The 56,969-nt window shown below is 73.4% G+C and carries 50 protein-coding genes; 27 read left to right on the top strand and 23 right to left on the bottom strand.

The window, feature by feature from the left end:
- Nucleotides 1–205 precede the first annotated feature (205 nt).
- The gene (locus tag AB0C87_RS10265) at nt 206–1,144 is read right to left on the bottom strand and encodes a DNA-3-methyladenine glycosylase 2 family protein (protein WP_360577167.1); all 939 of its coding nucleotides are present in this window, start codon (nt 1,142–1,144) and stop codon (nt 206–208) included.
- A 224-nt stretch (nt 1,145–1,368) separates the two neighbouring features.
- On the opposite strand from AB0C87_RS10265, the gene AB0C87_RS10260 reads away from it, so the two are divergent.
- The gene (locus AB0C87_RS10260; protein ID WP_360577166.1) at nt 1,369–2,271 is read left to right on the top strand and encodes a GON domain-containing protein; all 903 of its coding nucleotides are present in this window, start codon (nt 1,369–1,371) and stop codon (nt 2,269–2,271) included.
- A 219-nt stretch (nt 2,272–2,490) separates the two neighbouring features.
- Nucleotides 2,491–2,916 carry a hypothetical protein gene (locus AB0C87_RS10255; RefSeq protein WP_360577165.1) on the top strand — a complete coding sequence of 142 codons (426 nt, stop codon included), beginning with the start codon at nt 2,491–2,493 and terminating at the stop codon, nt 2,914–2,916.
- A 98-nt stretch (nt 2,917–3,014) separates the two neighbouring features.
- Here the strand turns inward: AB0C87_RS10255 and AB0C87_RS10250 are convergent, their stop codons facing one another.
- From AB0C87_RS10250 to AB0C87_RS10240, 3 genes are all read right to left on the bottom strand, one after another.
- On the bottom strand, nt 3,015–4,082 hold the full coding sequence (locus AB0C87_RS10250; protein WP_345177703.1) for an NDP-sugar synthase: 1,068 nt from the start codon (nt 4,080–4,082) through the stop codon (nt 3,015–3,017).
- A gap of 34 nt (nt 4,083–4,116) precedes the next feature.
- Nucleotides 4,117–5,265 carry a glycosyltransferase family 1 protein gene (locus AB0C87_RS10245; protein ID WP_345177701.1) on the bottom strand — a complete coding sequence of 383 codons (1,149 nt, stop codon included), beginning with the start codon at nt 5,263–5,265 and terminating at the stop codon, nt 4,117–4,119.
- A gap of 159 nt (nt 5,266–5,424) precedes the next feature.
- Complete coding sequence (locus tag AB0C87_RS10240; RefSeq protein WP_345177699.1) at nt 5,425–6,129, bottom strand: class I SAM-dependent methyltransferase; 705 nt, start codon at nt 6,127–6,129, stop codon at nt 5,425–5,427.
- A gap of 66 nt (nt 6,130–6,195) precedes the next feature.
- Here AB0C87_RS10240 and AB0C87_RS10235 point away from each other — a divergent pair, with 66 nt between their 5' ends.
- Both AB0C87_RS10235 and trxA read left to right on the top strand, forming a co-directional pair.
- Entirely contained in the window at nt 6,196–7,182 is a 987-nt protein-coding gene (locus AB0C87_RS10235; protein ID WP_360577318.1) for a lysylphosphatidylglycerol synthase transmembrane domain-containing protein, read from the top strand.
- Nucleotides 7,179–7,502, top strand: a complete 324-nt coding sequence (trxA, locus tag AB0C87_RS10230) for a thioredoxin (RefSeq protein WP_179837481.1) — start codon at nt 7,179–7,181, stop codon at nt 7,500–7,502. Before AB0C87_RS10235 ends, trxA begins: the two co-directional genes overlap by 4 nt.
- Nucleotides 7,503–7,532: 30 nt before the next feature.
- On the opposite strand, the gene AB0C87_RS10225 is transcribed toward trxA, so the two are convergent.
- From AB0C87_RS10225 to AB0C87_RS10210, 4 genes are all read right to left on the bottom strand, one after another.
- Nucleotides 7,533–8,735: an RNA-guided endonuclease TnpB family protein gene (locus tag AB0C87_RS10225; protein ID WP_360577164.1), complete on the bottom strand. Its 1,203-nt coding sequence runs from the start codon at nt 8,733–8,735 to the stop codon at nt 7,533–7,535.
- Between the two features lie 154 nt (nt 8,736–8,889).
- On the bottom strand, nt 8,890–9,966 hold the full coding sequence (locus tag AB0C87_RS10220) for a glycosyltransferase family 4 protein (RefSeq protein WP_360577163.1): 1,077 nt from the start codon (nt 9,964–9,966) through the stop codon (nt 8,890–8,892).
- A 4-nt stretch (nt 9,967–9,970) separates the two neighbouring features.
- The gene (locus AB0C87_RS10215) at nt 9,971–10,903 is read right to left on the bottom strand and encodes a glycosyltransferase family 2 protein (protein WP_345177881.1); all 933 of its coding nucleotides are present in this window, start codon (nt 10,901–10,903) and stop codon (nt 9,971–9,973) included.
- Between the two features lie 112 nt (nt 10,904–11,015).
- Entirely contained in the window at nt 11,016–13,082 is a 2,067-nt protein-coding gene (locus AB0C87_RS10210; protein WP_360577162.1) for a hypothetical protein, read from the bottom strand.
- 125 nt (nt 13,083–13,207) lie between these two features.
- Between AB0C87_RS10210 and AB0C87_RS10205 the strand changes: the two genes are divergently transcribed.
- The 8 genes from AB0C87_RS10205 to AB0C87_RS10170 all read left to right on the top strand — a co-directional run bounded on the left by AB0C87_RS10205 (nt 13,208) and on the right by AB0C87_RS10170 (nt 25,763).
- The gene (locus AB0C87_RS10205) at nt 13,208–14,059 is read left to right on the top strand and encodes a TIGR03089 family protein (protein ID WP_360577161.1); all 852 of its coding nucleotides are present in this window, start codon (nt 13,208–13,210) and stop codon (nt 14,057–14,059) included.
- Nucleotides 14,060–14,176: 117 nt separating this feature from the next.
- Complete coding sequence (locus AB0C87_RS10200; RefSeq protein ID WP_345177689.1) at nt 14,177–15,598, top strand: LCP family protein; 1,422 nt, start codon at nt 14,177–14,179, stop codon at nt 15,596–15,598.
- A 96-nt stretch (nt 15,599–15,694) separates the two neighbouring features.
- The gene (locus tag AB0C87_RS10195) at nt 15,695–16,777 is read left to right on the top strand and encodes an acyltransferase family protein (protein WP_345177687.1); all 1,083 of its coding nucleotides are present in this window, start codon (nt 15,695–15,697) and stop codon (nt 16,775–16,777) included.
- 63 nt (nt 16,778–16,840) lie between these two features.
- Complete coding sequence (locus tag AB0C87_RS10190) at nt 16,841–18,001, top strand: acyltransferase family protein (RefSeq protein ID WP_345177684.1); 1,161 nt, start codon at nt 16,841–16,843, stop codon at nt 17,999–18,001.
- 59 nt (nt 18,002–18,060) lie between these two features.
- On the top strand, nt 18,061–20,274 hold the full coding sequence (locus tag AB0C87_RS10185; protein ID WP_360577160.1) for a bifunctional glycosyltransferase family 2 protein/CDP-glycerol:glycerophosphate glycerophosphotransferase: 2,214 nt from the start codon (nt 18,061–18,063) through the stop codon (nt 20,272–20,274).
- 67 nt (nt 20,275–20,341) lie between these two features.
- Nucleotides 20,342–23,755 (top strand): bifunctional glycosyltransferase family 2 protein/CDP-glycerol:glycerophosphate glycerophosphotransferase, encoded by a 3,414-nt coding sequence (locus AB0C87_RS10180; protein ID WP_360577159.1) that lies wholly within the window; start codon nt 20,342–20,344, stop codon nt 23,753–23,755.
- Nucleotides 23,756–23,781: 26 nt separating this feature from the next.
- A complete protein-coding gene (locus tag AB0C87_RS10175; protein ID WP_360577158.1) occupies nt 23,782–24,585 on the top strand; it encodes a hypothetical protein in 804 nt (267 codons plus the stop codon).
- Nucleotides 24,582–25,763: a glycosyltransferase family 4 protein gene (locus AB0C87_RS10170; RefSeq protein ID WP_360577157.1), complete on the top strand. Its 1,182-nt coding sequence runs from the start codon at nt 24,582–24,584 to the stop codon at nt 25,761–25,763. The genes AB0C87_RS10175 and AB0C87_RS10170 overlap by 4 nt, the downstream gene beginning before the upstream one ends.
- Here AB0C87_RS10170 and AB0C87_RS10165 read toward each other — a convergent pair.
- The gene (locus AB0C87_RS10165) at nt 25,760–27,247 is read right to left on the bottom strand and encodes a hypothetical protein (protein WP_360577156.1); all 1,488 of its coding nucleotides are present in this window, start codon (nt 27,245–27,247) and stop codon (nt 25,760–25,762) included. The genes AB0C87_RS10170 and AB0C87_RS10165 overlap by 4 nt on opposite strands.
- A 123-nt stretch (nt 27,248–27,370) precedes the next feature.
- On the opposite strand from AB0C87_RS10165, the gene AB0C87_RS10160 reads away from it, so the two are divergent.
- Entirely contained in the window at nt 27,371–28,381 is a 1,011-nt protein-coding gene (locus tag AB0C87_RS10160; protein ID WP_345177670.1) for a CDP-alcohol phosphatidyltransferase family protein, read from the top strand.
- Between the two features lie 75 nt (nt 28,382–28,456).
- Here AB0C87_RS10160 and AB0C87_RS10155 read toward each other — a convergent pair whose 3' ends face one another.
- The 4 genes from AB0C87_RS10155 to wecB all read right to left on the bottom strand — a co-directional run bounded on the left by AB0C87_RS10155 (nt 28,457) and on the right by wecB (nt 32,674).
- Nucleotides 28,457–28,630 (bottom strand): hypothetical protein, encoded by a 174-nt coding sequence (locus AB0C87_RS10155; protein WP_360577155.1) that lies wholly within the window; start codon nt 28,628–28,630, stop codon nt 28,457–28,459.
- A gap of 51 nt (nt 28,631–28,681) precedes the next feature.
- Nucleotides 28,682–30,772: a glycosyltransferase family 1 protein gene (locus AB0C87_RS10150; RefSeq protein WP_360577317.1), complete on the bottom strand. Its 2,091-nt coding sequence runs from the start codon at nt 30,770–30,772 to the stop codon at nt 28,682–28,684.
- An 86-nt stretch (nt 30,773–30,858) separates the two neighbouring features.
- Nucleotides 30,859–31,599: a hypothetical protein gene (locus tag AB0C87_RS10145; RefSeq protein ID WP_345177668.1), complete on the bottom strand. Its 741-nt coding sequence runs from the start codon at nt 31,597–31,599 to the stop codon at nt 30,859–30,861.
- Nucleotides 31,592–32,674: a UDP-N-acetylglucosamine 2-epimerase (non-hydrolyzing) gene (wecB, locus tag AB0C87_RS10140; protein ID WP_345177878.1), complete on the bottom strand. Its 1,083-nt coding sequence runs from the start codon at nt 32,672–32,674 to the stop codon at nt 31,592–31,594. The genes AB0C87_RS10145 and wecB overlap by 8 nt, the downstream gene beginning before the upstream one ends.
- Nucleotides 32,675–32,727: 53 nt before the next feature.
- Between wecB and AB0C87_RS10135 the strand changes: the two genes are divergently transcribed.
- From AB0C87_RS10135 to AB0C87_RS10125, 3 genes are all read left to right on the top strand, one after another.
- Nucleotides 32,728–34,182 carry a glycosyltransferase family 4 protein gene (locus tag AB0C87_RS10135; protein ID WP_360577154.1) on the top strand — a complete coding sequence of 485 codons (1,455 nt, stop codon included), beginning with the start codon at nt 32,728–32,730 and terminating at the stop codon, nt 34,180–34,182.
- A gap of 18 nt (nt 34,183–34,200) precedes the next feature.
- Nucleotides 34,201–35,463 (top strand): nucleotide sugar dehydrogenase, encoded by a 1,263-nt coding sequence (locus tag AB0C87_RS10130; protein WP_345177663.1) that lies wholly within the window; start codon nt 34,201–34,203, stop codon nt 35,461–35,463.
- A 204-nt stretch (nt 35,464–35,667) separates the two neighbouring features.
- Nucleotides 35,668–36,801, top strand: coding sequence for a glycosyltransferase family 4 protein (locus AB0C87_RS10125; protein WP_360577153.1), 1,134 nt, complete (start codon nt 35,668–35,670; stop codon nt 36,799–36,801).
- A 31-nt stretch (nt 36,802–36,832) separates the two neighbouring features.
- Here the strand turns inward: AB0C87_RS10125 and AB0C87_RS10120 are convergent, their stop codons facing one another.
- The gene (locus AB0C87_RS10120) at nt 36,833–38,806 is read right to left on the bottom strand and encodes a PQQ-binding-like beta-propeller repeat protein (RefSeq protein WP_360577152.1); all 1,974 of its coding nucleotides are present in this window, start codon (nt 38,804–38,806) and stop codon (nt 36,833–36,835) included.
- A gap of 159 nt (nt 38,807–38,965) precedes the next feature.
- Between AB0C87_RS10120 and AB0C87_RS10115 the strand changes: the two genes are divergently transcribed.
- The 6 genes from AB0C87_RS10115 to AB0C87_RS10090 all read left to right on the top strand — a co-directional run bounded on the left by AB0C87_RS10115 (nt 38,966) and on the right by AB0C87_RS10090 (nt 44,756).
- Complete coding sequence (locus AB0C87_RS10115) at nt 38,966–39,562, top strand: HD domain-containing protein (protein WP_360577151.1); 597 nt, start codon at nt 38,966–38,968, stop codon at nt 39,560–39,562.
- 33 nt (nt 39,563–39,595) lie between these two features.
- A complete protein-coding gene (locus tag AB0C87_RS10110) occupies nt 39,596–40,093 on the top strand; it encodes an SRPBCC family protein (protein ID WP_345177653.1) in 498 nt (165 codons plus the stop codon).
- A gap of 58 nt (nt 40,094–40,151) precedes the next feature.
- Nucleotides 40,152–40,889, top strand: a complete 738-nt coding sequence (locus AB0C87_RS10105) for an acetoacetate decarboxylase family protein (protein ID WP_360577150.1) — start codon at nt 40,152–40,154, stop codon at nt 40,887–40,889.
- Nucleotides 40,886–41,512 (top strand): SDR family NAD(P)-dependent oxidoreductase, encoded by a 627-nt coding sequence (locus AB0C87_RS10100; RefSeq protein WP_353835551.1) that lies wholly within the window; start codon nt 40,886–40,888, stop codon nt 41,510–41,512. Before AB0C87_RS10105 ends, AB0C87_RS10100 begins: the two co-directional genes overlap by 4 nt.
- An 88-nt stretch (nt 41,513–41,600) precedes the next feature.
- Nucleotides 41,601–44,048 carry an AAA family ATPase gene (locus AB0C87_RS10095; RefSeq protein ID WP_353835552.1) on the top strand — a complete coding sequence of 816 codons (2,448 nt, stop codon included), beginning with the start codon at nt 41,601–41,603 and terminating at the stop codon, nt 44,046–44,048.
- A 69-nt stretch (nt 44,049–44,117) separates the two neighbouring features.
- Nucleotides 44,118–44,756, top strand: a complete 639-nt coding sequence (locus tag AB0C87_RS10090; RefSeq protein ID WP_345177645.1) for a TetR/AcrR family transcriptional regulator — start codon at nt 44,118–44,120, stop codon at nt 44,754–44,756.
- Between the two features lie 72 nt (nt 44,757–44,828).
- On the opposite strand, the gene AB0C87_RS10085 is transcribed toward AB0C87_RS10090, so the two are convergent.
- Genes AB0C87_RS10085 through AB0C87_RS10060 form a run of 6 tightly spaced genes read right to left on the bottom strand, consistent with a single transcriptional unit; the run spans nt 44,829 to nt 49,849 of the window.
- Complete coding sequence (locus AB0C87_RS10085; RefSeq protein ID WP_345177642.1) at nt 44,829–45,710, bottom strand: glycosyltransferase family 2 protein; 882 nt, start codon at nt 45,708–45,710, stop codon at nt 44,829–44,831.
- Nucleotides 45,707–46,597: a CDP-alcohol phosphatidyltransferase family protein gene (locus AB0C87_RS10080; protein WP_345177639.1), complete on the bottom strand. Its 891-nt coding sequence runs from the start codon at nt 46,595–46,597 to the stop codon at nt 45,707–45,709. The genes AB0C87_RS10085 and AB0C87_RS10080 overlap by 4 nt, the downstream gene beginning before the upstream one ends.
- Nucleotides 46,587–47,660, bottom strand: coding sequence for an iron-containing alcohol dehydrogenase family protein (locus AB0C87_RS10075; RefSeq protein WP_345177635.1), 1,074 nt, complete (start codon nt 47,658–47,660; stop codon nt 46,587–46,589). The genes AB0C87_RS10080 and AB0C87_RS10075 overlap by 11 nt, the downstream gene beginning before the upstream one ends.
- Nucleotides 47,661–47,706: 46 nt before the next feature.
- Complete coding sequence (locus tag AB0C87_RS10070) at nt 47,707–48,438, bottom strand: sugar phosphate nucleotidyltransferase (protein ID WP_353835553.1); 732 nt, start codon at nt 48,436–48,438, stop codon at nt 47,707–47,709.
- Nucleotides 48,435–49,088: a DUF5941 domain-containing protein gene (locus AB0C87_RS10065; RefSeq protein WP_360577149.1), complete on the bottom strand. Its 654-nt coding sequence runs from the start codon at nt 49,086–49,088 to the stop codon at nt 48,435–48,437. Before AB0C87_RS10065 ends, AB0C87_RS10070 begins: the two co-directional genes overlap by 4 nt.
- Nucleotides 49,085–49,849, bottom strand: coding sequence for a hypothetical protein (locus tag AB0C87_RS10060; RefSeq protein ID WP_353835739.1), 765 nt, complete (start codon nt 49,847–49,849; stop codon nt 49,085–49,087). Before AB0C87_RS10060 ends, AB0C87_RS10065 begins: the two co-directional genes overlap by 4 nt.
- 81 nt (nt 49,850–49,930) lie before the next feature.
- Between AB0C87_RS10060 and ispD the strand changes: the two genes are divergently transcribed.
- Nucleotides 49,931–50,632, top strand: a complete 702-nt coding sequence (gene ispD, locus AB0C87_RS10055) for a 2-C-methyl-D-erythritol 4-phosphate cytidylyltransferase (protein WP_360577148.1) — start codon at nt 49,931–49,933, stop codon at nt 50,630–50,632.
- A complete protein-coding gene (locus tag AB0C87_RS10050; RefSeq protein WP_360577147.1) occupies nt 50,629–51,384 on the top strand; it encodes a glycerophosphodiester phosphodiesterase in 756 nt (251 codons plus the stop codon). The genes ispD and AB0C87_RS10050 overlap by 4 nt, the downstream gene beginning before the upstream one ends.
- A gap of 25 nt (nt 51,385–51,409) precedes the next feature.
- On the opposite strand, the gene AB0C87_RS10045 is transcribed toward AB0C87_RS10050, so the two are convergent.
- Nucleotides 51,410–52,129 (bottom strand): hypothetical protein, encoded by a 720-nt coding sequence (locus AB0C87_RS10045; RefSeq protein WP_345187736.1) that lies wholly within the window; start codon nt 52,127–52,129, stop codon nt 51,410–51,412.
- A gap of 100 nt (nt 52,130–52,229) precedes the next feature.
- Nucleotides 52,230–53,282, bottom strand: coding sequence for a glycosyltransferase family 2 protein (locus tag AB0C87_RS10040; protein WP_345187739.1), 1,053 nt, complete (start codon nt 53,280–53,282; stop codon nt 52,230–52,232).
- 270 nt (nt 53,283–53,552) lie between these two features.
- Here AB0C87_RS10040 and AB0C87_RS10035 point away from each other — a divergent pair, with 270 nt between their 5' ends.
- The 3 genes from AB0C87_RS10035 to AB0C87_RS10025 all read left to right on the top strand — a co-directional run bounded on the left by AB0C87_RS10035 (nt 53,553) and on the right by AB0C87_RS10025 (nt 56,799).
- On the top strand, nt 53,553–55,223 hold the full coding sequence (locus tag AB0C87_RS10035) for an LCP family protein (RefSeq protein WP_345187742.1): 1,671 nt from the start codon (nt 53,553–53,555) through the stop codon (nt 55,221–55,223).
- 66 nt (nt 55,224–55,289) lie between these two features.
- Complete coding sequence (locus tag AB0C87_RS10030; protein WP_345187744.1) at nt 55,290–56,096, top strand: thioesterase family protein; 807 nt, start codon at nt 55,290–55,292, stop codon at nt 56,094–56,096.
- Between the two features lie 103 nt (nt 56,097–56,199).
- Nucleotides 56,200–56,799, top strand: coding sequence for a hypothetical protein (locus AB0C87_RS10025; RefSeq protein WP_353835734.1), 600 nt, complete (start codon nt 56,200–56,202; stop codon nt 56,797–56,799).
- A gap of 75 nt (nt 56,800–56,874) precedes the next feature.
- On the opposite strand, the gene AB0C87_RS10020 is transcribed toward AB0C87_RS10025, so the two are convergent.
- Nucleotides 56,875–56,969, bottom strand: a 95-nt coding sequence (locus AB0C87_RS10020) for an acyl-CoA dehydrogenase family protein (RefSeq protein WP_360577316.1), incomplete at its 5' end; no start/stop codon positions are given.

Here is a 56,969-nt window from a genome sequence, read left to right as displayed (position 1 = left end):
GTGAGAGCGGAGACCCCGGCTCCCCCGGTCGCCCCGCGCGGGAACGCCGCCACTGCGATCCCAAGGAAGAAGACCATGCTGTACGTGCTCGGCCTCATCATCGCCCTCGCCGTCCTCGGCCCCCTCTTCGGCGCCGACAGCCGGGACGGCCTCGACTGGACCCGGAACAACTTCTGGCTGCGCCGCCGCACGGCGCAGGCCCCGGTCAGAAGGACCGATAGTCCCGCACCGGCAAACGGGGGCCACGCCTCGGCGGGTGCATCCCGGACGATTCCAGCAGCCGGGTGACCCGGTATCGATGACCGGCGTAGGGCTCCAGCAGTTCGAGCATCCCGGCGTCGTCGACCTTGCGGCCCGCCAGCGCCCAGCCGACCAGGCCGGGCAGGTGGTAGTCGCCGACGGAGACGGCGTCGGGATCGCCCACCGCGCGCTGCCTGACCTCGGCGGCCGTCCACACGCCGATGCCCGGCAGCGACCGCAGCCGCGCCTCGCCCGGGTCCTCCTCCAACCGCCGCGCGACCCGCGCCGCCCCGATGATCGTCCGGGCGCGGACGGCCTCCAGGCCGGACCGGTGCCACTCCCACGAGGGAATCCGGATCCAGACCTCCGGCGGCGGCGGCACCCGCAGGTGCGGGGCGCCGGGTGCGGGCTGCCCGAACCGGCGCAGCAGGTACGCCCAGGCGCGCCACGCCTCCTGCCCCAGCACCTTCTGCTCCATCACCGCCGGCACGAGCGCCTCGAAGACCCGCCCCGTCCGTCCGATCCGCAGCCCCGGACGCTTGAGCGCCTGGTCGCGGACGACGTCGTGCCGCGCGACGAACCCGTCCGGTTCGTCGGCCGCCCCCAGTAGCTCCGGCACCCCGTCCAGCAGCCATTCGGCGCCCGGCCCCCAGGCCTCGGCCTCGACGGCGTCCCCGGCCCACCCGACCCGCAGCGTGCCGGGACCGTCGGGGGTGTGGGACGTCCGCCAGACGGACCCGTCCCGCTCGAACCGGCACGCCGGATCGCGGGACCCGCGCCGATGCGGCGCCAGGACGTCCCGCAGATCCAGCTCCCACGGCGGCCGCCACATCCGGACCCGGCCGGGGAGGCGCCCAGCGGTCGCCTCCCCGGCCACCCCGGGCGACGGTTCAGCAACGCTCAACGAGCCGACTCTCCCTGCCTCACATGCTCCACCGGGGCCTTCTCGCACGTCGGCGCCTCGACGGTCTCCGGCACCAGTCTGCCACCGCCCGGCGGGTGAACTTCCCGTTCCACGGCAAAATATAAATATCGCCATAAAGCAGAATTCTTCTTGTTTTGCCCCGGCACAACTCTGACGCGACGGCCATCCGCGCCCTTACCTTGCGGCCATATTGCATTCAGAAAATGGCTGTTAATCTGCCGGGCAGCATCATCCCCCAACAAAAGGAAGAGTTCATGGCGAAAATGCCATTTCGGGCGTCCGCGTTCCTCGCCGCCACCTGCGCGGCCCTCCCTCTGGCCGCGACCGTGCCCGCGCACGCCGACGCCGGTGTCGCGTACCGAAGCTGCCTGCAAGTGCGCCTGAACTTCCCCAGCGCGCCGGACGGAACCTATCTGCTGAGCGACGGCGCGAAACTCTTCACGGTCTACTGCGCCGACATGACGACGACTCCCAAGGAGTACGTGACGCTCGAAAGGACCGGTTCGTCCGAGAATTACTCGCAATACACCGCCGGCGGCGCGTCGCCCGGGACGAACGTCAGGACCACCTTCACCCGGCTCCGCCTCGACCCCGCCGCGTTCACCGTGGACATCGGCGACCTGAAGTTCGCCTCGTCCACCGGCTCGCTCCGGCACAGCGGCTCCGAGACCGTGACGAGCATGCCCTACGCCGTGGCGATGTCGTGCACCGGCACTCCCGTCGGTGAGGGGAACATCGACCTGCGCGGCACGGCCGTCCGGGTGAACAACACGTTCGCCACCGGCGGCGCCGGCCCCTCGGGCACGGCCACCGTCAGCCCGGACGCGCAGACCGTCGCCCTGCGCGGCGGCGGCTTCTGCGGCTGGATCATGCCGGCCCCGGTCCGGTACAACCCGTTCAACCCGAGTCCGGGCATGCCCAACCTCAAACTGGACTGCACGAACCAGATCCGCAGCGAACGCCAGATCTGCTTGCGCCTCACCCCGGCGGCCAGTCCCCGGATGCAGGTGACGCGGGAAGGCTCACACCGCCTGGTGCACCTGCGCCCCGGCGGCTCTACGGTGGCGGTGCTCGGCCTGGACGGCCGGGTCCGCTCCCTCCGCTGACCCACGGCATCCGTGAGACCGCCTTGCGCCCTGGGCGCAAGGCGGTCTCACTTCGCCCGAACCCAGCGGTCAGCGGCCCCCACCGAGCACAGCGCATCAAATGGTCGCCATGAAGTGATTTCTTTGCCCGCCCCAAAAGCGACCGCTACCGACGCTTTCCGCTGGCGAACAATCGTGGGTCGAGGCGGCGGTCTCTCGTCGTCGCCCCACGGAGGCATCATGCTCCCCAAAATCGCCACGGCCGCCCTCGCCCTCGCCCTGAGCGCGAGCGGACTGGCCCTGACTCCCACCGCCGCCGACGCCGCGGCACCGGCCACCGCGCCGAGCAGGGCACTCGCCGCGCCGGCGTTCAACGCCGGCGGCATCTACACGATCTTCCAGAGCCGCGGAGGCAACATCCAGGTCAACGTGACCCAGGACGGCGCCGGCAGGCTCTTCGGTTCCGCGGCTTACGGCAGCACGGCCGGGACGATCGAGGCGGGATCGGTGGACGGCTTCAACATCTTCTTCATCATCGGATGGTTCAACGGGACCCGGGGACGCTACGACGGCTCGCTGGGAGGCGACAGGCGCCTGTCAGGGATCACCGTCGACCTGAACCACCCCGGCAGCCAGGCGACCTGGTTCACCAGCCGCACCTTCTGAGCAAAGGGCCAGGCCGGAATACCGTTGAGAAAGGGCCGCGGCGCGGCCGAATTCGGCGCACCGCGAATACGCCGCCGGATGGGAACGGAGTAAAGAACTCAGTCGTCGGCGGAGAAGCGGATGGCCGTCGGCGGCAGTTTGATCCCGGGCCAGACGCGCACGCCGCAGCGCAGTTCGTTGCCGGGGCCCACCACCGCGCCGTCGCCCAGCACGACGCCGTCGAGGACCGCGCCGGGGCCCACCCGGGCGCCCCGGCTGAGGACCGAGTCGCGGACGGTGGCGCCCTCGGCGACGAACGAGTCCTCCAGCAGGACGCTGCCGATCACGGTGGCGCCCGCCTCGACCACGGCGCCGCGGCCGACGGTGGTGCCGCCGCGCACGACCGCGCCCGGCGCGACGCGGGCGCCCGTGAGAGCGAGGCGCTCGCCCGGCTCGCCGGGCATGGCGGGAGACGCCAGGGCGCCGAGGACGAGGTCGCGCGAACCCCGGACGAAGGCCTCGGGGGTGCCGACGTCCAGCCAGTAGCCCGACTCGACGTAGCCCATGACCACCGCTCCGGACGAGATGAGCGACGGGAACGTCTCGCGCTCGACGGAGACCACCTCGTGCTCGGGGATCGTGTCGATGGCCGACCGGCGGAAGACGTAGCAGCCCGCGTTGATCTGGTTCGTCACCGGATGGGGCGTCTTCTCCAGGAAGGCGGTGACGCGGCCGTCGCCGGCGGTGGGGACGCAGCCGAACCGGGACGGGTCGTCGACCTCGGTGAGGTGGAGCGTCACCGAGGCGGCGGCGGCCTCGTGCAGCTTCACCTGGGCGCGGACGTCGTGACCCGACAGGATGTCGCCGTTCAGGATCAGGACCGGGTCGTCCGGGCCGCAGGTGAGGGCGCGCGCGGCGTTGCGGATGGCGCCGCCGGTGCCGAGCGGCTCGTCCTCGCTGACGTAGGCGAGGTCGACGCCGTAGGCGCGGTCGCCGAAGGCGGCCTCGAACATCTCGGCGCGGTAGGACGTGGCGAACACGATGCGCTCGACGCCCGAGGCGTGGGCGCGGGCCAGCTGGTGCGCGAGGAACGCCACCCCCGCCGTGGGGAGCAGGGGCTTCGGGGTGGAGATCGTCAGGGGGCGCAGGCGGGTGCCTTGACCTCCCACCAGGAGGATCGCTTCCACTCGGTTCCTTTCTCCACGCGCGGTCGGAGAGAGCCTAGTGGGTGCGTGCCGCGGCGTACTGGTCCACGGCACGCCGGTAGGAGGCCATGTGCGCCTCGGCGGACGCCGACCAGGAGAACCGCTCGGAGCGGGTGTGGGCCGCCTCGGCCAGTTCGGCTCGGCGGGACGGGTCGTCGATCAGCGAGGTGAGGGCGGCGCCGATGCCCTCCGGATCGGGTTCGGTGTAGGCGACCGCGTCGCCTCCGACCTCGGGGAGGGGGCCGCGGTGCGTGGTCAGGACGGGCGCCCCGCAGGACATGGCCTCCAGGACGGGCAGCCCGAAGCCCTCGCCGCGGCTCGGGAGCGCCACGACCAGCGCGCCGCCGAAGAACCCGGGCAGGGCCGGCCAGGGCAGGTAGCCGGGGCGCAGGACGCGCAGTTCCAGCGGGACGGTGGCGAGGGCCGCGTCGACCTCGTCGTCCCAGCCGCCGCTGCCCGCGAGGACGAGCGCCGGCGCGTCCTCGCGGCCGGCGCACGCCCGCACCCAGCCGCGGATCAGGTTCGGGACGTTCTTGCGGGGCTCCAGCGCGCCCAGGTAGGCGACGTAGGGGCGGCCGTGCAGGCCGAGGCGGTCGGAGACGTGCTTGACCTCCGCCTCGGACGGGCGGTGGAAGACCTCGTGGTCGACGCCGTGGTAGGCGACGTCGATGTGGGACGGGTCGGCGCCGAGGATGCGGACCAGCTCGTCGCGCGTCGCGCGGGACGGCGCGATCAGCCGGGTGGCGCGGCGGGCGGCGGTGCGGGTGGCCGACTTGATGTAGGAGGTGCGCACCGGGTCGTGCGGCTCCGGCTCGGCGAACAGGGTGACGTCGTGGATCGTCACCACGGTCGGCAGGCCCGCGCTCACCGGCATCGTGTAGGTGGGCAGGTGGATGACCTCGGCGCCGACGCGCCGGGCCACGTGCGGCAGGCCCGACTGCTCCCAGGCCAGGCGGGTGGCGCGGTGCGAGAGCGTCGCGGGCCCGGCGACCACCTGCGCGCCGGGCACGAGGCCCTCATAGCGTTCGGCGTCCGCACGCTGGCAGGCGACGGCCAGGTCGGCGCCCTGCCGGTGCAAGGCGCACAGCAGCCCGTCCACATACCGGCCGAGCCCGCCGCGGTCGGCAGGCACGGCGGTGGCGTCGAGCAGAATCCGAGGCGCCACGGTCCACTCCCCCATCCAGCGCGGTGGCGTAGATCACTCTTTACTCTCCGAGCGTACGCCCGGAAGGCGCCAACTCGCCGGATCTCGTTCCACGCGATTCATCCGTGAGGGGCCCTCCCCACACGGCCACCGCTTACGCGCCCCGGCCCCCGCGGGGCCTTATCTTTTTCGGGCGCGGACCAGGACGATGCTGCCGCGCTCGTTCGGCGCGGCGCGGTCGGCGAGGGCGACGAGCGGCGTGAGCGGCGCGGCCGCGTTGAAGCCGACCCTGCCGCCGTAGGTGGAAAGGGACAGGTAGAGGCGCTCGGTGGCCGCGGTGCGGAACTGGTAGCTGTGACCGACGAGGTCGAGGCCGCGCTCGTCCATCAGCTTGCGCAGGCTGTCGTGCGTGTAGGTGTGCTGGACGTGGTACTTGGCCTTGTGCGCGTCGCGCAGTTTGGGCCAGGCGTCGGCGCGGCTCAGCACGTCGGCGGACATGAAAATCTCACCGCCGGGCTTGAGGACCCGCGCCATCTCGTCCAGCGACCTGCCGCCGTCGTCGAAGTGCTCGATGGCGCAGACCGACAGGACCGCGTCGAACGAGCCGTCGGCGAACGGCAGCCGCAGCGCGTCGCACTCGATCAGCGCGGGGGCGTGCGCGAGCGTCCGCCCGTAGACCATCTTGCCGCGGGCCAGGTCGATCGAGACGGCCTCGGCGCCGCGCCGGCGCGCGCGGCCGGCCCAGTAGCCGTCACCGCCCGCGACGTCGAGGACCCGCTTGCCGCGCAGGTCGCGCCCCATCCAGTCGAGCAGCGTCCCCGCCTCGCGGTACCGGCACACGTGCACCTGGTGCCCCATGAAGGCGACCACATCCGAAATCTTCATCGCTCCCCAACTCTAGGCGGAGCGGACGGCCGCGAGGTCACGTTCGCCTACGCTGGGCGCGTGAAGATGAAGGTCGTCGCCGTCCGGGCCCTGCGCGTGCTCCTGGTCCTGCTCGCGCTCGCGTTCTGCGGCTACAGCGTGGCGTCCCAGTGGGACGCCGCGGTGGACGCGTTCCGGCAGATGTCGTGGGCGACGCTGGCCGGGGCGCTCGCCGCGGGCCTGGCGGGGCTCTTCGCCTGGATGCTCGGCTGGCGGGAGTTCCTCGCCGGGCTCGGGTCGCCGCTGCCGGTGCGGGCCGTCTTCCGGATCTCGGGGATCAGCCAGCTCGGCAAGTACGTCCCGGGCAAGGTGTGGGCGCTGGTCACCCAGATCGAGATGACGCGCGAGCACAAGGTGCCGCCCGAGCGCAGCTTCGGCTCGACGATGCTGGCGGTCGCGACGTCCACCTCGTGCGGCCTCGCGGTCGCGGCGGTGACGCTGCCGCTGACGTCCGCGGCGGCGCGCCGGGAGTACTGGTGGCTGTTCCTGCTGGCGCCCGTCCTGCTGGCGATGCTGCACCCGAAGATCGTGAGCTGGGCGCTCGGCGTGATGCTCAGGCTCGTGCGGCGGCCGCCGCTGGAGCACCCGGTCGGCCTCGCCGCGACGCTCAGGGCCATCGGGTGGACGGTCCTCGGCTGGGCCCTGTTCGGCGTGCACACGTGGCTGCTGTGCGCGGCCGTGGGCGGCGACGGCAAGGGGCTGCCCTTCCTGGCGACCGGGGCGTACGCGCTGGCGTTCGTCGCCGGCTTCCTCGTCTTCATCGCGCCGGGCGGCATCGGGGCCCGGGAGGCGGCGCTGACGGTCGTGCTGACGCCGGTCCTCCCGGCGGGCGCGCCGGTCGTGGTCGCGATCGCGTCCCGGGTGCTGCTGACCGCCGCCGACCTGCTGATCGCGGGCGCGGCGTTCCTGCTGGGCAGGACGGCCCCGGCGACCGGGAATGAACCGCGCTCCGAGCCGCTTGTGACGGGTACGCAGCCCATGACGGATGCGCAGCCTACGAAGGAGGGATCGTGACGGCCCCGATCACCGTGACCGACGCGACGTTCGCGGACGAGGTCCTGAGCAGTGACACCCCCGTGCTGGTCGACTTCTGGGCCGACTGGTGCGGGCCGTGCCGCATGATCGCTCCCGTCCTGGAGCAGATCGCCGCCGAGCAGGACGGCAAGATCAAGATTGCGAAGATGGACTACGACGCGAACCCTCAGACGCCGGGCAAGTACGGCGTGATGGGACTGCCGACCCTCCTGCTCCTCAAGAACGGCGAGGTCGTGGAGCAGATCGTCGGCGCCAAGCCGAAGCGCGCCCTGATGAAGGTCATCGAACCGCACCTTTGACTTCCTCCCCTCCAGGGTGGGAGGGGAGTGCTACGGCTCGCGCCGCAGAGTTTTCTGCTTCGCGGCCGACTGCGGAAGGGAGGGCCCCGGCCGTCTGACATCAGCTCCACAGACATCACCGGGGTCTCCCCTGGCTACGGCTCGACCAGCCGCAAGGATGTTCTTTGCCGCATTGATGTCCCGGTCGTGCCGGGTGCGGCAGCCCGGGCACGTCCAGTGCCGGGTGGACAGGCTCAGTTCCGCGAGCAGGTGCCCGCAGTGCGAGCAGGTCTTGGACGAGGGGTACCACCGGTCGATCACGACCAGGGTCCGCCCGACCCGTTCGGCCTTGTACTCCAACTGGCGGCGAAACTCACCCCACCCGCAGTCGGAGATCGCCTTAGCGAGCCTGCGGTTCTTCACCATGTTGGCGACGGCGAGGTCCTCGATCGCGATGACGTCCGCCCTGCCGACGAGGGAGGTGCTGGTGCGGTGCAGGAAGTCGGTGCGGGCGTTGCGGATCTTGCGGCAGGCGCGGGCGACCTTGATCTTGGCCTTGCGCCGGTTGCTGCTGCCGGGCTGCTTGCGGGCCATGCGCCGCTGGTACCGGGCTAGATTGCGCTGCTTCTTCTCCAGATGGCGGGGGTTGGCGATGCGCTCCCCGTCAGAGGTCACCGCGAAGTCGTTGACGCCCAGGTCGATGCCGATCTGACGCCCGGCGGCCGGCATGGGCTCGGGCTCAGGGGTTTCGACGGCGAAGGTCACATACCAACGGCCGTCCGCTTCCCGGGAGACAACTACCATCGTCGGATCCAACGTGGGCAGGTCCACATCCTCGAACGACCACACCAGTGCTAGCGGCGCCCGGGTTTTGGCCAGCCACAGTTCCCCGTCCTTCATCCGGAAGGCTGAGCGCGTGTAGTGCGCGGACTGGCGAGAGGTGCGGCTCCTGAAGCGCGGGTAGCGGGCACGTCCGGCGAAGAAGTTAGCGAAGGCGGCGTGCTGGTGGCGCAGCGCCTGCTGCAACGGAACCGAAGAAACTTCGTTCAGGAACGCCAGGTCCTCGGTCTTCTTCCAGGCGGTCAAGGCGGCGTCGGTTTCCCGGTAGGAGATTCGCCTGGCATCGGAATGCCAGGCCCGGTGGCGTTCGGCGAGGGTCTTGTTCCAGACCAGCCGGACACAGCCGAACGTGCGGCCGAAGAGGGCCGCCTGATCGGGGTCGGGGTAGGCCCGGCACTTGTACGCCGTCCGCATGACCGCGACATTACTAGTGGACGGGAAGGCTGTAAGGATTTCCGGTTACACCGGGGATCGCCCAGCTGCGCCGGACCGCTCGGCCTCACCGTCATCCTTACCCGACCGCCTGATCCCCCTGTCGGGGCCGCTGCCGCCTGCCCGGGCGAGGCGGTTAGTTTCCTGTGAGCGCGTCGAGGTAGGCGGTCCAGAGGGGGCCGTGGTCGACCGGGCGGACGCCGGAGCGGAGGCGCTCCGGCTCGCCCGGCTCGTAGAAGCGGCGCAGGGCCGAGGCGAGGGACGCGACGTCGTCCGGCCGGCAGATCAGGCCGTCGGCGCCGTCGCGTATCTGGGCCGCGAAGCCCCCCACATCGGTGGCGATCACCGGGAGGCCGTGCTCGTGGGCCATCCAGACGTTCTGTGACGCGGTCGCCGTGCGGTACGGCAGGACGAGGGCGTCGGCGGCGGCGAAGAGTCCCGGGACATCGGCGGCGGGGACGTACCCGGGCCGCAGCTCGACCCTCGACGTGAGGTCCAGCGAGCGGATCAGCTCGCGGGTCTCGTCCAGGCCGCCCCAGAACTCGCCCGCGACGGTCAGCGCCACGTCGTCCGGGCCCTCGGCGAGGGCCCGCAACAGGACGTCCAGCCCCTTGTACGGGCGGACGATCCCGAAGAACAGCAGCCGCCGGCGTACCTTGCCGTCGCCGGGCGCGGCGGCGCCGGCCGCGGGCAGGTGCGCGGCCATCTCCGCGACCCGCACCGGCCGCGGGGTGAGCCCCCGCGCCAGGTCGGCCTGCGCCTCGGTGTGGACGAGCACGCCGTCCACCTTGCGGAGCAGGCGCCTCATCAGCGGCTCGTCGTAGGGCTTGCGCTCGTGCGGCAGGACGTTGTGGCACAGCGCCACCACCGGGGTCCGGCCCCGGAGCCCGGCGAGGATCCCCAGGTAGGACGGCACCTGCACGGTGCTCAGCACGACCAGGACGACCAGGTCGCACGAGCTCAGCGCGCGGCCGGTGCGCCACCAGCCGTCCGGGCGGCGCCAGTCGAGCCGGCGCCGGGTGCCGGGGAACGGCTCCCCCTCCGGCTCGGAGATCGTCTGCTGGCCGGGGTACAGGAACGAGGGGTACTGGGCCCGCCACGACTCGATGACGACGTCGTGGCCCGCCGCCGCCAGCCGGTGCGCCAGCTCGGTGGTGTGCCGGGCGCCGCCGCCCTTGTAGGGGAACGCGGGCCCGACGATCGCGACGCGCATGCCGCTAGACGTCGCCGCGCGAGCGGACGATCAGGTCGGCCAGCAGCGCCAGCGACGCGATGATCAACCCCGTCACGAAGATCATGATGGTGTTGTTGGCGAAGTAGCCGAAGTGCACCACCATGTCGAACACGCCCTTGAGCAGGCCGATCACGATCAGCCACAGCGCGGGCGGCATCAGCACCTTGAGCGGGTTGAAGTACATCACCATCCGCAGCACCTGCAGGATGTAGCGGTAGGCGTCCTTGGTGAAGTGGAACTTCGACTTGCCGGCCCGCTTGGCGTAGTCGATCGGCACGTACCGCACCGGGTGCTGGTTCGACAGGAACGCGATGGTGATCGTCGTGACGCAGGAGAACCCGGGCGGCAGCAGCCGCAGGTACGGCAGCGACACCTCGCGGCGGAACGCGCGCAGCCCCGAGTTCAGGTCGGGGATCTTCGTGTTGGTGAGCCGCTCGGCGACCTTGCGGATGAACCACTTGGCGGGCACCCGCAGCGCCTTGTGCGTCCCCTCCTCGGTGGTGCGCGCCCCGACGACCTGGTCGACCGCCGGGTCGGAGTCGAGGAGCTCGACCAGCTCGGGGATCCGGTCGTTCGGGTAGGACATGTCGGCGTCGGTCCACACGACGATGTCGCCGCGGGCCTGCTGGGAGCCGATGCGCCGGACGGTGCCCGAACCGCTGTTGTGCTGGAACGCCATGATGCGCATGTTCGGGAAGCGGGGCGCCGCCTCCTCCAGCCGGGCGAGCGTCGCGTCCGTCGAGCAGTCGTCGACGGCCAGCAGCTCGTAGGTCTTGCCGCTGGCGTCCATCGCCGCGCAGATGCGCTCGACCTCGGCGATCACGTGGTCCTGCTCGTTGTAGCAGGGCAGGACGATCGTGACGTGCACGGCGTCGGAGGCGGCCGGCGGACCGGGCGCGGGCGCCGGCTCCGGCACGGGCGCGGACTCGGACGCGGGCTCCACATCGGCGGGCGGATGGGGCTTCGGCTCGACAGACTGGGTGCTCACGCAGCGCGAGGATACTCGCCCCGGCGCGCATCGGCGGCCACTACGCCCCCGCGGGCTCGGCCGCCCACACCTCCATGGTCAGCCCCCAGGTGCCGCCGGGCGGCCCGGTGAGCGTGCGCCCGTCCTGCCGCGTCACCAGGTGCAGCACCCGCCGCGCCGGCCCGTAGGGGGCGACCTGCTCGGGCCTCGCCGCCATGATCACCGGCCGGCGCCCGGCCTGCCGCGCCCCGGCGGCCACGCGCCGCACGTCCTCGGGCGACGCGGAGCCGGTCGTGCGCGCGGCGGGCAGCCCGCACTCACCGCGGACGACCTGGAGGAACCGGTCGGCGGTGGCCTGCTCGACCATCACGACGGAGGCGCGCGCGGGCAGCGCCCGGCACAGTCCCTCCACGGCGGCGACCTCGCCCTGCTCCGTGCGGGTCACCAGGTAGCCGCCGGACGTCAGCAGGATCGGCACCAGCATCAGCACGAAGCCGGCGACCGTTCCCGCCCGCACCATCCTCGGCCCGTAGCCGAGCCGCCGGACGCGCTTGACGGTCCAGGCCGACGCGAACACCGCGAACAGCAGCAGGCCGGGGATGACGAGGCCGATCAGCCGGCGGGACGCCCACGGGTGGTCGGGCGTGATGCCGGGACGCACCAGCACCTGCGCGGTCGTCCAGACGACCATCGCGTAGGGCAGGAGCCATTCCGGCGACTGCCCGCGCAGCAGCCGCCGCACCAGCAGCGCCGCGCCGAACGTCGCGAACAGCAGCGCGGGGACGCCGATGTACCAGAGGACCCAGTACAGCGACAGCTCGGAGTACTGCCGGGTGCCGTCGACCGGGATGTCCTGGATCTTCTGGATCATCTCGATGAACCGGACGTTCATCGCGTCGTCGCCGGTCGCGGGCGGGCGGCGGACGGTCTGCACCAGCGGCCGGAGCGCGAAGCCCGCCATGACCAGCACGGTGAGGACGGCGGCGGCGCCCGGCAGGCGGCCGCGCGCGACCGCCGTGCCGGCGCGGCGCAGCCGGGTCCCCACCCGGTCGCGGCGCAGCGCCACGACCATGACGACCGTCGCGGCCAGGACGGCCGCGGAGATGGCCGCCAGCGGCACGAGCGAGCCGCGCAGGTAGGAGAGGTAGGGCCGGGACATCGTGAGGCCCTCGACCACGCCGGCGCCCGCTCCGAGCAGCAGGCCGCCGGCCGTCCAGTAGCCGGTCGCCCGTCTGCGCGCGATGAGCAGTCCCGCGAACGCCACCACCGGCAGGACGTCCCGCAGCCCGTCGATGCGGACGAGCACGATCAGCCCGAGCGCGGCCCCGCCGAGGAGCGCCTTGGCGCCGGCGACCCGGCCGTCGGCGGGCTCCCGGCGGACGTCGTACAGCAGCGACAGGCCGCCGAGCAGCAGGACGATGGCGGGCAGCTCGCTGAAGGCGTTGCGGGAGACGTAGAGCATCGGCAGCGTCAGCGCGAGGAGCAGCGCCCCGGCGGGGGCCCAGCGGGGGCCGACGAGGCGCGCGACGAGCCCGGCGAACGACAGCACGCAGCACGCGCCGAGAACCGGGGCCGCCAGCACCATCCCGTGGGCGCCGCCGACCCATCCGGCGGGCGCCAGGACCAGCGGCCACCCCGCCATGAACTGCGGGACGACGGCGCCGCCGTCCTGGTAGAAGGCGGGGCTCGCGAAGGCCAGGGCCGCGTCCGGGCCGCCGAACGCCCGCTCCGACAGCGGGATCGGCAGCGATCCGTGCTTCGCCAGCCACATCGCGAACTGGACATAGGACGCGGGGTCGCGGCGGACGACGATCTGCTCGGAGCACATGACGACCTGGAGCACCAGGAACGCGGCGGTGACGGCGAACACCGACCACACCGGCCAGCGCTGCACCGCGTCCAGGCCGCCCGGGGCGTTCAGGCTCCCCGGGCGCCCGCCGGGGGCGTCCCCGGGCCCGGTCCGCAGGCCGAGCCACAGCACCAGGGCCGCGACCGGCACGAACAGCGCGACCGCCGGGGCCGGGCGGAACACGCCCGCCATCAGCAGCGGCAGCGACACCGCCAGCCAGGCGACGAGGACCAGCGCCGGGGCCGCGGTCGCCCGGACGAGCAGCCGACCAGCGTTCATGATTCCGCCCCGGGCTCGCCGTCGGGGCGCGCGCCCGCCACTGTTCCGTCGTTCACCCGTGCGGAGCGTAGCGGCATCGGCGGGATGGCGGCGCCAGGACGATCATGCGGGCATACGCTCGGACCATGAGCGCACATGCCGGGGCCGCGGACACGCCCGCGGAGCTGCTGCGGCGGCGGGTCGCGGACGACCCGTCCCGCCCGCTGGTCACCTTCTACGACGACGCGAGCGGCGAGCGGGTCGAGCTGTCCGCGCGGACGTTCGGGAACTGGGTGGCCAAGACGGCCAACTTCCTGGTGGACGGCCTCGCCGCCGAGCCCGGCACCCGCGTCGTCCTGGTCCTGCCGCCGCACTGGCAGACCGCGGTGTGGCTGATGGCCTGCTGGTCGGCCGGTCTCGTCGCCGAGCCCGTCGATCCGGCGGACGTCGGCCGCGGCGGCGCCGAACCGGCCGGGGCGTCCGAGCCGTACATCCTGGCGGTGGCGCAGGAGGTGCTGGACGACGTGCTCGCGGACGAGGTGCTCGCAGGAGGGGCCGAGGAGATCGTCGGCCTGTCGCTCCACGCGCTCGGCGGCCCGCTCGCCGACTGCCCGCCCGGGGTGACCGACTACGCGGCGGAGGTGCGCGCGTACGGAGACAGGTTCGCCCCCGGCCCCGGGGCGGATCCGGAGGCCCCCGCGCTGAGTGTGACAAAGGCCACATTCAGCGCGGCGGAGCTGGTGGGCGCGGCACGCGGGGCCGTTGAGAAATGGGAGCTGGACGCACGCGACCGGCTCCTGGTTGACATGTCCTTCACCACACTCGACGGGGTTCTGGCCTGCCTGCTCACACCACTAGCCTCGGGTGCTTCCGTCATAATCCAACGAAACTTTGACAAAGCCGCCCTAGATCGTCGCCTGACCCTGGAGCATGTGACGGTGGTGGCCGGTACTTCCGGACCGAATGACGAATCCGGCTCCGTGTACCGCCTCCCCTGACCTACGCTTCCCTTTGCCCTCGTCCCGTCCGTTCGAACCATGAGCCACGGGCCGGCCCCATAGCGGGGACGTCCCCCGGACCCCCGGAACCGCCCATACCCCCGGACCTCGGAGCCGATGAACAGCAACCCGATGTACATGGAGTACGTCGACGACGCCGACCCGCAGCCGGCGCCGCGACGCGGCTGGCGCATCCTCGGCTGGGTGTGCATCGGACTGTCGGCGGTCATGGTGGTCGGCTCTCTCACCGCCTACGGCCTGTACCGCCAGGCGTTCGGGAACATCTCGCACGAGGACGTCAACGCCCAGCTCGGCCCCAACCGGCCGAAGAAGCTGAACAGCGCGATGAACATCCTGATGCTCGGGTCCGACACGCGTGAGGGCTCGAACGCCAAGTACGGCCGCTCGATGAAGAACGAGGTGCCGCGCTCGGACACGATGATCCTGCTGCACCTGTCCCCCGGCGGCGGCCAGGCGATGGGCATCAGCTTCCCCCGCGACCTGATGGTCCGGATGCCCTCCTGCAAGAGCCGCAAGGGGGGGGTGGTCCCGGCGCAGACCCGCGCGCAGATCAACTCGTCGTTCAGCAACGGCGGCGCGGCCTGCGTCATCAAGACGATCGAGAGCATCTCCAACATCCGCATCGACCACTTCATGCAGGTCGACTTCAACGGGTTCAAGGCCATCACCAACGCCGTCGGCGGCGTCCCGGTGTGCCTTCCCAAGGATGTCAACGACCCCAAGTCCAAGCTGAAGCTGACCGCGGGCAAGCACAAGATCAAGGGAGAGACGGCGCTCGCCTACGTGCGGGTGCGGCACGGCCTCGGCGACGGCTCCGACACCGACCGCATCAAGCGCCAGCAGAAGTTCATGGGCTCCCTCGCCGGCCAGGCGATGAGCGCGGGCGTGCTCAGCAACCCGCGCCGCATGCTCCAGCTGATGAACGCCGTGACCAAGTCGCTCACCACCGACAAGGAGCTGACGCCGCAGGTCATGATGGACATCGGCAAGGAGATGCAGGGGATGACCACCGGCAAGCTGCGGTTCGTGACCGTCCCGTCCGGGCCCGACCCGCTGGACCCGAACCGGGTGGCGCTCACCCCCGCGGCCCAGCCGTTCTTCTCCGCCGTCCGCAATGACAAGACCGTGCCGAAGGAGCCCAAGCCGGGCGCCACGAAGATCCCGCCGAGCCAGGTGCGCGTGCGGGTCTACAACGGCAGCGGCATCGACGGCCAGGCCGGGCGCGTCGCCAGCGACCTTGAGTCGCAGGGCTTCCAGGTCACCGTCGGCGGGAACGCCCCCTCGCCCACGACCACCACGCAGGTGCTGTACGGTGCCGGTGCCGACCAGCAGGCGCAGACCCTGACCGCGCTGATCCCGAGCAAGCCGCAGGCCGCGGCGCGCACCACGGGCGGCACGCCGGGCGTCGTCGACCTGATCGTCGGCCAGAACTGGACGAACCTGAAGAGCGCCGGCGCCGGCATCCCGAAGCAGCAGGGTGAGATCCGCGCCAGCGACGACATCTGCAAGGAGACCTGACCGGGCAGCCGTATGACTTACACCACCAGGCCCTCGGAGGCCGACGCGGCACAGCGAACCGAACGGCCGCCGTCCACGGAACCCGCGGCGCCCCCCTTGGCGGGGGCGCCGGAGGCCGCGGGCGCCGCCGCCTCCGGAAGCCCGGCCCCGCAGGGCCCAGGCCCCGCGCGCAAGGTCCGCGACCCGTTCTTCGACAACGCCAAGTACTTCGCGATCCTGCTGGTGGTGGCGGGGCACTCCCTGGCCAACCTGCTGAACGTCCCGATGGCCAAGGGCCTCTACCTGTTCATCTACCTGTTCCACATGCCGCTGTTCATCGTGATCACCGGCTACTTCTCCCGGAACTGGACGTTCGCCGGCGGCAAGGCCCGCAAACTGATCACCAACGTCGGGGTGCCGTACGTGGTGTTCGAGTTCGCCTACTCGATCTACGACTGGCTCGCGGGCCGCAACCACCTCGAGATCAGCCTGCTGAACCCGTACTACCTGACGTGGTTCCTGTGCGCGCTGTTCATGTGGCGGCTGTCCACCCCCGTCTGGCAGCAGATCCGCTGGCCGCTCGCCGTCGCGACCGTTTTCGCCCTGCTGTCGTACATGAGCGACCTCGGCGGGACGTTCGACATCCACCGGGTGATCGGGCTGCTGCCCTTCTACGTTCTCGGGCTCTCGCTGAAGCCGCAGCACTTCGAGCTGCTGAAGAAGCCGATCGCCCGGCCGATCGGCGCGGTGGTGCTCGCCGCCGGGCTCGCCGGCACCTACCTCGTCATGGACCACATGTCGCGGGGCTGGATCTACTGGAAGCACCCGAACTTCGAACTCCACGTCGGCAACCTCACCGGCACCGTGGTGCGGATCGCGATGTTCGCCGCGGCGGTCGTCTTCGTCGCCGCGTTCCTCAGCCTCATCCCGCGCGGGCGGTACTGGTTCACCTCCCTCGGCTCCTACACGCTGTACGCCTACCTGCTGCACGGGTTCGTGACCCGGCTGCTCAACTTCACCGGCTGGTGGGACGCCGACTGGATGCACACCCCGACCGGGGTGGTCGTCGTGGTCGCCGGCGCCCTGGTGGTCGGAACGTTCCTGTGCTCCAAGCCCGTCGTGCGGACGATGAGCTGGGCACTGGAGCCGAAGATGACGTGGGTCTTCACACCTCTGAGAAGGCCCGCCCGCTCCCGCTGACGCTCCCCCGCTCCCGCTCCTAACCCCGCTCCCCGCTCCCGCAGTACCCGACCCCCCGGAGATATGTCCGACGTCCTCCCCACCCCGCCATCCGCCACGGGCAGTGCGCCTTCCGCCACGGGCAGTGCGCTCGCCCTGCCCGAGGCGCCGCCCGTCCCCGCTCCCCGCCCCGCGCCCGACCCGGCGGCGCCGCCGAAGCCGGCGCCCCGCCCCCGGGACGCGTACTTCGACAACGCCAAGTTCTTCACGGCCGTGCTCGTCGTGGTCGGGCACTTCTGGTCCCAGTTCGGGGACAGCCGCGCGGCCCACGCCGCCTATGTCGTGCTCTACGCCTTCCATATGCCGGTCTTCGTTTTTATTTCCGGCTATTTCTCCCGGGGATTCATGCGCTCGACGGACAAGTTCCGCAGCGTTCTCCCCACGCTCGTCGTCCCTTATGTGATATTCATCCTCCTCTACCGGGCGCAATTGATGCTCATCAACGGAGTGCAGTTCCGGCTGAGCGAGCTCTTCCGGCCGCATTTCCTGATGTGGTTCCTGGTGGCGCTCGTGTTCTGGCGGCTGAGCGCACCGCTGTGGGGGCACCTGCGCCATCCGGTGGCCGTCTCGGTGGCGTTCTGCCTCGTCGGCGGGAGCTGGGCGTTCACCGCCGACTCCACGCTCAGCCGGACCGCCGGGCTGCTGCCGCTCTTCGTCCTCGGGCTGACCGTCGACCCGCGGCACGTGCGGCGGCTGCGCGCCGGATGGGCGCGGTGGGCCGGGCTCGCCGTGCTGGCCGCCGCCCTCCCCGTCGCCTACGTCTGGGAGCTCGGCACGGTCGTCCCGAGGATCGACAGCGGTCTGCTCTACTGGAACCAGGGTTACGATGCCATGGGGTTCGGCACCGTCGAAGGCATGATGTGGCGGCTCGTGGCCCTTGCCTTCGCCGTTCTCCTCGGCGCCGCCTTCCTCGCGAGCATCCCGCGCGACCGAGCCTGGTACACCGAGATGGGGACGCGGACCATGTACGTGTACCTGCTGCACGGCCTCGTCATGAAGACGTTCGACTACACCGGCGTGCTGGACGAGCCCGTCCTGCACGAGCCGTTCGGCATCGTCTCGGTCACCGTGGCCGCCGCCGCGCTCGGCGTCGTCCTCGCCACCGCCCCCGTGCGGCGGGCCACCCGGTGGGCGGTCGAACCCGAGGCGCGGTGGCTCCTTCGACCCGCGCCCGCCAGGACCTGAGGTTCAACCCCGACCTGTGGGTATAGTCCAGAATCACCGAGTAGTTGATTGGCCTTCGCGTGAGCTCTGATCACGATATTTCCCTGAGCATCATCGTGCCCGTGCACAAAGTGCAGGGGTACATCCGGCAATGCCTTGATTCGATCCTTGATCCGGATCTTCCCCATCTTGAGGTCATCGCCGTCGACGACCACTCGCCGGACGGCTGCGGTGAGATCCTCGACGAGTTCGCCGAGCGCGACCCGCGCGTCAAGGTCCGGCACCTCGCCGAGAACGTCGGCCTCGGCCGCGCCCGCAACATCGGGCTCGACATGGCGACCGGCGACTACGTCTGGTTCTTCGACAGCGACGACTACGCGACCGAGGGCGCCGTCCGCGCCATCTGCGACCGGCTCGCCGAGACCCGCCCCGACGTGCTGGTCTTCGACTACGCCCGTGCCTACTGGAACGGCAAGGTCAAGCGCAGCATCATCAACGACCTGTTCCGCGAGCCCCCCGCGCCGGACGTGTTCACCCTGGCGGAGCGGCCGAGCGTCCTCGAGATGATGATGACGGCGTGGAACAAGGCGATCCGCCGCGAGTTCCTGCTCGACCTCGGGCTGCGCTTCAGCGGCGGCTACTACGAGGACGTCAACGTCACCTACCCGATCCTGATGGCCGCCGAGCGCCTGAGCCTGCTGGACCGGGTCTGCTACATCTACCGGCAGCGCCGCCGCGGAGCGATCACCAAGACCGCGAGCGCCAAGCACTTCGACGCGTTCGCGCAGTACGACCGCATCTTCGAGTTCATGGACGGGATGGGGGCGAAGGCCGACCCGTTCCGCACGCTGATGTTCAACCGGACGATCTGGCACCTGCTCGTCATCATCGAGCGGCCCGACCGCGTCCACGAGTCGGAGAAGGCGCGCTTCTTCGCGGAGATGTCGAAGACGTACAACAGGTACGAGCCGGCGGGGCACGTCCCCCCCGACGACAAGCCGTTCCTCGCCGACAAGCACCGCATGATCAAGGCGGGCGACCACCGGGGCTTCGAGCGGGTCCGCGCCGCCGAGGCCAAGGACAAGGCGCGGGGCCGGGGCGGGAAGGCCGCCAAGCTCCGCAGGCGCGGCGTGCTGCTGGGCAAGGAGCTCGCCAAGGAGCGCTACTACCAGATGCAGCGGCGCCTCCCGATCGAGGAGGACCTCGCCGTCTTCGCCGCGTACTGGTACCGCGGGTACGCCTGCAATCCGGCGGCGATCTACGAGAAGGTCCGCGAGCTGGCCCCGGACGTCCGCCCGGTGTGGGTCGTCAAGCCCAGGGCCCGCAGGACGATGCCGGAGGGCGTCGACTACGTCGTCGCCGGCTCCGCCGAGTACTACCGGACGCTGGCCCGCGCGAAGTACTTCGTCAACAACGTCAACTTCCCCGACAACTACGTGAAGCGGCCGGGGCAGGTGCACATGATGACGCAGCACGGGACGCCGCTGAAGAAGATGGGCCTCGACCAGATGGAGTATCCGGTCGGCGCCAACGACATGGACTTCAAGGCCCTCATCGCCCGGTCGGACCGCTGGGACTACCTCGTCTCGTCCAACCCGCTGTCGACGGAGGCGTGGGAGCGCGGGTTCCCCTGCGACTACGAGATGCTGGAGATCGGCTACCCGCGCAACGACCGGCTCGTCGCCGCGGCCGAGGACGAGCGCACCCGGCTGCGCGCGGAGCTCGGCGTCCCCGCCGGCGCGACCGCGATCCTGTACGCGCCGACGCACCGCGACTACCAGCGCCGCTACACCCCCATGTTCGACATCGGGCGGGTCGCGGAGGCGCTCGGCGAGGGGCACGTGCTGCTGCTGCGGGCGCACTACTACTACAAGATCAAGAACATGGCGGCGGACCTGGGCTGGCCGGAGGGCCGGGTCATCGACGTGTCCAGGCACCCGTCCGTCGAGGACCTCATGATCGCCTCGGACGCGCTGCTCACCGACTACTCCTCGGTGATGTTCGACTACGCCAACCTCGACCGGCCGATCGTGATCTACGCCAACGACTGGGAGACCTACCGGCTCACCCGCGGGGTCAACTTCGACCTGACGGCGACCCCTCCCGGTGTCGTCGCCGCGACCGAGGCCGAGCTGGTCGAGGCGTTCACGTCCGGGGCGGCGTGGGGCGACGCCGCCGCGAAGAACCGCGCGAACTTCAGGGCGCGTTTCTGCCCGTGGGACGACGGGCAGGCGGCCGAGCGCGCCGTGCGCCGCATGTTCCTCGGCGAGAAGATCCCGAACCCGCCGCAGTAGGCCCCGCGCCGGGCCCGCCGCGGCGCCGTCCGGTGCACACCCCCGTCACGCCGAAGGAGTGGGTCGCTTGCCCTCCAGCAGGATCAGCGTCGTCGTGCTCGCGCACGGAGCCGGAGAGTCGCTCGGCGGCACCCTCGCGTCGATCGCGGGCCAGTCGCACGCGGACCTGCGGGTCCTGGTGATGGACGACGGCGCGGGCGCCGCCGCCGGGGCCGTGCTGCCCGACGAGCGGTTCCGCGTCGTGCGGCGGGGCGCGCTCAGCCGGGGCGCGGCGCGCGGCCTCGGCGCCGCGGAGAGCGACGGCGACTTCCTGCTGTTCGTGGACGGCGGCGACGAGCTGCCGGCGGAGGCCCTCGCGTCGCTGGCCGCGGCGCTGGAGTCGTCCGGCTCCGACATCGCGCTCGGCCGCGAGGCCGTCCGCCGCGGGCCGGAGCGGGCGCCGGAGTGGCGGCCCGCCGAGCCGTCCCTCGCCCCGGCCACCGGCACGGACGTGCGGCGCACCCCCGGCCTCGTCCGCGAGCGCGGGGTCGGCGGGAAGCTGTTCCGGCGGTCGTTCTGGACGTCGCACGGGCTGGAGTTCCCCGACCTCGGCCGCTACGACGACCTGCTCCCGGCGGTGCGGGCGCTGCACCTCGCGGAGGGCGTGGACGTGCTGCCCGGCGTCGTCCTGCGCCGGCGGGGCGAGCGGTTCCCCGCCACCACGGAGGCGCAGGAGATCGCGGACGGGTTCGGCGCCGTCGCCCTCGCGGTCGCCTGGCTCGGCGAGCACGGCCACGCCCGGTCCCGGCGGCGGCTCCAGGCGCTCGCGGCGGCCGAGGAGCTGCGGGTGTTCCTGGACGCGCTGCCGGACCTGCCCGGCGACGAGCGCGAGCAGGTCGTCGCGCAGGCCGCCGCGTACGCGTCCGAGCTGCCCGCCAAGCTGCTCGCCGGCGTCCCGGCGCTGACCCGGCTGAAGTGGCATCTCGCCTCCGCCGGGCGCACGAGCGAGCTGGTGAAGGTGGTCCGGTACGAGCGGGGGAAGGCCTCGCCGTCGATCGTCCGCGACCCGCTGCGCCGGTACGTCGTCTACCCGTACTGGAAGGACGCCGAGGTCGGCGTCCCGCGCGAGGTGTACCGGGCCCGCGGCGAGCTGGGGATGCGGGGCCGGGTCCACGCGGTCGGCTGGGACGGCGACCGGCTCACCGTCACCGGCGAGGCCTACATCAACTCCGTCAGCATGCGGCGCCGCTGGACGTCGGTGAAGGCGATCACGCTGCGGTCCGGCGGCCGGAGGATCCTCGCACGGGCCCGGCAGGCGCCGGCGCCCGGGAAGCGGTCGGGCTGGTCCGGCTTCGCGTTCGCCCTCGACGCGGCTCGCCTCCGCGACCGCAGGAAATGGGTCGAGGGGGTCTGGTCGGTCGAGGCGTCGGTGCTCAACGCGGGCGTGTTCCGGCGGGGGCCGCTGCGCGGCGGCGGCTCCGGCAGCGGCGCGCATCCGCCCTACCGCTACGTCGCCGACGACGTGCGCGTCGTCCCGCGCATCGAGGACGGCCGCCTCGTCATCGAGGTCGAGCGGGTCCGGTCGGCGGCGGTCGCGCTGTCCTGGGACGGCGGCACGCTCGTCGTCGAGGTGAAGGCGGACGAGGCGCCGGACGGCCTGTCGCTGACGCTGGGCGACGACCGCGTCGACGTGCCGGTCACCGCGTCCGGCGGCCGGTACGTCGCCCGCGTCTCCCCGGAGTCCCTCGAAGGATCCCCGCCGCCGGAGGAGGAGATCGACGACACCCGCGACTGGACGGTCCGGGTCGCGGGCCGCCCCCTGGTGCTCGCCGAAGGGGTCGAGGACGTCCGGCGGACGTTCGGCCCGCTGGAGGTCGCCGCGGGCCGCGGGCCCGGCGGCTACCTGCGCGTCCGGCGCACCACGGCGCGGCTCTCCGTCGACGCCTGCGCCTGGCGGCCGGACGGGACCCTCGTCCTGACCGCTGCGCATCCCGCGCACGCCGGTGGCCAGATCGTGCTGCGCGGCCGATGGCACCGCAAGGAGTACGCGTTCGACCTCGTCCCCGATCCGGCGTCGGGGCGCCTGCGCGGGGAGATCCCGGTCGCGGCCGTGCCGGGCGTCGCGGGCGTCCTGCCGCTGCGGCCCGGCCGCTGGGACGTGCTGTTCCGGCCCCCGGGCGGGCGGGCGCTGACCGTCCGGCTGTCGGCGGAGGCGCAGGACGGCCTGCCCGGGCCGCTGGAGGTGGCGCGGCGCGGCTACGCCCTGGAGGCGCGCGACGGGCTGCTCGCCGTGGCGGTGACGGGCGACGTGCCGCCGGAGGAGAAGAGCGCCGGCGCCAGGTACCGGGAGGAGGCGCGCCGCCGAGCCGACCGCGACGGGCTGCGCGACGCTGTCCTGTTCTCGTGCTTCAACGGGCGGCAGTACTCCGACAGCCCGAAGGCCGTCCACGAGGAGCTGATGCGCCGGGACTCCGGCCTGGAGCAGCTCTGGGTCGTCAACGACGCGCAGGTGGAGCTGCCGGACACGCTGCGGCCCGTCCGGCTGCACGGCAGGGAGTGGCACGAGGCGCTCGCCGCGTCCCGCTACATCGTGACGAACCACCGGCTGGGCGACGCGTTCCGGCGGCACCCGGACCAGGTCGTCCTGCAGACCTGGCACGGCACGCCGCTGAAGAAGATCGGCGGGGACATCAAGGAGGTGCACTTCGCCTACGCGCCGGGCATGAGGAAGGCGCTCCAGTCGCGCTCGAAGGACCCCGGGCCCTCCCTGCCCGAGTGGAGCCACCTGCTGTCCCCCAACCCGTTCAGCACGGAGATCTTCCGTCGCGCGTTCGCGTTCAAGGGGGAGATGCTGGAGGTCGGCTACCCCCGCAACGACCTGCTGTACAGCCCGGAGGCCGACGCGGTCGCCGCGCGGGTCCGGGCCCGGCTCGGCATCCCCGACGGCAAGCGGGTCGTCCTGTACGCGCCGACGTGGCGGGACGACCAGTACTACAGCCGGGGCCGCTACCGGTTCGACATGCGGATCGACCTGGAGCGGGCCCGCGCCGCGCTCGGCGACGACCACGTCCTGCTGGTGCGGCTGCACACCAACGTGGTGGACGGCGTCCGCGAGGACGGCCACGGCTTCGTCCGCGACGTCTCGGCCTATCCCGACATCACCGAGCTGTACCTGATCTCCGACGTGCTGATCAGCGACTACTCGTCGGTGATGTTCGACTACGCCAACACCGGCCGGCCCATGCTGTTCTTCACCTACGACCTCGCCGACTACCGCGACCGGCTGCGCGGCTTCTACTTCGACTTCGAGGCCGAGTCCCCGGGGCCGCTCGTGGAGACCTCCGACGACCTCATCGAGGCGGTCCGCGACGCGGAGTCCGCCATGGAGGGCTATCGCGACCGCTACAAGGACTTCGTCGCGCGTTTCTGCCCTCTCGACGACGGGCATGCCGCCTCCCGTGCCGTCGACCGCGTCTTCGGCGCGGACGGCACAGTCCGGTAAGCGTCATCGGGGAAGGCGACTGGGCCGTGACCACGGTTCCCGACCGTTGTGAGAAGTCGGACGCCCGCGGGGTGGCCGACCATTGCAGGGTCGGTGCGGACGACGCCCTGCGCATCCGCTGGCCCCGGCCGGCGGCGGAAGGCGAGCGGATCGTCCTGCGCCACGAGAGGTCCGGGGAGGTCCGCGCCGGGCCGCTCTCGGACGACCGGCGCTCCGCCGTCCTCACGGTCGCGGGGCTGGCGCCCGGCAGGTGGGACGTCCTGCTCGGCGCGGACCACCCCCTGGTGACCGACGATCCCGGGTTCTCCTTCGACGGCCTGCGCGAGTACGCCGGACGGGCACGGGACCGGGCCGTCCGCGTCGTGCGGCTGCCGGACGGGCGGGCCGTGCTCGACGTCCGCGAGGTCGTCCCGCACGCCGAGGTCGAGGAGGTGCACCCGCTCGACGGCGAGATCGGGATCACCGGATGGCCGGCCTACGCCGGGCCGCGCCCGGGCGGGGCCGCCCGGCTGGTCGCGGTCGCGCGCGAGGGCGGCGGCAGGGAGACGTGGAGCGCCCGGCTCGACGGGACCGGGTTCGACGCCCGCCTGGACGTCCGCGCGTTCACCCGGTGGGAGCCTTCCCTGTGGGACCTCTGGCTCGACGCGGGCGACGTCCACGCCCGCCTCGCCACGTTCCTCGACGACGCGCCGGGCAAGCTCGGCACGCTGTCCTACCCCCGCCAGGTCGTCGCGTCCGGCGGCCGGCGGATGAGCGTGCGGCCGTACTACACGCGGCAGGACGGGCTGGCGGTCGCCTGCCACCTCCTCCCGGAGGACGCCGGCCCATGAGGATCACGTTCCTGCTGCTGGAGGCCTGGACGATCGACGGCACGGTGCGCAGCACCTTCACGCTCGCCGACGAGCTGTCCCGCCGCCACGACGTCGAGATCGTCAGCGTGCGGCGCACGGCCGACCGGCCGGTGTTCCCGCTGTCGGGCCGGGTCCGGCTGCGCTCCCTGGTCGACGTCCGGCCGGGCGCGAAGGCCGCGTGGCCGCACGCCGCGCGCGCCGGGCGGCTCATGGACGAGCCGAGCCGGATGGTCCATCCCGAGGAGCGCAGCTTCTCCAAGTACTCCGCCTGGACGGACGAGAGACTCGCCCGCTTCCTGCGCCGGCCGCGCACGGACGTGCTGGTCACCACCCGCGCCGGGCTCAACCTGATGGCGGCGCGGCTGGCGCCGGCCGAGGTCGTCGTGGTCGGGCAGGAGCACCTCCAGCTCGGCATCAACGACGCCGGGATCCTCGCCGAGATCGAGGAGGGGTACCCGCGGCTGGACGCCCTCACCTGCCTGACGGCCGCCGACACCGCGGACTACGAGCGCCTGCTGCCCGCCGGCTCGTGCCCCGTCCACACGATCGGCAACGGGCTGCCCCCTCGGGTGCATCCGCGGTCGCGGCAGGAGAACCGGGTGGTCGTGGCGGCGGGCCGGATCGTCTGGATCAAGGGGTTCGACCTGCTGCTGGACGCGTTCGCGAAGGTCGTGGAGAAGCATCCGCGGTGGCGGCTGCGCGTCCACGGCGAGGGGCCGCGCCGCGAGGAGATGCGCCGCCGGGCCACGCGCCTCGGCCTCTACAACCACGTGCGGATGCTGGAGCCGGCCCGCGACATGGAGGGCGAGCTGGCCAAGGCGTCCGTCCTCGCGCTGCCGTCGCGCGCCGAGCCGTTCGGCATGACGATCATCGAGGCGTTCGCGTGCGGGCTGCCGGTGGTCGCCTTCGACTGCCCGCACGGGCCCCGCGAGATCATCACCGACGGGGCGGACGGGCTGCTCGTCCCGCCCGGGGACTCCGGCGCGCTCGCCGAGACGCTGATCCGGCTGATCGACGACGAGGAGCTGAGGCGCGCGATGGCGGCGAACGCCGTCGCGTCGGCCGGGCGGTTCGCCGTGTCCGCCGTCGCCGCGCGCTGGGAGCGGATGCTCGCCGGGCTGCTCGCCGCCCCGCGCCGCGACACCGGGCGGCGCTAGCCGGACTCGGCTTCGATCTTCGCCCGGGCCGGCCGGGACTCCTTCCGCGGCGCGGGCACGCGCGGCGGGCGGCGCGGCGGGAACAGCGCCAGCCCGAGCGCGACGCACGCGAACGGGACGGCGGGCATGACGTAGCGGTAGTCGAAGTCGGCGGTCGCGGCGGGGATCACCAGCAGCGCCAGGCTCGTCCCCCACGGGAGCAGCGCGCCCGCCGTCCAGTGCCGGACGGGCCGGGCGAGGCGCCACCGCCCGTTCGACCGCGCGTGGGGGACGGCCCCGGCGAGCCCGCCGAGGAGCAGGACGCCGAGGATCGTGCCGGGCATGACCAGGTGGTCCTGGTAGGCGAGGACGACCCCCGACCACGGCCGCACGACCCGGGTCTCGCCGTCGCCGCCGTACCGCCCGGCGAGGCGCGCCTGCCTGTCGCTCCACGCCTCGCCCTCGGGGAACTCGTACTGGAGCCACGTCCACGGCGTGGGGTACGGCTGCCGTCGCCAGGCGAACGCCCGCAGGGTGTCGCGGACGACGACCTCCGCGTAGCCGGCGGGCTGCGCCTTGATCGCGGCCCAGGCGAACTCGCCCGCGAGCCGGTTGCCCTCCTCGCCGTAGACCCAGCCCGGGATGCGGCGGAACGGGGAGTCGGGCGTCCACATGACCGAGAACGACCGGGAGATCCGGGGGTCGCTCCGCTTCGGGCACATGATCGCCAGCTCGGGCCGGGGCCTGATCACCCGGCAGTCGGCGAACGCGGCCGTGCGCCCGTACAGGAACACCTGGTCGGCCTTGGCGAGCTTGTACTGGCCGTACTCCGCGTGGAACCAGACCATGTAGCCGGCGACGGGCAGGACGAAAGCGAGGGCCGCCGCCGCGCAGGCCGTCCGGCCCGCCCTCCTGACGAGCATCGCGAGGAGGACCAGCGCGATCAGCGGCAGTCCCGCCGTCCGGGTGAGCGTCGCGCACGCCGTGAGCGCCCCGGCCAGGGCGCCGAGCCACCAGGCCGGCCGGCGACGCCACAGCACGGCCGCCACCGCCGCGAGCAGCAGGAACGCGAACAGCGAGTCCGACATGAGCATGTGCTCAAGGGCGATCTGGTGCGCGGGGATCAGCACCGGGACGGTCAGCAGCGCCGCGGTCGCGCCGGGCAGCCACACCCGCCACGGCTTCCCGTCCTCGACGGGCAGGGCCGCCCGTCCCGCACGCCAGACCAGGGCGTAGACCAGCACACCGGTCAGCACCCCGACGGCGTGCTGCACGGAGACCATCAGGCCGAAACTGTGGAAGGGCTTGAGCAGCCACAGCAAGATCGGATATCCACTGGGACGCGTCGGATCCGGCCGGAACGCGACCGCGGCCTCCAGGTACCCGGGCGAGTCACCGAACCACAGGGGAGCCGGATAGGCGAGGACGGCGACGGCCCGGATCCAGACCGCGACGGCGAGGACTCCGGCGAACGGCAGGTGGGGAGCGAGGGGACGCACGCGCATTCTGCGTCCCTTACCCGCGGCGCTGATCGTCATGTGACCGGACGATCACGATCCGGGAGATCCCCGGTGACCGGAACCGGACAGCCGATACGATCAGACCGCTCCGCGAACGAAAGGAACCCCATGGCGAACTTCACGCTCGACGACGTTCGGCAACGGACGTACAAGGCGCGTGACGCCTGGTGGACCGTGCTGCTGGTCGACCCGCTGGCCGCCAGGCTCGTCAAGTTCACGGCGAACAGGACGCGCGTGACGCCGAACCAGCTCACCGTCGGCGCGCTCGTCCTCGGCCTCGCCGCCGGCGCCTGCTTCGCCGTCGCGTCCTGGCCGTGGCTGCTCGCCGGCGCGCTGCTGTACCACCTGTCGTTCACCCTCGACTGCATGGACGGCAAGGTCGCCCGGCTGAAGGGCACCGGCTCGGTGTTCGGCGCCTGGCTCGACTACATCTTCGACCGCGTCCGCGTCCTGGCCTGCGCGATCGCCCTGATGGCCGGCCAGTACGCCGCCACCGGCAACGTCGCCTACGTCTGGACGGCGCTCGCCGTCGTCTTCCTCGACATGCTGCGCTACATGGACGCGCTGGAGATCTACAAGGTCCGCTCGCAGATGCGGACCACCCTCAGCGCGGCCCGCGAGGAGGCCCAGGCGCTCGAACTCGCGGCCCGCCGCGCCAACGGCGACCTGGTGGAGGCCGACGAGGACCTGCGCTCCGCGGAGGCGCTCACCGAGGACCCCGAGGCCGACGCGGAGAACCGCGTCGTCGGCGACGACCCCAACGCCGCCGTCCTCCAGGCGGGCTTCAACCAGCGCTTCCCCTGGTACGCCCGCATCCGCAACGTCCTGATGGCGGGCCGCATCCGCCCCCACCTGATCAGCGGCATCGAGTTCCAGATGGGCGTGTTCATCGTCGCCCCGATCGCCGCCGCGATCGTGCCGGGCGCCATCATCCCCGTGGTGGTCCTCAGCGGCGTCGGCCTGCTGGCCTTCGAGCTGATCATCATCTACAAGTTCTGGCTCTCCAGCCGGGACTACAGCCGCAGCCTCGCCAAGCTCAACGCCAAGATCGAGTCCCACCGCGCCGAGCTTCCCGCCGAGCCCGCCCAGGCCGGCGCGGTCGTCGGCAGCTCCGGCTGACCCGTACCGCCGGAGAGGTCCCCGCGGCGCCGCCGCGGGGACTTTCTCTCTGGACGGCCCCTCCCGGGCCGTCCTTCACCCGGCGCGGCGGCCCGTCATCAGGAGGTACTCCCAGTCCATGGACAGGGTCGGCCCTCCCCGGTCGTGGTCGCGGGCCAGGCCCGCGGGGGCTACGTCCTGACCCCGGCGGGCGAGGAGCTGCGCCCGGTGGTGGAGGCACCTGCGCCGCGGCGTCCCGGCGTGGTTCACCCTCTCCCCCTTCGCCGCCGTCCCCCGCCCCGCCCGGACGGAGGGAGCGGCCTAGCCGGTGAGGAGGTCCGTCCACTGGCGGCAGACCTCGTCCAGGCCGTAGGCGGCCTTCACCTGGGCGCGGGCCTGCTCGGCGTCGTCCTGCCAGCGGCCCAGCGAGACCGTGGTGGCGATGGACGCGGCCATGGCGGAGGTGTCGTCGTGGATCCAGCGGCGCTGGTAGATGGTCTCGGCGCCGGGCCAGGGCAGCAGGGCCGGGACGGCGCCCGAGGCCATGCCCTCGGCCGGCGCGAGATGGAAGCTCTCGTCGTCGCTGGTGGACAGCACCCAGCCGATGCGGCGCAGCCAGGAGGCCACGTCGCGCCCGTAGGAGTCGAAGACGACGCCGCCCGAGAGGAGGCGGGAGCGCCGGATGCGGCGGAAGACCTCCTCGTAGTGGGCCCGCTCCTCGTCCTTCTGCCAGATCCACCAGTACTCCCAGGGGAGCTTGGACTTGACGAAGAGGGTGAAGCGCGGGTCGTCGCGGCGGAGCTCCTCGACCACGTCGAGGGCCAGGTCCAGGCGCTTGCGGGACGGGGCGATGCCGATCATCCCGAGGTGGTGCTCGGCGCCGGGGAGCTTCGCGCGGTCGAGCTGCGCGTCGTCCACCCAGTTCGGGACCGTGACGACCTTCTCGGCGGGCCAGCCGGTGATCTCGCGGGTCAGCGCGTCGTAGTGGGGGCTGACGCAGACGACCCGGTCGACGGCGCCGATGTCGAGCTGCTTCGGCCAGCCCGCGTACAGCTCGAACCGGTGCAGGCGCACGACGAGGCGCTGGTCCGGGCGCTTGCGCCGGGCGAACCAGAGGGCGTTCGGGCCGCACCACTCGCAGACGATGACGTCCGCCCAGTCGACCAGGGCCTGGCTGCGCTCCTCGTCGTGGGCCTTCAGCGCGGCCCAGTGGTCGACGCGGACCTCCAGGTCGGAACGGGAGCGCAGGTAGTCCAGCAGGCGGGAGAAGAACTTCAGGTCGTGGCCCGCCACCCCGACGCGCAGGCGGCGCCCCTTCACGGCGAGGACCTTCTCGGAGGGCTCCGGGAACGCCTGCGCCAGGTAGCCGCGCAGGCGGGCGGCGGCCGCGTCGAGGGTGAACTCCGCCGCCGCCGCGCGGCAGCGGTCCGCGGCGAGCGTGAAGATCTCCGGGTTCTTGCCGATGAGCGTCAGGGCGTCGAGCACGTCGTCCTCGGTCGCCGCGAACAGCGGGTAGTCGGTCCCGAGGAGCCGTTCGTGCATCGGGGTGCGGTTGAGGACGACCGGGACGCCGAGCGTCCCGCACTCCAGCACCTTCGTGGACAGTTCGAGGCTGGCGTCCATGGAGGCGTCGCGCCAGGACAGGCCCACGTCGCCGGCGGCGGTGAGGCGCATCGCCTCGGCCCGCGGGTGGCCGCCGTGCCAGACGACGCCCTCGCCCGTCTCCAGCGCGGTCCTCATCCGGGACGCGAAGCCGGGATCGGACGGATCGTCGTGGATCTTGTCCCCGACCATGTGCAGTTCGGCGTCCACGCCGCGCATGGCCAGCAGGCGCGGGAGGGACGTCATCTCGTAGGTGTTCCACCGGGGCGCGAACTTGCCGGTGTAGACGAGGCGGAGCGGGCCGTCGGAGGGGCCGGGGCCGCGCGTCTCCAGGCCGTCCGGGAGCACGACGACCGGCGGGAACAGCACGCTCTTGCCGGCCGTCGCCGGGACGGCGCTCTCCAGGAAGCCGCGCAGCTCCTCGGTCTGGCAGAGCAGGACGCGGGAGGCGTCGGCGATCCGGCGCAGGTCGCCCTTGGCGGAGGCGGTGAACTCCGCGGCCGACTGCGGGACGTCGGTGAGGTACGTCCAGAGCCGCCCGGCCATCGGCCCGGCGGCGAGCTTGCCCGCGAGGATGCGGCCGCGCACCACGACGAGGTCGTGCGGGTCCTCCTCGTCGACGCGGGCGAGCACCCCGGCGGCCTGCCGCGCGGCCATGCCGGCGGGGCCCTCGAACAGTCCCTCGGCGTGCGGGCTGCGGACGGTGACGCCGGGCAGGGCGCGCAGCGGGTCGACGAGCCGGCCCGTCCGGACGGGCGCCTTGAGGACCAGGGTCACCTCGCAGCCGGCGCGGGCCAGGGCCTGCACCATGCCCTGGGCCCAGATGGCCGACCCGTCGATGATGTTGAGGTCGACGTCGCCGTAGACGAGGGCACGTGGTCGCACGGTGGTTCCTTTCAACGGGCCGGACTCGTGGTGGCACCGCTCGTCGCGGCGGGGCCCCCACCGGCGTCCGGCGACGGCGCCGGGTCGAGGAGGCGGACGAGCCCGGCGGGCGCGGTGGCGGTCGCGTCCCAGTGCAGGGACGCCAGGGTGGCGGGCGGCGCCTCGCCCCACAGGACGAGCGGGAGCGATCGGGCCGCGGCGATCCGGCGGATCTCGTGCAGCGCCAGATCGCGGTCGTACATGCCGGGGACGCCCAGGTAGGCCCACGGCCCGCCGGGCTCGCCGGCCGCCGCGTCCACCACGAGCGCGTCCACGTCGGCGGTCTCGAGGGCGATCGCGGCGTCGTGCGGGTAGAGGGCGACGACCCTGGCGTGCCCGGCGAGGACGGCGGCCGTGCCGGGCGCGAGCACCCCCGCGATGATCGGGACGTCGCAGGGCCCCGCGACGAGCAGCCGGTCCTCGGGCCGCTCGACGCGGTCGGGCTGGACGCCGCCGCCGGTCGCGCGCGCCGCGGCCGAGACCGGGGCGCTGCGCTTGCGCCAGAGCCGGTACAGCTCCCGCGGCAGCCGCTTGCCGCGCCTGGGGTTGCGCGCCGCGCCCGCGACCAGCCGCCCGAACTGGACGGCCGTCGAGGCCTCCAGGGCCGCGAGCCGCTTCTCCATCTCGTCCAGGCGCGCCTCCCGCTCGCGCAGCGTGGACTTCAGCCGCCCGAGCTGCTGGTAGGCCTTGGCGTTCTTGTCCTCGTCACTCACCCAGGAACTCCATGATCACTTCGGCGATGCGGGGGCCGGCGTGGCCGTCCCACAGCGGGGGCCTGCGCTCGCCCGGCCCGCCCGCGGCCGCCGCTCCCCCTTCCAGGCACTTGCGGACCCCCGGCACCAGCTCCTCGAACGTGACGAGCCGGTTCGTGCCGTGGGTGATCGTGATCGGCCGCTCGGTGTTGGGGCGGACGGTCAGGCACGGCACCCCGAGGATCGTCGTCTCCTCCTGGAGGCCCCCCGAGTCCGTGACGACCGCCGCCGCCCCCCGGACGGCCGCGATGAAGTCGATGTACCCGAGCGGCTCCAGGATGTGCACGCGGTCGTGCTCGTCCAGCCCGGCGGCCAGCAGGTTCGCCCGCCCGCGCGGGTGGACGGGGATGACCAGGTCGGCGAGGTCGGCGACGCCGTGCAGGCGCCGGACGAGGGCCGCGGCCGTCTCCGGCGCGTCGACGTTCGCGGGCCGGTGCATGGTCGCGAGGACGTAGCGCTCCGGCAGCCCGTGCGCCGCCCGCACGGCGGCCGTGTCGAACTGGTCCAGGTTGGCCAGCAGCGTGTCGATCATCGGGTTGCCGACCAGGTGCGCCCGCTCCACCGCGACGCCCTCCGCGGCCAGGTGGCCGATCCCCTCCGGGCTCGTGACCAGGCACAGCGCGGAGAGCTGGTCGGTGATCCTGCGGTTGACCTCCTCCGGCATCGTCATGTCGAAGCTGCGCAGCCCGGCCTCCACATGGGCGACCGGGATGTGCAGCTTGGCCGCGACGAGGGCGGCGGCGATCGTCGAGTTCACGTCGCCGTACACGATGACGAGCGCGGGTGAACGACCCGTGAACTCCTTCTCCAGCCCGATCATGAGCGCGGCGGTCTGCTCGGCGTGGCCGCCCGAGCCGACGCCGAGGTTGACGTCGGGCTCGGGAAGCCCGAGCTGGTCGAAGAAGATCTCCGACATCCGCGCGTCGTAGTGCTGGCCGGTGTGGATCACCGCCTGCTCGGCGCCCGCCGCGGCGAGCGCCGAAATCACCGGCGCCGCCTTGACGAAGTTGGGCCTCGCCCCGAGGACGTGCACGATGGGTGCCAACACAATTTCCCTTCTGTTCATCGGGGTTCCCTACCGTCCGGCCTGTGGCCGACGAACCCGTGAAGAAAACCGTCTACCTGGCCGGACTCGCCTGGCGGCAGCTCCGCGACGACCCCGGGAGGGCGTCGCGGCTCGCCGTGCGGCTGGCCGCCCGGACCCCGCTCGGCGCCCGGCTGCGGCGCTCCCGCCTCGTCGTGCCGAAGCCCCGGGACGTGGGACGCGAGACGCGGGACCTGCGGCTCCTGCTCGCCGAACCCGCGCCCACGCGTGCGCGAGGGGCCGTCCAGGGCACGACCGTCCTGCAGTTCGTGACCAACGCCCTGCCGCGCACGAACGCGGGTTACACCGTCCGGACGCACCGGATCGCCCTCGCCCAGCGCGAGATGGGGCTCGATCCCCACATCGTGACCCGGCTCGGATACCCGCTCAGCCAGGGCATCGCCGACGGGCGGGCCCGCGTGGACGTGGACGGCGTCCCCTACCACCGGCTGCTGCCGTGGTTTCCGCGGACGGATCCGCGCGACACCGTGGCGAAGAGCGCCGACCTCGCCGGACGGCTGGTCGAGGAGCTGAGGCCGTCCGTCCTGCACGCGGTCAGCAACCACCTGAACGCGGCCGTCGCGCTGGAGCTCGGACGCCGCCACGGCGTCCCGGTCGTGTACGAGGTGCGCGGCTTCCTGGAGGACTCCTGGCTGTCCCGCGACCCCGCGCACCGCGAGGACGACGAGTTCTACCGGCTGACCCGCGAGCTGGAGACCCGCCGGATGGCCGAGGCGGACGCGGTCGTGACGCTCGGCGAGGCGATGCGCGCGGAGATCGCCTCCCGCGGGGTCCCCGCGGAGAAGATCTTCACGGTGCCGAACGGGGTGGACGAGGCGTTCCTCGCGCCGCTCCCGGACGGCTCCGGCCTGCGCGAGCGGCTCGGGATCGACCGCGGCGCCACCGTCGCCGGCCTGACGTCGTCGTTCTACGGCTACGAGGGCATCGACACGCTCATCGACGCCGCCGCCCTGCTGCGCGAGCGGGGCGCTCCGGTCACCCTCCTGCTGGTCGGGGACGGCCCCGAGCGCGGCGCGCTCGAACGGCGCGCGGCCGAACGCGGCGTCCACGCCGTGTTCACCGGCCGGGTGCCGATGGAGTCCGTTCGCCAGTACCACGCCGTCCTCGATGTCTTCGCGGTTCCGCGCCGGGCGGACCGGGTGTGCCAGTTGGTGACGCCTCTGAAACCGATCGAGGCCATGGCGGGGGGAATCCCCGTTATAGCCAGTGATGTCAAGGCTCTTCGCGAAATCGTGGAACCGGGCGTGACGGGGGCGTTAACAGTTCCGGAAGACCCGGAAGCCTGGGCGAATTGCCTGGAAGATCTGGCTTACAGTCCCGAAAGGAGACAGAAAATCGGGCGGTCGGCCCGTGAATGGGTCGCGGCGGAACGGACCTGGCGCGCCGTGACGGCCGGATACCGGGCCGCCTATCGCTTCCCGACACGCCAGAGCACATAGATCGAAGGGGGCTGCCGCGTGGATCTCGTGGTCATCGGACTCGGATACGTGGGGCTGCCGCTCGTGCGGGAGGCCTGCCGGGCCGGCCTGCGGGCCGGCGGGCTCGACCGGGACGCGCGCGTGGTCGCCGGCCTCAAGGCCGGGATGTCGCACGTCGACGACGTGTCGGCGGACGAGGTCGAGCACATGCTGCGGGCGGGGTTCGCCCCGAGCCTGCACGAGGACGTCCTGGACGGCGCGCGCACCGTGGTCATCTGCGTCCCGACGCCGCTCTCGCCGGAGGGCGGACCGGACCTGACCGCGGTGCGCGGCGCGGCCGAGACCGTCGCCCGCCACCTGGAGCCCGGGACGCTCGTGGTGCTGGAGTCCACCACCTACCCGGGCACGACCGAGGAGGTCGTGCGGCCGATCCTGGAGACGTCCGGCCTGGTCGCCGGGGAGGAGTTCCACCTGGCGTTCTCGCCGGAGCGGATCGACCCCGGCAACCCGGTCTACGGCGTCCGCAACACCCCGAAGATCGTCGGCGGGCTGACCCCGGCCTGCGCGTCGGCGGCCTCGGCGTTCTACGGCAAGTTCGTCGACCGGGTCGTGGAGGCCAAGGGGACGCGCGAGGCCGAGATGGCCAAGCTGCTGGAGAACACCTACCGGCACGTCAACATCGCGCTGGTCAACGAGATGGCGGTGTTCTGCAACGAGCTCGGCATCGACCTGTGGGACGCCATCGACTGCGCGGCCACCAAGCCCTTCGGGTTCCAGGCGTTCCGGCCGGGGCCGGGCGTCGGCGGGCACTGCATCCCGATCGACCCGAACTACCTGTCCTACAAGGTCCGCTCGCTGGGCTACCCGTTCCGGTTCGTGGAGCTGGCCCAGGAGATCAACGACCGGATGCCCCGGTACGTCGCGGAACGCGCCCAGCAGCTGCTCAACCGGGAGGGACGCGCGCTCAAGGGCGCCAGGGTCCTGCTGCTCGGCGTCACCTACAAGGCCGACATCGCCGACCAGCGCGAGTCGCCGGCCCGGCCGGTGGCGCGGCGGCTGGCCCGCCTCGGCGCCGACCTGTCGTTCCACGACCCGTTCGTCACCCTGTGGGAGGTGGACGGCGAGCCGGTGCCGTCCGCCGGGGACGACCTGGCCGCCGCCCTGGAGGCGTCGGACCTGGCGATCGTGCTGGCCGACCACGCCGCCTACGACGCGGCGACCCTGGCGCGGCACGCCCGGCTGCTGTTCGACACCCGCGGCCGGACGCGCAACGTCCAGCAGGACACCGTCGAGCTCCTGTGACGGGCGGGCGCATTTCGGTGGCGGGCTTCTTTGACAGGGCTTTTCCCATCGGCGGGTTCCGCGTGACCGGCGGCCTTCCCTTTCGTACGAGGAAGAGTAGCCCGGCAGCGTCCACGCCCCGGACAGCGGGAATTCATCGGCAATTTCCATCGGCACCCGAGACTCGCCGGTGATGGACGAATCGGACGTTGCGGAGTGAGTGTGATGCGGGTCTGCGTTTGCACGGTCGTGCACCACCCCGAAGACGCGCGCATTCTGCACCGGCAGATACGCGCCCTGCTCGACGCCGGCCACGAGGTCACCTACATCGCCCCTTTCCGGGCGTGCAACGCGACCCCGTGGCGCCAGATCAGCCCGGTGGACGTCCCGCGGGCCACCGGACGGCGCCGGGTCCGGGCCCTGCGCGCCGCCCACCGCGCGCTCGCCGAGCACGCCGCGTACGCCGACGTGGTCCTCCTGCACGACCCCGAGCTGCTGGTGTCGCTCCCGCGCGAACTCCAGGGCCGCACGGTCGTCTGGGACGTCCACGAGGACACCGCCGCGGCCCTGTCCGCCAAGGGCTGGGTGCCGGGGCCGGCCCGCCCCCTCCTGCGCCCGGCCGTGCGCCGCCTGGAGCGGCGCACCGAGCGGCGGCACCGGCTGCTGCTCGCCGAGGAGGGCTACCGGGACCGGTTCCGCGAGGACCACCCGGTCGTGCCCAACACCACCTACGTGTCCGACCTGCCGCCCGGACCGCCGGACGGCCGCCGCGCCGTCTACGTCGGGCAGCTCTCGCGGGCCCGCGGCGCCCTCGACATGATCGAGATGGCCCGGACGCTGGCCGCCGAGGGTGTGCTGGTGGAGCTGATCGGCGCGGCCGACGCCGACGTCCGGGACGCCCTGCGCGCGGCGCAGCGCGAGGGGATCGTGCGCTGGTACGGGTTCGTCCCGAACGACCGGGCGCTGCGCATCGCCGAGGGCGCGATGGCCGGGCTCGCGCTGCTGCACGACGAGCCGAACTACCGGCACTCCATGCCGACGAAGGTCGTCGAGTACATGGCCCGCGGCATCCCGGTGATCAGCACGCCGAACCCGCCGGCCGTGGGCATCGTGGAGCCCGCCGAGTGCGGGGTGATCGTCCCGTTCGGCGCCCCGGAGGCCGCCGCCAAGGCGGTCCTGCGGCTGCGGGACGACCCCGTCCTGCGCGCCGCGTTCGGCCGGCGCGGCTACGAGGCCGCCCGGGAGCGGTTCCACTGGCCCGTCCACGCCGAACGCTTCGTCGCCCAACTGGAGGCGTGGGCGGGCCGCTCCCCCACGGTCGTCGCGGAACCCGAGGCCGAGCCCGTCCCCGAGTTCTGAGCCGCCCGGCGGGGACGGGCGGCGGGCCCGGTCAGGACGGGGCCTCGGACAGGTGGCGCAGGCGGTAGGCGACGGACCGGGCCAGGCGGGCGGCGGCTCCCGGCGGGCGGTTCGCCTCGACCATCACCACGCACCGGCCGACCCGCAGCGCGATCATCCCGGCGGTCGGGCCGATCTCGTAGGCCTCGTCGCCCCCGATGTCGCGCCGCCGCCGGGCCTGCGCCTGCGCGGCCTGCAGCGACTCCAGCATCCGCGACGCCGCCGCGTCGGTGTCGGCCACCCAGCGGACGCTCACCGTGAGGCCGGTGACGGCGGCCTCCGGGCCGTCGTCGCGCTCCGGGCCGCCCTCCCGCGGCCCGGCGGAGGGATCGGGCGTGGCCGAGCCCGTCGCGCTCGGCTTGGGCGACGGCGACACACGCGCGCCGGACCCGGCCGGGTCGCGCCTGCCGCCGCGCGGCGTGTACGTGCAGGACACCGGGTGCGGAAGGCGCACCGACCCGGCCGACGCGCGGCGCGGCCCGGTGACGTAGCCGGTCAGGCGCGCCGCGGCCAGATCGGGCTTCCTGAGCAGGGAGCACGCGTCCGGCCAGTCCTTCGCCGGCACGCCGCCGAGTTCCGGCGGCCCGGTGCCGGCGAGCCCGCCGCGCAGGGCGACCAGCCGCGCCGCGCCGTCCGGGCGCGGCGCTGCCTGCGGGAGGGCCGCGTACAGCAGCCCGCCGGCGGCCGCCAGCCAGGGCCGGACGCCCGGCAGGTCGGGGTCCATCGAGAACGGCGCGGGCGCGGTCGTGGTGCTCCCGTCGCCGGGCTCGACGATGTCGACGCCCGCGGGCAGCAGCCGCTCCGACAGCCGCGGGCGCAGCGCGAACACCTGCCCGCCGGCCTGCGCGAGGGCGGTGTACGCGGGCACGTCCCGGCTCCACCCGACCCGCCCGGACCGCACGTCCACCGCCTCCATGCGGGCTTCCTCCGCCGCCACGCCGCCGGCGCCCGCGCCGCCGGTCCCCGTCCCGGCGCCGGCCCCCTCGGTGCCCGTCCCGTCCGGGTGGTAGACGACCACGAGCCGCCCCGGCGCGAGCACGCCCGGGCACATCAGGTCGCCGCAGACCCCGTCGCCCTTCCAGACCGCGAACTGGCGGCCGCCGTCGTCGAACGCGCGCAGGGCCGTCCCGTCCGAGACGAGCGTCACGCCGTCCAGCATCGACACCTCGGGAGACTCCCGGGAGTCGAGCCCCCGTTCCCAGCGCACGAGGCCCTTCGTCGGGTCGAGCGCGAGCAGCCGGCTCCGGCGCCCCTTGCCGCCGCCGGGGCCCGCGCAGCGCAGGCCCACCGCGGCGAGCCCCTCCCGGCCGTCGGACGGGTGCGCCCCGCCCTCGAACAACCAGCAGCCGCGCGGCAGGGCCAGCCGCCACACCCGGTTCCCCGTCACGGCCGACACCCCGAACAGCGTCCGGCGCCCCTCGTCGGCGGTGAGCAGCACGTCGGACCCGGCGGGCCAGCGCAGCGTCGTCCGGGACACCGCGGCGGGACGCTCGTCCGCGCGCCGCCACAGCTGCCCGCCCGACAGCGCGTCGAACGCGACGAGCGTCCGCTCGCCGCGGTCGCCGTCCCGCTCGAAGTAGGCGACGACCCGCGACCCCGTGGACGTCCAGCCGAGCAGGGACCACCCGGCGCGCCGGTAGCTCCAGCGGGCCCCGCCGGTGCGCGCGTCGCGCGCCTCGATGCCGTGCCCGGACGCCGTCACGACCTGCCCCTGCGCGACCTGGTAGGCGACGCCGTCGTAACCCGCGACCGAGCCGCGGTGCGTCCGCGTCGAATGCTCCCAGCTCACCGCCAGCGGGCCCGGCGGCGGACCCACGCCGCTCTGCGGCGCCACGGGCTCCCCGGTCACGGTGTGGCGGACCTGCCACCACTCGGCGCGCAGCACGTAGGTGTCGACGAGGACGACGCAGAGCGCGACGGCGACCGCCCCGGACAGGAGGCCGAGCGTGACGCGGACCCTGCCCACGGACTCCGGTCGGCCGTCAGGCCGCTGCCGGCTCCCGACCACGACCGCGCCGCCTCCCTCCACGTACGGTTATCACCGAGGACTGCTCATATGGACGACACCCACCATGCCCTGTACGGGGCTCCCGCGCGACACGGCCGGGAAGAACGGAGCGAACCCGTGGAGGTCTTCACCCGCTGGCACGCCTGGGAGACGGCCCGCGCGGACATCGTCGCGTCCGGCGCGCCCGTCGACGTGGACGGCCTGGAACGGGCCGTCGCCGCCGCCCTGCGCTGGCACGGCGACCAGCGGCGGCCGACCGGCGACCCCTACGTCGAGCACCTGCTGGAAGCCCTCGAAGTGCTGGTGCGCGGGGCGGGGGTGACGACGCCCGCCGTCCTGTCCGCCGCGGTCCTGCACGACGTCGTCGAGGACACGCCCGCCTCCCTCGCCGACGTCGAGGCCGAGTTCGGCCCCGAGGTGACCGAACTGGTCGACTGGGTCACCAAGCCGCCCGCCGCGGGCGCCGGGCGCCAGGCCAAACGCGCCGCCAAGGCCGCCTACCTGCGGCGCCTGGGCGAGGCCCCTCGCGAGGCGGTCCTGGTCAAGCTCGCCGACCGCGCCAGCAACGTGCAGACCCTCGACCGGATGGCGCCGGACTTCCAGCGCCGCTACTACGCCGAGACGCTCACCTACGTCGTCCCGCTGGCCGAGTCCGAGCCGTGGTTCAGAGCCTGGTATGCCGACTGGCGGCGCCGTTTCGCCCACCTCCTGTGACCCACCGGTCATCGAGTGGGAGGATGCGGTCCCATGGAGCGCGAGTGGGTCGTCGAGGAGAGCGTGGTCGTCGCCGCGCCGGCGCGGGACGTGTACGCGGCCGTCGCGGATCTGCGGCGGATGGGCGAGTGGAGCCCGGAGGTGTTCGCGACGTGGGTGCGCGGGCGCGCCGTCAGGCCGGGGACGAGGTTCGTCGGCTTCAACCGCCTCGGCTGGCGCGTGTGGTTCACCACCTGCCAGGTGAGCGCGGCGGTGCCCGGTGAGGTGTTCGCCTTCCGGGTGTCGAGCTTCGGGGTGCCGGTGGCGCTGTGGGGGTACCGGTTCGAGAACGTCTCCGAGGACCCGTCCGCGCCCCGCACCCGCCTCACCGAGTACTGGGAGGACCAGCGCCGCGACCACCGGGGCGCCGGGTTCGTGTCGCTGCTCGGCAAGGTCTTCACCGGCGTCCCCGCCGGGGAGCGCGCCGAGGTGAACCGCGAGGGGATGCGCGCCACGCTCGACCGGATCCGGACGGCCGTCGGGAAGGGCTGACCCCCTTGCCGGGCTCCGGTGCTTGGCAGCAAAACGAGAACCTGTTCTACTTAGTGGTGTGACCACGACCGCACACGCGCACATGATCCAGGGCGAGCGGGTCGCGCTCCCGGTACGGATCCGTGACGCCGCCGTCGGCTCGGCGATGTTCGTCGTGCCCGCCCGCGCCGCCCAGGACGTCATCGCCTACTCCGGGCTCGCCGTCGCGGAGCCGCTGCCCGGCAGGGCCGTCTGCTCGCTGGCCTTCGTCCGGTACGCCGAGGGCGACCTCGGCCCCTACCACGAGTTCGCCGTCGCGTTCCTGGTGCGCCCGCCCGGCGAGGCGCCGTCGCAGGGCGTGCTCGGGCGGATGCGCGGGATCGGCGCGTTCATCCACTGGCTGCCGGTCAACCAGGAGTTCACCCTGGAGGCCGGACGGACGATCTGGGGCTTCCCCAAGGAGATCGCCGACATCCCCATGGACCTCTCCGGGCGCGTGAAGCGCTGCGCGGTGCGGTTGGGCGGGCGGACGGCGATCGAGGTGGCGATCCGGCCGGGCGTGCCGACGCCGGCCGGTTCGGCGGCCCCGAGCGTCGACGCCTACTCCTGCCTGGACGGCGTGACCCGCCGGACGCCGTGGACGCTCACGCCGTCCGGCGTCCGGACCCGTCCGGGCGGCGCGAAGGTCGTCCTCGGCGACCATCCGGTGGCCGACGAGCTGCGCGGCCTCGGGCTCGACCGGGCGCGGGCGCTCACCACGAGCACGGTCGGGCATCTGCGGATGGTCTTCCAGGGCGCCGAGGAGGTGCGCACGTGAAGCGGACGGCCCTGGTGACCGGCGCCGCGCACGGGCTCGGCGCCATGGCGGCGCGACGGCTCGCCGCGGCGGCGTGGGACGTCGTCGCGGTGGACGTGGACGAGCTCGGCCTCGCCAAGACGGCGCAGCGCTCCCCCAACACCCACGCGCGGGTGTGCGACGTCACCGACCCCGGCGCCGTGGCGGGGGTGCTGGCGATGGCCGGCCCGGTGCACCGCGTCGTCCACGCCGCGTCGGCCGCGCCGTCCGGGCCGGTCCTGGCGCGGCCGCTCGGCGAGGTGGAGGACGACCTGCGGACGAACGTCCTCGGCGCCGCCGTCGTCGTCCAGGCCACTCTGCCGGGGATGCTGGAACGGCGGGCCGGAGAGCTGTTCCTCTGCCCGGACGCCTCGGGCCCGCCCGCGAGCCCGTCCGCCGCGGCCGTGGCCGCCTACGCCGACGCGCTCTGGGCCGAGCACGGCGGGCAGGGCGTGACGCTGCGCTGCGTCCACGCGGCCGCCGGGACGCCGCACGGCCTCGTCCTCGACGCGATGGACCGCTCGCTCGCGCGCCCCGCCCCGGACGTCCACGTACGGGTCCGGCCGGCGCGCCGACCGCTCCTGGCGGCGCTCGCCCGACGCTGAACGTCACCCGGACCGCATAAGCTGTCTCTTTCGCCTTCGGGGTGCCGGGGATGTCCCCGGCATGACACACGCGCGAGGAGCAGCCTGCATGTCGTCCCAGGTCAACGGGCGCCCGACCGATCCGCGCGGCACGGTCAAGGACCGGGAGATCGCCGCCGAACAGCGCTACGTCGACACCGCCTACACGCGGCTGGAGGAGATGCGCGCGGACGCCCAGGCCATGATCCGCGAGGGCTACCGCCAGTCGCTCGCCGGCACCAAGGGCTCGCTCGTCGACCGGGACGCGATGGTCCACCAGGCGGCCCTGCGCGTCCAGGCCCTCGACGTGGCCGACGACGGCCTGGTGTTCGGCCGGCTCGACCTGGCCTCCCGCGAGGTCCGCTACATCGGCCGCGTCGGCGTCCGCACCAGCGAGCACGACTCGCTCGTCATCGACTGGCGGGCGCCCGCCGCCGAGGACTTCTACCGCGCCACCCCCGAAGACCCGCGCGGCGTCGTGCGCCGCCGCGTGCTGCACTCGCGCGGCCACACCGTCGTCGACCTGGAGGACGACCTCCTCGACCCCGAGGCGTCCGACGGGATGACCGTCATCGGCGACGGCGCGTTCCTCGCCTCCCTCGCCCGCACGCGCGAGGGCGCGATGCGCGACATCGTCGCGACGATCCAGCGCGAGCAGGACGAGGTGATCCGGGCCCCCGCCGACGGGACGGTCCTGGTGCGCGGCGCCCCCGGCACCGGCAAGACGGCCGTGGCGCTGCACCGCGTCGCCTACCTGCTGTTCCGGCACCGCCGCCGGTTCGGGTCCCGCGGCGTCCTCGTCGTCGGCCCGAACCGCAGGTTCACCGCCTACATCGAGCGCGTGCTGCCGTCGCTCGGCGAAGGGTCGGCGACGCTCCGCTCGCTCGGCGACCTCGTCGACGGCGCCACCGCCACCGTCCACGACACGCCGCGGCTCGCCCGCGTCAAGGGCGCGGAGGCGATGGTGACGGTGCTGCGGCGCGCCGTCGCCGACCACGCCCCCGGCGCCCCGGACGAGCTGCGCGTGGTGTTCAAGGGCGTCGTCGTCGCCCTGGACCGCGCCCGCCTCGACCGCATCCGGAACGAGGTCCACCGGCGCAGCCGCGGCAGCGTGAACGCGGCCCGCGGCCGGGCCGCGGAGATGCTCCTGGACGCCCTCTGGCACCGCTTCGGCGAGGTCGGGGGCCCCGAGGCGGCCGAGGCCGAGGAGGGCGCCGAGGCGGGCCTGTGGAACGCGATCCTCGCCGCCGACGGGCTGGCCTCCCTCGACGAGGAGCCCGCGCGCGGCAACGGGGCCGCGGGCGGCGACCCGAAGCGCGCCCAGTTCGACGCGCGGGTCCGCGAGCAGCGCGCGTTCACCGACTTCCTCGTCGCCTGGTGGCCGATCCGCCGCCCGCTGGACGTGCTGCGCTCGCTCGGCGACCCGTCCCGCCTGCGCCGCGCCGCCGGGCGCGACGTCGACCGCGCCGACGTCGAGCCGCTCGCCGCCTCCTGGGCCGGCGACGGCGCGCCGCTCAGCTACCAGGACGTCGCGCTGCTCGACGAGATCGACGCGCTGCTCGGCTCCCCGCCCCGGCCGTCCCGCCGCCGCGGCGCGCCGTCCGAGGACGACCCGTTCGTCGTGGACGGCGTCAACATCCTCACCGGCGAGGAAGTCGTCGACGAGACGTGGGAGCCGGAGATGCGGGAGCTCACCACGTCCATCGAGCGGCTGGAGCGCTCCCGCCGCGTCGACGACGGCGTGGTCGAGGAGCGCCCCGAGTACGCGCACCTCGTGGTGGACGAGGCGCAGGACCTGTCCCCCATGCAGTGGCGGATGCTCGGCCGCCGCGGCCGCCAGGCGAGCTGGACGGTCGTCGAGGACCCGGCCCAGAGCGCCTGGGAGGACCTGCCCGCCGCCCGGCGGGCGATGGAGGCCGCGCTCGGCGGCGAGCGCCCCGCGTCCCGGAACCGCCGCCGGGGCCGCAAGGCGCCCCCGCCCCGCGCCCGGCACGAGTACGAGCTGACCACGAACTACCGCAACTCCACCGAGATCGCCGCCGTCTCCGCGCGGGTGCTCGCCCGCGCGCTGCCGGACGCGAAGCCGGCCCGCGCCGTCCGCACGTCCGGGATCGAGCCGGTCGTCCGGGTCGTCCCCGAACCCGGGCTCGGCTCCGCCGCCCGCGCCGCCGTCGAGGAGCTGCTCGGCCAGGTCGACGGCACCATCGGCCTGATCGTCCCGCTCTCCCTGGAGGAGTCCGGCGGCCAGGCCTCGCTGTTCGGGGGGTCCGCCGCCGCCTGGGACGCCGCCGAACGCGACCGGCTCGGCGCGGGACTGCCCGAGCGCGTCCAGGTGCTCGACGTCCTGGAGGCCAAGGGCCTGGAGTTCGACGCCGCCGTGATCGTGGCGCCGGAGACCGTCGCCGCCCAGTCCCCGCGCGGGCTGCGCGTGCTGTACGTGGCGGTGTCGCGGGCCACGCAGCGGCTGACCGTCCTCACCGCCGACCCCGGGTGGAGGGACGCGCTGGTCACCGGCTGACGGGGCCCTGCGCCGCTCCGCCCGGCGTTAGGCTGACGCTGCCCCATCCGCACGGGTGAACGGAGACCGATGAGCGGCCGCAATCCCGCACCCAGGCGCAGCTACGCAGGCCGGTCGGCCGAGGAGCGCCGTGCGGAGCGGCGCGACCGCCTGCTGGCCGCCGGGCTCGAACTGTTCGGGACGCGCGGGTACGCGGCGACGTCCATCGAGCGGCTGTGCGCGACCGCGAGCGTGTCGACCCGCAACTTCTACGAGGAGTTCTCCGGGCGCGAGGAACTGCTCACCACGCTGCACCGCGGGATCAACGAGCGCGCCGCCGAGGCCGTCTCCGCCGCGTACGGGAGGGAGGCGGGCGCCGCCTTCCCGGCCCGCGTCGAGAGCGCCGTCCGCGCGTTCGTCACCGTCACCGCGAGCGACCCGCGCTGGGCCCGCATCGCGTTCGTCGAGGTGATCGGCGTCAGCGCCGGCCTGGAGCGGCACCGCTTCCGCTGGCGCGGCCAGTGGGAGGACGCGATGCTCGCGATGGTCCGCGAGGCCGCCGGGCGCGGCGAGGCCGCCGACCGCGACCACCGGCTCACGATGATCGCCGTCATCGGCGCCGTGAACAACCTCGTCCACCACTGGTCGGCCCGCGACCAGCACGTCCCCCTGGACGACATCACCACCGAACTGACCCGCCTCATCGTCGCGGCCGTGACGACCCCCTGACCCGTGGCGTGAGGATCGTCCGGCGCGTGGCGGGAGTCCCAGGGGGTCGCCCCCCTGGGAAGGCGCGAACCCCTAGATGATCGGGGGGCGGCCTGTGCGGGTCATGCGCCAGGCGGTGCGGTAGGAGATGGGGCGGCGGGGCCCGGCGGACTTGCGCCAGCCCTCCACGAAGCCCTTGAACCACGGCTTGAGGGCGCTCGGCTTGCGCTCGCGCAGGAGGGTCATGCCGACCCAGACGGCGAGGTAGGTGAGCGCCAGCGGCCACGGCAGGTTGCGGCGCGCCAGCCACACGCGGTTGCGGGCGTTGTAGCGGTAGAACATGGCGTGCCGCGTCGGCAGGACGGCGGGGTGGAACATCACCGCCGAGGCGTCGTAGACGATGCGGTAGCCGGCGTTGAGGATCTGCCAGGCGAGGTCGGTCTCCTCGTGGGCGTAGAAGAAGTCCTCGGGGAGGCCGCCGCCGGCGTCGAACGCGGCGCGGCGGATCGCGCAGGCGCCGCCGAGGAACGTGGTGACGGGGGACGAGCGCTCCGGGTCGCCCGCGCGCAGGCGCGGGACGTGGCGGCGCTCGCCGCGCCCGCCCTCGGGGTCGCGGACGCGGAACGAGACGACGCCGAGGTCGGGCTCGGCGGAGAACCGGTCGCGCAGGTGGGCGCCGAGGCGGGGCGAGCGGTACCAGCCGTCGTCGTCCAGGAACAGGATGACGTCGCCGCAGGACGCCTCCACGCCGCGGTTGCGGCCGCCCGGGATGCCGAGGTTCTTCGGGAGGCTGAGGGTCTTGACGCGCTCGTCGTCGAACGGCGGCGCGCCCGCCGCCTCGCCGACGGGGTCGGCGCCGTTCCCGACGAGGACGACCTCGACGTCCACGTGCTCCTGCTCCAGGGCGCTGCGGACGGCGCGGGCGAGCTCCTCCGGCCGGTTGCCCATGGTGAGGACGACGACGGACAGTTTCACTTCAGCCTCCGGGAGGCCAGGATGCTGACGAGGTGCAGCAGGGTCTGCAGGACGGCGACGGCGGCGACGGCGACCGTCAGGACGCGGACCGCGACGGGGTCGTCCGCGCCGGTGAGGGTGTCGATCACGGCGGCGGCGAGGATCAGCAGCGACAGCTCGACCGCGCCGATGATGCGGTGGAAGCGCAGCATGGACGCCGCCTGCCGGGCCAGCGCGATGCCGGTGGAGCGGGGCCGCAGCGCGCGGTCGCCGCCGGTCGGGTCGGCGGTCAGCCCGGACTTGGCGCGGGCGACGACGACGTTGTCGGTCTCCGCCTTGATCAGCGCGGCGCCGAGGGCGGCGAGCAGGCCGAGCTCGACCCAGCCGCCGTTCTCCCAGCCGCCCTGCGCCATGAAGCCGAGCCCCGCGAGCAGCGACACCTCCGACAGGTAGTGGCCGATCCGGTCGAGGAACACCCCGGCGACCGACGTCTGCCGCAGGTAGCGGGCGACCTCGCCGTCGACGCAGTCGAGCAGCAGGTAGACCTGGATGAGGAACGCGCCGGCGAGGGCCGTCCACAGCGGGTCGACGGGCAGCGACACCGCGACGCCGGCGAGGACGCCGCTGAGCATCATCAGGTAGGTCAGCTGGTTGGGGCTGAACCCGAGGCGCAGCGAGATCCACGCGAAGTACGGGGAGAGGTCGCGCATGTAGAGGCGGCCGGCCCAGTGCTCCTCGTTGCGCCGGTCCTTCAGACCGGGCGGCTGGCCGTACCGGCGGATGTCGGCGACCTTCGCGCCCTTGCGGTGCGGCCGGTGGTCGTCGCCGGACGGCTCCGCGGGGCCGGGTGGTTCGGGGGAGCCGGGGGGCTGCGGGGAAGGGTTCTGCCCGGACAGCTCAGCCTCCATGGGCCTGGACATACTCGTGCACCGCCTTGCGGGTCTCGCCCTCGTCGAGGCTGAGGTGTTCCAAGATCGTATAGCGGCCGGGGCGGGTCTGCGGGGCGTACAGCACCGCCTCCGCGAACTGCTCGGCGGACAGCCCGATGTCGGCCGGGAACCGGGGCAGTCCGTGGCGTCCGAGGCAGGCGAGGATCTCTTCGAGCCGCTCCTCGCCCGCACCGAGCCGGGTGGCGCGCAGGTGGTAGCAGAACGCGGCGCCGATCCCGGCCAGCTCGCCGTGGTTGGCGGTGTCCGGGAAGAGGTGGTCGATGGCGTGCAGGATCTCGTGGTCGCCGCCGGACGCCGGGCGGGAGTCGCCGGCGAACGCCATCGCCATGCCCGACAGGACGAGCCCCTCGGCGAGGACCGTCAGGAACCGGTCCGAGTCGATCGAGCCGGGCTGGTGCAGCAGGGCCTCGGCGGCGGTGCGCGCCACGGTGAGCGCCATCCGGTCGATCCGCTCGCCGCACTCGTCGGCCGCGAGGAGCCAGTCGTCCACGGCGGAGAAGTTGCTCACCACGTCGCCGATCCCGGCGCGGACGAGCCGGTCGGGCGCGGCGCGCACGTAGTCGAGGTCGACGATCATCGCCAGCGGCATCACGACGCCGAACGAGCCCTTGCCCTTGTCGTGGACGAGGGAGGCGACCGGCGAGCAGATCCCGTCGTGCGACAGGTTCGTGGCGACCGACACCATCGGGATGCCCGACAGCGTCGCCGCGTACTTGGTGGCGTCGATCGTGCGGCCGCCACCGATGCCGACGACCGCCTCGTAGGACCCGGCGCGCAGCCGGGAGCCCAGGTTGACCGCCGCCTCGACGGTGCCGCCCTCGACGTGGAACACCTCGCAGGCGGCCAGGGACGGCCGGACGTGCTCGGCGATCTGGTCGCCCTGGCCGGGACCGACCGCGATCGCGACGCGCCCCTCGGTGGCGATCCGCCTGTCGGCGAGCAGCTCGCCGAGGGTCGCCACGGCTCCCCGCCGCACGTCGATGGAGAGCGGCGCGTTCAGCATCCGCGTCAGCAGGGGCATGGGCCTCCTCGTGCCGTCGTGCGGTCGGTTCGTGCCGTGCGTGCGGTCAGTAGCCCTTGGCGATCCGGCGGGCCTTCTCCAGGTCGTCGTGGTTGTCGACCTCGACCCAGTCGACCTCGCCGATCGGCGCGACGCCGATGCGTCCGCCGCGGTTCACGAGCTCCTGGTAGCCGTCCTCGTAGTAGAGGTCGGGGTCGCCCTCCCAGGTGGCCTTGAGCGCGTCGGCCAGCGGCCCGGCGGCGGCGGGCTCGATCAGGGTGGCGCCGATGTACTCGCCGTTCGCGGTGGCGGGGTCCATGAGCTTGGTGATGGTCTTCAGGCGGCCCTCGCCGTCGAGGATCACCTTCATCTCCTCGTCGGCGAGAGTTTTCACGTCGTCCACCGCCAGGAGGATGTCCGGTCCGCGGTTCGCCAATAGTGTCTTCTCGACGCTCACCGGATGGACCGTGTCGCCGTTGACCATCAGGACGCCCTTGGAGAAGTGCTCCCGAGCGAGCCACATGGAGTAGGCGTTGTTCCACTCCTCGGCCTTGTCGTTGTGGACGAGCGTCAGCGACACGCCGTACCGCTCCTCGAGGGCGGCCTTGCGGTCGCGCACGGCGTCCGCGCAGTAGCCGACCACGATGACGACGTCGGTCAGCCCGACCTCGGCGAGGTTGCCGAGGGCGATGTCGAGGATGGTGGTCTCGCCGTTCACGGGGACCAGGGCCTTGGGGAGGGTGTCGGTGTACGGCCGCAGCCTCCGGCCCGCGCCCGCCGCCAGCACCATGCCGATCATGCTTTCTTCTCCCTCTCGCCGTGGGGCCCGTCCCCCACACCCTCGGACAACTTCTTCGTCAGGTCGATCGTCACTGCGCCGGCGCGGCCGTGCCGCGCCCACGTGGCGGCGCTCTCTCCGCCGGACAACACGCCAAGGTAGGCGGCCAGCGCCGCGTACGCGAACGGAAGCGGCGCGAACGCCCCCGCGAAGGCCGTGAACAGCATCCGGCCCTCCCAGCCGAGTCCGGCGAGGCGGACCCACCGCGGCGGCCGGCGCCCCTGGCGGGTGCGGTAGGCGGCGTCGTAGTGGTGGAGCGCGAGAACCGTGAGCAGCACGTAGACGAGCGGCGCCGGGACTGCCCGCGCGTCCCCCAACACGGCGAGGTAACCATACTCGATCCCGCGCAGAATAGGCGGAACCAGCCAGTCCAGCCGCCCGGCGTGGGGGTTCTCGGACGCGGGCCCGGCCAGCAGCAGCACGACGAGCGGCGCGAACACCGCCGGCTCGGGCCCGAGCCGCGTTCCGGGCAGCGGGCCCGCCGCGAGCAGGACGGCCGCGGCGGCCGCCGCGAGGACGGCGGCCGGCAGCGGCGGGAGCCGCCCGCCCGACGCCCGGCCGAGGGCGCGCGAGAGCGGGCCGTCGTCGCGGTACGTCCGCACGCCCGTCATGGCGCCAGCGACCTCGCCGCCCGTCCGCCCAGGGACAGCGCGGCGGCGGCGGAGCCCCACGCGAGCAGGGCCGCGAACGTCAGCCGCGCGTCGGCGAGGGCGGCGGTGACCGCGATCAGCGCGAACCGCTCGCCGAACGGCAGCCGCAGGCTCTCGGCGGCCCGCCCCGCGACCCCGCCCCGGCGGGACGGGCGCGGGCGGCGGGCGCGCCGGCCCGCCGCGTACGAGGCCGAGACCGTGTGGCGGACGGACAGCAGCGCCGCCGCGCCCACCGCGAGCCACCACGCGCTCCGCCCGGCGGCCGTGGCGCCGGCCGCCAGGCCCGCGTAGACGGCGAGCTCCCCGACGCGGTCGAGGACGGCGTCCGGCCGGACGGCGAACGGGTTCGCCCGGCGGCCGAGGCCGGCGCCCGCCTGCCCGAGGACGAGCGAGGCGGCCAGCAGCGGCGCGCCGGCGACCAGGCCGCCGCGCGCCCCGTCGGAGAACCACACCGCCGCCAGGCCCGCGAGCGCGAGCGAGGACGCCGACACGGCTCCGGCGGTGATCCCGCGCTCACCGGCCCACCGGGCGACGACCGCGGCGCAGGGCCCGGTCAGGTAGGCGGCGACGAGGCCGCCCGGCTCGGCGGGGCCGCGCGGGCGCGCGCCCTCCGCATCCAGGGTGTCCACGGCATCGGCGGCCTCTCGATCCGGGCGGATGATCGCGGGGTGGTCCGGTACGTTGAGCGTGACCGGCCGCTCACGCGCGGGCGCCTGATCCATCGGTGCCTCCAGCCGGTCACAGAAGCAGTGCAGTGCAAAGCGTAGTAGCTCGACTACGCAGAGTCATGGAAACCGGGAGAGATGGCGACGCGGACGGTTGCGGTGGTCCTCGCCGGCGGGGTCGGCGCGCGCATGGGCGCCGGCCGCCCCAAACAGCTCATGGAGGTCGGCGGGCGGCCGATCCTGGCGCACGCGGTCCACGCGTTCGACTCCCATCCGGGCATCGGCGAGGTCGTGGTGGTGATGGCGCCCGGGCATCTGCGCGAGGCCGCCTCGATCGCGGCGCCGTTCCGCAAGACGGCGGCGGTGATCGAGGGCGGCTCGACCCGGACCGCGTCCACCGCGGCGGCGCTGCGCCTGCTGGAGGACCGCCCCGACGACGTCCGCGTGCTGTTCCACGACGCGGCCCGCCCGTTCGTCGGCCGCCCGGTCATCGACCGCGTGCTGGACGCGCTGGACGCCTGCGAGGCCGTCGCGGTCGGCGTGCCGTCGCCCGACACGATCGTGGTGGTCGAGGACGGGACGGTCGCCTCGATGCCGCCGCGCGAGACGCTGGCCCGGTTCCAGACGCCGCAGGGCTTCCGGCTCGGCACGATCCGCAAGGCCTACGAGCTGGCCCTCGCCGACCCGGGGCTGCGCGCCACCGACGACTGCGGGATCGTGCACCGCTACCTGCCGGACGTCCCGATCCGGGTCGTGACGGGCAGCGAGCGCAACCTCAAGGTCACCCAGCCGCTCGACGCCGTCATCGCCGAACATCTCGCCAGCGAGGAAGCACCGTGATCTTCGAGAACACCCCCACCGTCATCGGCCACCGCGGCTTCGGCTCGGGCGAGGTCGTCCCGCCCGGCGCGCAAGAGGCCGTCGCCGAGAACACGCTGCCCTCGATGCTCGCCGCGGTGGAGGCCGGCCTGTCCTGGATCGAGATCGACGTGACGCGGACCGCCGACGACGCCCTCGTCCTGCGGCACGACCCGACGACCGTGGACGGCGACCACCTGGTCGACCTGCCCGCCACCGCGAGCGGGCTGCCGCTGCTCACCGAGATCTTCGACGCGCTGCCGGCGGACGTGGCGGTGGACGTGGACGTCAAGACCGTGCTGGAGGACGCGCTGGACGAGCCGTCCCGCCGCACCGGCGCGCTCCTGGCCCCGGTGCTGAGGCGGGAGGCGGAGCGGCGGCGGCTGCTGGTCACCTCGTTCGACCCGTCGCTGCTGATGTTCCTGCGCGAGGAGGCGCCGGGGGTCCCGCTCGGGCTGCTGACCTGGCTGCGGTTCCCGCTGTGGCACGCCGTCCCGGCCGCGGCGGGCCTCGGCATGGACGTCGTCGCCGTGCACACCGGCTCGTGCGGCATCGAGCACCCCGACACGCGGCTGCGGCCGCTGGAGCACTGCGTGGAGATCGCCCACAAGGCGGGCCTGGAGGCGATCGCGTGGTGCCCGTCGGCCGAGGCCGCCCCGACCTACGCGGAGGCCGGGTTCGACGCGATGGTGGTCAACGACGTCCCCGGCGCGCTCGCGGCCGTCCGGGCGTAGCGGAGGGGCGGCGCCGGCCGGACGGTCAGCTCGGGCGGTTGCCGCCGTACATCTGCGTCCACTCGCCGGGGGACTCGTCGTCGTCGGAGCGGCCGCTCCGAGCGGGCGGCTCGGACCGGCTCTCCTCGGCGTGCCGCGCCGGCGGCAGCGGAGGCGGGTTCGAGGAGGGCTGCTGCCCGTACTGCGGCGCGCCGTGCCAGGGCGGGCTCTGCCCCGGCGCGGGAGGCGGCTGGGGCGCTCCCATGGGCGCCTGGCCGCCGGGCATGGGCGGCGGGCCCATCGGCGCGGGAGGCGGGCCGCCGTACCGCGGCCCGGCCGCGGTGCGGGCCCTCCACCGCGACGGCGCGAGGGAGGCGACCAGGAACGCGACGCCCAGCAGGAGGAAGACCCCGTACGGGGCGAGCGTCGTGTAGCCCTGGTAGAGCTGGCGGCCCAGCAGATCGCGTCCGGAGTGCTCGACCGCGAAGCGCGGCGACGCGAGCCAGAGGAGGCCGATCGCCGTGTAGGCGGCCCCCGGGATCAGCGAGGCGAGCGGCGAGAGGCGCGACCCGGCGGCCAGGCCCACCAGCACCGCCGCCACCACGACCAGCGCGGCGCCGATCCAGCGGTCCTCGCCGCCCCGGGTGAAGAAGTACCGGAAGTAGTCCGTGAACTTGGTCGTGCTGAACATCAGGCACAGCGCGATCACCGGGGTGACCACGAGCCCGACCAACACGCCGAGACCGTGGCGCGCTCCGTTGGACATGGCCACCTCCGAACCGCGACGGGCGAGATCCCGCCAAACCTAACGGTCAGACGGGCCGCGCACCATGGCGGTTCGGAGGTGATCGTACTTTTTTGCCCCGTTACTGAATGGATTCGCCCGGTTTGATCGGAGCGGGCTGGCCGAGCCGCGGCGGGCTGGTCAGGAATCCGACGCCCCAGGTCACGTGCATGGTGGCGAAGACGAGCGGGAGCCGGATCCAGGCGGCCGGAGGCAGCCCGCGCCCCTCCACGGCCGCGCCGGCGATCATCGCGGCCGCGTACCCGCCGGGCAGGATCCACCCGGGCCAGAACCCGAACGCCCCCGCGACCACGCCCGCCGCCATCGCCACGACGGCGATCGGCGGCGCGAGGTAGCGCAGGTTGAGCGTGCCCTGGTGCTCGCGCCCGACGACGCGCCGCCAGCGCCCGGTGTGGAAGTACTGCTTGGCGAGGGCCCGCAGGTTGGGCCGGGGCCGGTAGGTGACGCGCATGCGGGGCGTGAAGTAGATCCGGCCGCCGGACTGCCGGATGCGGTGGTTCATCTCCCAGTCCTGCGCGCGGGTGAACGTCTCGTCGTAGCCGCCGACGCGGTCGAGCGCGCTGCGGCGGAACGTGCCGAGGTAGACCGTCTCCACCTCGCCCGCCTCGCCGCCGGTGTGGAAGCGCGCGTTGCCGACGCCGAGCTTGGAGGTCATCGCGCGCGCGACGGCCTTCTCGAACGGGGTGACGCCCTCGGCCGCCATGATCCCGCCGACGTTGTCGGCGCCGGTCTCCTCCATCGTCTCGACGGCGGCGCGCACGTAGTCGGCGGGCAGCAGGGAGTGCCCGTCCACCCGGACGATGATCGAGTACTGCGAGGCCTTGATCGCGATGTTGAGGCCCTGGGGGGTGCGCCCCGTCGGGTTCGCGACGACGATGAGGCGCGCGTCCTCCGTGGCCAGCTTGCGGGCGATCTCCTCGGTGCGGTCGCGGGACGGCCCGATGGCGAGCACGAGCTCCAGCTCGCCCGGGTAGTCCTGGCTGAGGATGCGGCGCACGGCGTCGGTCAGGTGGCGCTCCTCGTTGAGGACCGGCATCACCACCGAGACGGCGGGCCACGTGCGCTGACCGGAGTCGGGAAGGGGCTTCACGGCGTAGCGGGTTTCCTGGTTCATGGCGCGCTGGGCATGGGGAGACGAATTCATGTGGGCTCGCGGGCGCTCCCGTCCGGCGGACCGGAGTGAGGCGCCCCTTCCTCTCTCTTGCTCGCTTGTCTGACGCAGCCCACGCCACCCAGGTTTGCGTGCGGGCCGCCGGGGTGTGGTCAAGACGGCGCCACGTTACTGCAAGGACACGAGGTCCAGGTAGCGAACGGACGGGTGTCCCCCACTTTAGAGTGGTGGGGACTCGCGTCAGCACGTGATCTTCGGGAGGCGGCGGCCGGTATGGCAGACGGGCACGACTCGGGTCGCGGCGACGCCGACCCCCTGGAGCGCTACTTCCGGCCGCGTCCCGGCGCCCACGCGGCCGAGGACGACGGCGACATCGAGGGCGTGACCATCGACGGGATGCCGGCGCCGCGCGTCCCGGTGGAGAGCCCGCGCGGGCCGCGCCGGCCGGGCCGGGGGCTGAGCCCGCGGGCGGCGACGAGCGCGCGGCGGCAGAAGCGCTTCCTCACCCTGACCGGGACGGCCTCGGCGTTCGTGCTGCTGACCTCGGGCGGCGCGTGGGCGTTCCAGAACTACGTCACGGGCATGATCGACAAGGTCTCGGTCGGCGGGCTCGGCAAGGGCAGGGACACGCCGAAGGGCGCCATGACCATCCTGGTCGCCGGCGTCGACCGGCGCGAGGGCCTGACGAAGGAGCAGCAGAAGGCCGCCAAGCTCGGGCACGAGGCGGGCGAGCGCTCCGACACGATGATGCTGGTGCACGTGTCCCGCGACCACGACAGCGTGTCGGTCGTGAGCCTGCCCCGCGACTCCTACGTGACCATCCCGGGGCACAGGTCGAACGGGTCGGAGGGGGCCAAGGGCACGCGGGTCCCGGCCCGTCCCGGCAAGCTCACCTGGGCCTACCAGTTCGGGGGGCCCGACCTCACCGTCAGCACGGTCAAGCAGGCCACCGGCGTGTCGATCGACCACTACGTCGAGGTGAACTTCTACGGGTTCGTGCACATGGTCGACGCGATCGGCGGCGTGGACGTGTGCACGGAGCAGGCCGTCGACGACAAGAAGAGCGGCCTGAAGCTCCCGGCGGGCAAGTCGCACGTGGACGGCCTGAAGGCCCTGGCGTTCGCCCGCGCCCGCTACTCCCTGACGGGCGGCAGCGACCTCGGCCGCATCGACCGGCAGCAGCAGTTCATGGCGGCGATGATGAAGCAGGCGCTGTCGACGAAGACGCTCGGCGACCCGGTCAAGTCCACGAAGTTCCTGAACGCCTCGCTGAAGTCGCTGCGCGTCGACGAGAAGCTGGCCGACAACCTGCCGGGCCTCGCCGACCAGATGAAGAACCTGTCGACCGACGACGTCACGTTCGCGAAGGTGCCGCTGTCGAACCCGGCCTACAACACCGTGCTGTGGAACGCGCCGTCCCAGCAGTCGACCGTCCAGTGGGACCAGCACAAGGCGCGCGACCTGTTCACCCGGCTCCGCCGCGACCAGCCGCTCGCGACGGAGAGCCCGAAGCCGAGCGCCACGCCGACGAAGAAGGCCGAGAACGAGCTGACGGTGCCGCCGGGCGACATCTCCGTCCGCGTCCTCAACGCGATCGGCACCCGGGGCCTGGCCACCAAGGCGGGCGGCGAGCTCCGCAAGGCCGGCTTCAAGGTGTCCGTCGCGCCGGGCGTGGCGCGCCGCGGGCAGCAGACCACGCAGATCCTGTACGGGCCGGGACGGGAGGACTCGGCCCGGACCCTCGCCGCCGCGATCCCGGACGCCAAGCGAAAGAAGGTCTCCTCGCTCGGCTCCCAGGTGCAGGTGATGGTCGGAGCCGACTGGGACGGCGCGGACTGGGCCGGCGTGAAGGAGGTCGAGGTGAAGGAGTCGCCGAGCGCCACGCCGACGGAAGGGGGGTCGTCCATCGAGACCGGCACGGCCACCCAGAAGCTCTGCGGCTGACCCGGGCGTCCCCGCCGCCCCCGCCTTCTAGAATGTTCTTCTAGTCATGGGCGGGGAGGACGCAGCATGGGCGAGGACGTGCCGGCCGGATCGTTCTACGAGCCGCTCGGCGGCGGGCGGTTCGCCTCCACACCCGCGACGGCGGGCCCCTGGTCGCCGGGCCTCCAGCACGGCGGCCCGTTCTCGGCCCTCCTCGGGCGGGCCTTCGAGCGGCACGACCCCGTCCCCGGCACCCGGGTGGCGCGGGTGACCGTCGAGATCCTCAGCCCCGTGCCCGTGGCGGAGCTGGAGGTCGCCGTGCGCACGGTCCGCCCCGGCAGGAGGGTCGCCCTCCTCGAAGGCGAGATCACGCACGAGGGGCGGCCGGTCGCCCGCGCGAGCGCCTGGCGGATCATGGCGGCCCCCGCGCGCCTGGAGCCGGTCGTGCACGCCGCCGCGCCGCCGGACCTGCCCGAGGCGACGGAGCCGTTCGGCGCGTGGGCGGGCATGCACCGGGACGGCTACCTGTCCGCGATGGAGTGGCGGCTCGTCAGCGGCGCCTTCGGCGAGCCCGGCCCGGGGACGGTCTGGGCGCGGCCGCGGATCCCGCTGGTCGCGGGCGAGGCCGACACGCCGCTCGTCCGCGCGCTGACGCTCGCCGACAGCGCGTCGGGCGTCGGCAGCCAGCTCGACGTGGCCGAGTGGCTGATCATCAACACCGACGTGACCGTCGCGCTGCACCGCGACCCCGCGGGCGAGTGGCTGTGCCTCGCCGCGTCCCTGGACGCCGCCCCGGGCGGCAGCGCGCTCTGCCAGGGGACGCTCGCCGACCGCTCGGGCGAGCTCGGCCGCGTCCTGCAGACCCTCCTCGTGGACGAGCGCCCGCGAGGCTGAACACGGCCCGCCCAGCCGATCAACACTCTGCGTGACATTCTGCTACGGTGAGTAACGCCCGGGCGACAGAGAGCACAGTTCCCACCTCGTCAGGAGTGCAGAGATGTCCACAAGGATTCTCGGCTTGCTCACCACGACCGCCGCCATCTCGGTGGCGCTCAGCGGCGGCATCGCCGCCGCGAGCGTCGCGCGCACCGCGCCTCCGCCGGCCCCGCCGCAGGCGGACGCCCCGCCCGGCACGAACCCGGCGCTCGGCACCGGCCCGTTCACCATGGACTCGTCGTCCGACCCGGCGCCGGACCAGAACGCGGCGGCGAACGCCGAGCCGAACACCGCGCAGGAGCCCGCCGCCGCTCCCAGGCCGAACGCCGCACCGGAGCAGGAGGCCGCGGCGCCCAAGGCGCCGAAGGGCAGGTCCGAGGCCAGGGACGGCACCGACCTGAAGGCCTGCGAGGACGCCGAGTGCCAGGTCGAGATCAAGGACGGTCAGACGATCAAGTTCGACCGCAGGCTCGGGTTGGACCCGCTGCACGTCAAGGTCGACGGCAACCGGCTGATCTTCTCCTCGCGCGGCCGCAACGGCGTGATGGTCGCCTCGATGGACGCGTCCTGGCCCCGCGCCACCGCGACCTTCAACGGCCTCACGCTGCGGCCGCACCGCGCCAAGAACGGCGCCATGATCCTCGACGTCTCGCACGACTGAGCCGACCGGGGCGACGAGCCGCGTACACGGAGGGGCGGGCCATGCGGCCCGCCCCTCCGTGCGCGCCGCCGTGTCCTACCTGAGGATCTGGCGGGCCATGACCATCCGCTGGATCTGGTTGGTGCCCTCGTAGATCTGAGTGATCTTGGCGTCGCGCATCATCCGCTCCA

This window comes from Actinomadura sp. NPDC048021, from assembly GCF_040653135.1.
Taxonomy (GTDB): domain Bacteria; phylum Actinomycetota; class Actinomycetes; order Streptosporangiales; family Streptosporangiaceae; genus Spirillospora; species Spirillospora verrucosospora.
The sequence above is the reverse complement of the archived record's forward strand: the minus strand, read 5'-3'. Positions and strand labels throughout refer to the sequence as shown.

What these genes read in the sequence shown, in the direction of transcription:
- AB0C87_RS10260 (WP_360577166.1), top strand. Translation starts at nt 1,369, where the DNA reads ATGGCTGTTAATCTGCCGGGCAGCATCATCCCCCAACAAAAGGAAGAG.
- AB0C87_RS10255 (WP_360577165.1), top strand. Translation starts at nt 2,491, where the DNA reads ATGCTCCCCAAAATCGCCACGGCCGCCCTCGCCCTCGCCCTGAGCGCG.
- AB0C87_RS10240 (WP_345177699.1), bottom strand. Translation starts at nt 6,129, where the DNA reads ATGAAGATTTCGGATGTGGTCGCCTTCATGGGGCACCAGGTGCACGTG.
- AB0C87_RS10235 (WP_360577318.1), top strand. Translation starts at nt 6,196, where the DNA reads ATGAAGGTCGTCGCCGTCCGGGCCCTGCGCGTGCTCCTGGTCCTGCTC.
- AB0C87_RS10225 (WP_360577164.1), bottom strand. Translation starts at nt 8,735, where the DNA reads ATGCGGACGGCGTACAAGTGCCGGGCCTACCCCGACCCCGATCAGGCG.
- AB0C87_RS10220 (WP_360577163.1), bottom strand. Translation starts at nt 9,966, where the DNA reads ATGCGCGTCGCGATCGTCGGGCCCGCGTTCCCCTACAAGGGCGGCGGC.
- AB0C87_RS10210 (WP_360577162.1), bottom strand. Translation starts at nt 13,082, where the DNA reads ATGAACGCTGGTCGGCTGCTCGTCCGGGCGACCGCGGCCCCGGCGCTG.
- AB0C87_RS10205 (WP_360577161.1), top strand. Translation starts at nt 13,208, where the DNA reads ATGAGCGCACATGCCGGGGCCGCGGACACGCCCGCGGAGCTGCTGCGG.
- AB0C87_RS10200 (WP_345177689.1), top strand. Translation starts at nt 14,177, where the DNA reads ATGAACAGCAACCCGATGTACATGGAGTACGTCGACGACGCCGACCCG.
- AB0C87_RS10190 (WP_345177684.1), top strand. Translation starts at nt 16,841, where the DNA reads ATGTCCGACGTCCTCCCCACCCCGCCATCCGCCACGGGCAGTGCGCCT.
- AB0C87_RS10170 (WP_360577157.1), top strand. Translation starts at nt 24,582, where the DNA reads ATGAGGATCACGTTCCTGCTGCTGGAGGCCTGGACGATCGACGGCACG.
- AB0C87_RS10165 (WP_360577156.1), bottom strand. Translation starts at nt 27,247, where the DNA reads ATGCGCGTGCGTCCCCTCGCTCCCCACCTGCCGTTCGCCGGAGTCCTC.
- AB0C87_RS10160 (WP_345177670.1), top strand. Translation starts at nt 27,371, where the DNA reads ATGGCGAACTTCACGCTCGACGACGTTCGGCAACGGACGTACAAGGCG.
- AB0C87_RS10150 (WP_360577317.1), bottom strand. Translation starts at nt 30,772, where the DNA reads ATGGTGCAGGCCCTGGCCCGCGCCGGCTGCGAGGTGACCCTGGTCCTC.
- AB0C87_RS10125 (WP_360577153.1), top strand. Translation starts at nt 35,668, where the DNA reads ATGCGGGTCTGCGTTTGCACGGTCGTGCACCACCCCGAAGACGCGCGC.
- AB0C87_RS10110 (WP_345177653.1), top strand. Translation starts at nt 39,596, where the DNA reads ATGGAGCGCGAGTGGGTCGTCGAGGAGAGCGTGGTCGTCGCCGCGCCG.
- AB0C87_RS10095 (WP_353835552.1), top strand. Translation starts at nt 41,601, where the DNA reads ATGTCGTCCCAGGTCAACGGGCGCCCGACCGATCCGCGCGGCACGGTC.
- AB0C87_RS10090 (WP_345177645.1), top strand. Translation starts at nt 44,118, where the DNA reads ATGAGCGGCCGCAATCCCGCACCCAGGCGCAGCTACGCAGGCCGGTCG.
- AB0C87_RS10080 (WP_345177639.1), bottom strand. Translation starts at nt 46,597, where the DNA reads ATGGAGGCTGAGCTGTCCGGGCAGAACCCTTCCCCGCAGCCCCCCGGC.
- AB0C87_RS10075 (WP_345177635.1), bottom strand. Translation starts at nt 47,660, where the DNA reads ATGCCCCTGCTGACGCGGATGCTGAACGCGCCGCTCTCCATCGACGTG.
- AB0C87_RS10070 (WP_353835553.1), bottom strand. Translation starts at nt 48,438, where the DNA reads ATGATCGGCATGGTGCTGGCGGCGGGCGCGGGCCGGAGGCTGCGGCCG.
- AB0C87_RS10065 (WP_360577149.1), bottom strand. Translation starts at nt 49,088, where the DNA reads ATGACGGGCGTGCGGACGTACCGCGACGACGGCCCGCTCTCGCGCGCC.
- AB0C87_RS10060 (WP_353835739.1), bottom strand. Translation starts at nt 49,849, where the DNA reads ATGGATCAGGCGCCCGCGCGTGAGCGGCCGGTCACGCTCAACGTACCG.
- ispD (WP_360577148.1), top strand. Translation starts at nt 49,931, where the DNA reads ATGGCGACGCGGACGGTTGCGGTGGTCCTCGCCGGCGGGGTCGGCGCG.
- AB0C87_RS10045 (WP_345187736.1), bottom strand. Translation starts at nt 52,129, where the DNA reads ATGTCCAACGGAGCGCGCCACGGTCTCGGCGTGTTGGTCGGGCTCGTG.
- AB0C87_RS10040 (WP_345187739.1), bottom strand. Translation starts at nt 53,282, where the DNA reads ATGAACCAGGAAACCCGCTACGCCGTGAAGCCCCTTCCCGACTCCGGT.
- AB0C87_RS10035 (WP_345187742.1), top strand. Translation starts at nt 53,553, where the DNA reads ATGGCAGACGGGCACGACTCGGGTCGCGGCGACGCCGACCCCCTGGAG.
- AB0C87_RS10030 (WP_345187744.1), top strand. Translation starts at nt 55,290, where the DNA reads ATGGGCGAGGACGTGCCGGCCGGATCGTTCTACGAGCCGCTCGGCGGC.
- AB0C87_RS10025 (WP_353835734.1), top strand. Translation starts at nt 56,200, where the DNA reads ATGTCCACAAGGATTCTCGGCTTGCTCACCACGACCGCCGCCATCTCG.